The sequence below is a fragment of the Neorhizobium sp. USDA 3394 genome (assembly GCF_056280385.1).
This window is the reverse complement of record NZ_JBWCDU010000001.1, coordinates 2501-59738: the sequence shown is the minus strand read 5'-3', so window position 1 is coordinate 59738 and position 57238 is coordinate 2501. Positions and strand designations below refer to the sequence as shown.

The window sequence follows — 57238 nt, the reverse complement described above, 5'->3', positions numbered from 1 at the left end:
GCTCTTCGACAGTCCCTTCACCCGCGCCGTGGTGACATATTCCTGGTTCAGCTGGTCCAGCATGAAGCTGCGCGTCATGCGGGTGATATAGGCCATCGACGAATAACCGAGGATGCTTGCCGGCAGCAGCAGATGGTTGACCGCGTCCCCGAAAACCTCCCAGTCGCCGGCAAGGATCGCGTCGATCAGCAGGAAGCCCGTCGTTTCCGGCACGAGGCCGATATAATAATCCGACAGGCGGCCGCCGCCGCCGACCAGATCCAGCGCCGCATAGAAGACGATCAGGCCGATCATGCCGGTCCAGAAGATCGGCATGGAATGCCCGATGAGGGTCAGGAACCGGATGACGTGGTCGATCGGGCGGTTGCGGCGCACGGCCGCGAGAATGCCGAGCGGAATGCCCAGGCCCGCCCCGACGATGATCGCGAAGGTCGCAAGCTCGATCGTCGCCGGCATGACATGCAGGATGTCGTTGATGACCGGCTGCCCGGTGCGGATCGACATCCCGAAATCGCCATGAGCCAAGTCGCTCACATACCGGAAGAACTGCTGGTAGAGAGGAAGGTTGGCGCCGATCCGTTCCGCGACCGTGTCGTATGTGGCCTGGTCGGCCTCTTCGCCGACAATGGCGCGCACCGGATCGACGGGCATCAGTCGGCCAATGCAGAAGGTCAGGATCAGCAACCCGAGAAGGGTTGCCAATATGGTGCCGGCCTGCCGCGTGAAAGCGGTGAGACGCTCGTTGTTCATGGGACTTCCTCAAGATCGTACCGGATGCCGCGGCGCTGCCGGACCACGAGGCCCGCGCCGCGGCAACCGAAGATTATCGTTCTTTCTTGACGGTGCGAAGCTGGGTGGACCAGGACGGGTTCAGTTCGAGACCCTTGATGTCGGCCCGGAAGCCGACACTGTCGACCACTTCGGAGAATGGCTGGATCGGCGGCACCATATCCGCGTAATAGGCCTGGATGTCCTGATATTGCTTGATCTGCTTGTCCTTGTTGCCTTCGACGAGAGCGTCATCGATCATCTTGTTGATCTTCTCATCATAGAAGGACGTGCGCCAGCCCTGGAAGTTCGTCAGCTTCGCCTCATCCGCATTGTTGGGATTGTAGACGATGGCGCGGAAGTTCGAGTCCGGATGCGGCAGCTGGCCGCCGCCGCCGCGGCCGACGAGCAGCTCATACTTGCGTTCGCGCATCGCGCCGTAGATCTGGTCGCCGGAGCCGGTGATGATCTCGGCCTTGATGCCGGCCTGTGCCAGCGTCGCCTGGATGGCGGTCGCAAGGCTCATGAACGGCACGTCGGAAATGGCGCGCAGCGTGGTCTGGAAGCCGTTCGGATAACCGGCCTCGGCGAGCAGCGCCTTGGCCTTTGCGACGTCGAGCTTGTAGCCCGCATTCGGCAAGGCGCCGAAAATGCCCGCCGGAACGGGACGATCGCGCAGCTTGCCGAAATAGGGCAGCACGCTGTCGTTCAGGCCCTGGTAGTCGATGAGATAACGCAGCGCCTCGCGAACCTTCGGCTTCTGGAACTTCTCATCCTTCATGGAGACGGCGAGATAATAGAAGCCGCTGCCGCCATTCGTCTGGATCTTGACGTCCTTGCTGCTCTCGAGCGCCTTCAGGTCGGCCGCCGACATGGAAAAGGCGATGTCGATATCGCCCTTTTCGAGCATCAGCCGCTGGCTCTGCGATTCGGCCAGATGGCGCATCATGATCCGGCGCATTGCCGGCTTCTCGCCCCAGTATTTCGGGTTCTGCTCGAGCGTCACGCGCTCGTTCGACTGCCACTGGCCGAGCGTGAACGGACCGGAGCCGGCGGAATTGTTGGTGAGCCAGGCGGCGCCCATGTCGCCGTTCTTGTCGTGCTCCATCACCGCCTTCATGTCGAGGATGGAGCCCGGCCCGACGATGCCGAGCGTCTGTACGATGACCTGCGGATCGACCTTCTTCGGCAGCTTGATGACGACCGTGCCGTCGTCCGGAGCGGTGAAGCTTGCATCGGCATTGGCGGCAGAGAAGCCGTGGGTTTTCAGGAATGACGCCTGCGCAAGGTTGAGCTTCATCAACCGCTTGAAGGACCAGACGACGTCCGCCGAAGTGACCGGGTTTCCGGAAGCGAACGTCGCCCCCTTGCGCAGCTTGAAGGTGATCGAGCCGTTGTCGTCGGCGACAGTCCAGCTTTCCGCCAGCTGCGGATTGACCTGGGCGCGATTGACGGCGTCGAGCGCCACAAGGTTATCATATATGTTTGTCAGAACCTGTACGGTCTCCTTGCCGGTGATGGCAGCGGGATCGAGCGTCAGGATATTGGTCATCGAGAAGCCGACAACCAGCATGTTGGGTGGGGTTTCGGCATAGGCAGGCTGGAAAAACAGAGCGGAACCGAGCAATACCGGTCCCATTATTCTCGATAGCGGCGTCATGGCCGTCCTCCCTTGGATCGCCGGTCTCCTCCCGGCAGATAGATAATCGCGATCTAAGAGATATGATGTCTTACGACAGGTGTCAATCCGAAATGCTGCCCTCACCGACTCCTTGCGAAGTGGCCGCGAGCGAGCAGACCGCAGGTCAGGTCGGCGACATCACCCAGCAGGCGAAGGCACTTCTGGAGGGGGCACAGCGGCCATGCCGTGCTTGCCGATAAAGCCTAAGACGGCAATGCCTTGCGGGAAAAGGTTGCCGGCATGGGAGCAGAGGCGGTGATCCCGTCAAACCTCTCGCGCAAGATCATCATTCCGCACGATGAACTCGCCTATGGACATCGCACTCGCATCGAACGATGCTTCAACCAAATGAAGCACTTCCGCCGCTTCGCAACGCGCTACGACCGCAGGACCATTCACTTTAAAGGCTTTGTCTATCTCGTCGCAATCATGATCTGGCTGCAATGAATGTCTTCGTCCTAGAGCTCGATCGCCCGCTCGCGGGCATGCATGATGTGACGGTCGATGGCATCGCCTGCCGCATGCGGATCGCGGGATTTGATGGCGTCGATGATCGCCAGATGATCGGCGAAGGCCGGCGGCAGGACCTGCTCGGAAAGGCTGATCCTGTCGAGCTTGATGAGCCGCATGCGGATCGCGTTGACCGCATAGGCCTGGATCAGCAGGTCGTTCTGGGTCGCCTCGATGAGAAGGTTGTGAAAGCCGTCGTCGACCTTCTGGCCGCGCTCGAAGACATCCGGCGAGGGAGCATTGCGGACCTCGTCGAGGATCGACTGGTGAAGCCTGGCCTGTTCGTCGAGGATGGCGTCGGGCATCCGCCTGACGGCCGTCAGCACGGCTTCGCGTTCGAGCGCCATGCGCACCTGGAAAGCCTGGCGGATGATCGAGAGATCGATCTGGGTGATCTGGATGCCCCGCTGCGGCATGACGACCAGGAGGCCTTCATATTGCAGGCGCGGCAGGAGTTCGCGCAGGGCACCGATCGAAAGACCGAGCAGAGCGACCAGCTCCCGCTGGGACACGAACTGACCCGGCCGCAGCCGGCCATCGAACAGCGCCTCGCGAAACCGCTCATAGGCGATCTGTTTGACCGAGCGGAGTTCTGGTTGTTCGGTGCCGGACGGTGCGGTACGTGCGCTCATCTGTCTCCTATCGCCGGCATGCACCGGGCGGGTCAAGCAGCGGCGCGATAACCCGTCCGCTCAAACAATTCAATGAGCATATCACGATCGCGCCGGTTGAGAGCAACCAGAGGCGGCACCGCATATGCCAGACTTTCGTCGTTGCGATAATGGGCAAGAGCCGCCTTGAGGGCAACGAGCGATCCGTAGGCATCCACTGCCTCGATGCGCCTAGACTGCTTCTCCAGAAGACCGGCATCGCCGGGATTGTCGTAAAGCGCCTTCAGATCGCCGGCAAAGAGGTTCGGCATGCCGCCGATCATGCCGACACCGCCGGCCTTGACGAGAGCGGGCAGAACGCGGTCGTCGCCCGTGAAGACGGCAAGCTCCGGAAAGGACTTCACCAGCATCAGCCCGTTGTCGAGATCCCCGGTCGAATCCTTGATCCCGGCGATGCGGCGACCGTGCTTGCGTAGCAGAGCCGCGATCAGTGGCTGCGTGAAGCGGACCCGGCTGAGCTGCGGGATGTTGTAGAGCACGAGATCGATTGCCGTATGCGCCCTGGTCCGCTCGATCAGCGCATCGAAGAATGCCGCGACTCCATCCTCGCTCGCCCCGTAATAGAAGGGCGGCAGGACGAGGGCTGCGCGACAGCCAAGGTCTCCATAGGCGATCAGCGACGTGACCGCGTCATCGAAGCTGGCGGTCATGATCGCCGGCAGCTGACCGCCCATATCCACCCCGCCCGCCTTCAGGGCTTTGAGAGCTTCAAGCTTCTGGGCGGTCGAAAAGGAGGCGCCTTCGCCCGTCGTGCCGAACGTCGAAATGAAGCTGCAGCCGTTTGCCAGGAGATGATCGATATGCGCCTTCAGCCGAACGGTATCGATACGGAAGTCGGCCGTCACCGGCGTGACGGAGGCGGCAACAATGCCTTTCAGGGCGACATTCGACATAATGGGCTCCTCGTTATAGCACTGATATAATCAGTATATATATCAGTCGTCAAATGTCTATTTACATCAGTCCTCAGCTGCGGCATGTTGCGGCGGGAATGAGGATGGGGGACGGAATGCTCGACCGCGGCCGGCATATTTTGAGGCGTGACAACTCCATTGATTTTATTGGGATGCCTGAGAATTCGGCTATTGGTACTGATTGTGAACGCCCTGCGGCTTCCATCGCAAACCAAGGAAACTGAGCCTATGCCTGATACGTCGATCGACACCCGCGCCACCCGTCTCGCGAACGCGATTCTCAATGCCATCCAGTCCAGGACCGTGCTTGATCCCGAGCCGTTTCTGGGGCTGCCGCTGGCGGATGCCTATGTGGTGCAGACCGATGTGTTTGCCGCGCTCGGCCAGCCGTTCAAGGGCGCCAAGCTCACCCTGAAGGGCGATTTCTGCCAGAGCGCACCGCTTCTGTTCGTCAATGAGGAAACCGGCCATGCCCACCAGCCGGGCATTTCGCTGGAGGTGGAACTGGCCTTCGTGCTTACCAAGGATGTCGTGGCCCGCGACGGCGCCGTGACCCGCCGGGATATCGTCGATGCGATCGGTTCTGTGCGGATCGGCGTGGAGCTTCTGCGCAGCCGTTACCAGGGCGGCTCCCGGGGTGATCCGGCCCTCGCCGCCGCCGACATGATGAGCAATATCGGTTATGTCCTCGGCCCGCAGCTGGATCGGAGCCTGCTGGACGAGGGCGCGTCGACCGGTCAGTTGTCGGTTGTCATCAACGGACAGGTCGGTTTCGACAAGCCGGCGGCGCATGCCGATGGCGATCCGCTGAAGACCATAGTCGTGCTGGCAAACCAGAACCAGCTCTCCTCCTTCTCCATGCTCAAGGCCGGACAGGTGATGACGACGGGGACATTGTGCGGACTGATCCCGGTCGGGGAGCCGGGCAGGATCGAAGTGAACCTGGGCGGACAGCGGTTCGTCCTTGATCTGAGCTGACGTGAACTCAAGGGATGTGGCGATGACCTAATTCGTCGGCATTGATGTCGGAACGGGAGTAGCGCGAGCAGGCGTGTTCGCCGAGGCCGGGCGGCTGTGACGTTCGCGGTCACGCTACCTCCCTTCCTTACCAGCGAACAGCAGCCCATGATCACATCAAATTACTTACTTGATTTCTAACATGTCAGTATGCAAATGTTGGATCAACACCGGGAGGATAAATAAACCAATATGCGTTTCGGGCTCTCCGTCGCACTGGCGACTCCTTTTGACAAAGACGGCCGGATTGCGCTCGACGCGATGGTCGCCCAGGCCCGCCGTAGCCTCGATGCCGGCTGCGACAGCGTTACGATTTTCGGCACCACCGGCGAAGGCTGCTCGATCGGCAATCGTGAACGGGAGGCGGTCCTGTCCGCCATGATTTCGGGCGGCATCACGCCGCATCAGATCGTTGCGGGCGTCCTCGTCGATGCGGCAGAGGATGCAGCCGACCAGGCCGCCCACGCCCTGTCCAAGGGTGCGCGCAACATTCTGCTCGCTCCTCCCTCCTATTTCAAGAATGTCAGTGACGAGGGCCTGTTCGGCTGGTTCTCCGCCGTATTCGCGCTTCTGGGCGACAAGGCACGCGACATCATCGTCTACCATATCCCGTCGGTCACGATGGTGCCGCTCAGCCACGCGCTGCTCGGCCGGCTCCGCCAGGCATTTCCCGGCATTGTCACCGGCGTGAAGGATTCCGGCGGTGAATGGGCCTTTACCGAAAAGCTGCTCAAGGAACATGGCGACCTCATCATCCTGATCGGTGACGAGCGGCATCTGGCCCAGGGCGTACGCCTCGGCGGACAGGGCGCGATCTCCGGTGTCGCAAATTTCGCCCCGCGCGAAGTCCGCCGCATGGCCGTCGATGGCGAGGACGATCAGCGGATTGTCGATCTCGTCCTCGAATTGCTCAAATATCCCGTCACTCCGGCCGTGAAGGCGATGATCGCCCATCTTTCGAGCGACCCGTCATGGCTGACGGTGCGTCCGCCGCTTCTTTCGATCCCCGACGAGGGTCAGCGCCTGTTGGCTTCGGCCTTCGACACCCTGTTCCGTTCGAAGGCGGCCTGAAGACCATGGATCAGGCGCGCCCCACGGAAAGTCCGGTCGAGGAGCCGTCCACGCTGAGGGAGAAGGCTTACGAGAGCTTCACGCGCCACCTTCTGGCGCGTGACGTTCGCCCGGGCCAGTTCGTCTCGCAGCGCCGGCTGGTGGAACTGACGGGCCTGACGCTGGGCGCCATCCGTGAACTCGTGCCGAGGCTCGAGGCCGAGGGGCTGATCAAGACCGTACCGCAACGCGGCCTGCAGATCGCCCATATCGACCTCAACCTCATCCGCGAGGCCTTCCAGCTTCGCGTCTTCCTGGAAAAGGAAGCCGTTGCACTGTTCACCCGCTCGGCCTCCGACCAGGCGGTCGCCAGGCTTTTGAATGAGCATCGCGAAATCGTCCAGGCGATCCAGGACGGCAACGACAGCCGCGAGCTGGAGCTCCATGCCCAGGCGGTCGACTGGGGCATGCACGACGCCTTCATCGATGCGCTCGACAACACGATCATTTCGAACGTCTATCGGGTAAATTCCATCAAGATGCGGCTGATCAAACAGGAGCGGTTCCGCATCGACGGCCGGGTCGGCCCCGTCATGAATGAGCATCTGAAAGTGCTCGAAGCGATCGAGCGGCGCTCAGTGGAGGAAGCGGTCGCGGCACTCGTCGCCCATATCAATCACGCGAGGGATCGCGCGATCAGACTTTAGAAAAAGAGCCGGAGACAAGGGTATCCGGCGCATAGGAGGAGGAAATAGCATGTCAGCTTCGTTCTGGAATCCCACCCGCCGCAGCTTTCTGGCCGGCTCGGCGGCGCTCGGCGCCGCCGGACTGGTCGGCTCGCGCCCGGTCTCGGCCGCCGTCGACTGGAAGCGCTTCGCCGGCACCACGCTGGAAGTGAACCTCGTCAAAAGCCCGCGCGGCGACACCGTCATCAAGTACCTGGCCGAGTTCGAGGCCCTGACCGGTATCAAGGTCAATGCCGAAGCGACCCCGGAACAGCAGCAGCGCCAGAAGGCGACGATCGAGCTCTCGTCCGGCAAGCCGAGCTTCGACGTCATCCACCTGAGCTACCATGTGCAGAAGCGCCAGTTCGAAAAGGGCGGCTGGCTTGCCGATATCAGCGGCTTCCTGAAGGATCCGTCGCTCACCGACCCGTCGTTGACGGAAAGCGATTTCGCCGAAGCCGGCCTCACCTTTGCCAAGGACAAGGACGGCAAGCTGCGCTCCCTGCCCTTCTCGGTCGATTACTGGATCGTCTACTGGAACAAGGAACTCTTCGAGAAGAAGGGCCTCGCCTACCCGAAGACCTTCGACGAAATGGCGGCGGCAGCAGAAGCGCTGACCGACAAGAGCTCCAATACCTACGGTTTCGTTGCCCGCGGCCTGAAGAACGCCAACGTTCCTGTCTGGACGACGCTCATGCTTGGTTATGGCACGACGCCCCTCGGTCCCGACGGCAAGCTGCGCACGACCTCCGACGAGGCCGTCGAAGCCGCCAAGCTCTACCAGCGCCTGATGACCAAGTCGGCCCCGGCCGGCATTTCCGGCTTCAACTGGGCGGAATCCCAGTCGGCCTTCCTGCAGGGCAAGGTCGGCATGTGGTTGGATGGCGTCGGCTTTGCTCCGCCGCTCGAAGACCCGCAGAAGTCCCGCGTTGTCGGCAAGGTCGGTTACGGGGTCATGCCGAAGGGACCGAAGGCGCAGGCAGCCGCCACCACCGGCGACGGCATCGCCGTCACCGCCGGCAGCCAGAAAAAGGAAGCGGCCTATCTGTTCTGCCAGTGGGTCATCTCGAAGGAGATGGGCGCACGCCTGCTGCAGGCAGGTGCCGGCGTTCCCTTCCGCCAGTCGATCCTCGCCGATGCGGAAGTCCGCAAGGGTGTCACCATGCCGAGCGCATGGGTTGATGCGGTTGCCGCTTCCGGCAAGGTGTCGCAGCTCGCGCTGCCGGTCATCATCCCGGTCACGGAATTCCGCGACATCTACGGCGTCGGCCTGACCAACATGATCGGCGGTGCCGACCCGGCGACGGAACTCAAGACCGCAACGGCGCAGTTCGAACCGGTCCTTGCCAAGAGCGAGGGATAATGGCCTCCGTGAGCATCGAAACAGCACGGACGGAAACCGATAAGAGGAGCAAGCCGAGTAGGCTTGCTCCCAACTACTGGCCTTTCGTCGTTCCCGCCCTGATCGTCATCGGCGCGGTCATCGTCTTCCCGTGGGTGTTCACCCTCTGGATGAGCGTGAACAGCTGGACGCTGGGACAGGAGCAGACCTTTGCCGGGCTGGACAACTACATCCGGCTGGCGACCGATTTCCGCTTCTGGGAATCGCTCTGGCACACGCTGATCTTCACGGTGCTGGCGGTCGTGGCGCCGCTGTTTCTCGGCACGCTCGCAGCACTGATCTTCGATGCTCAATTTCCGCTGAGGGGTTTCCTGCGCGGCGTCTTCGTCATGCCGATGATGGCGACCCCGGTCGCCATCGCCCTCGTCTGGACTATGATGTTCCATCCGCAGCTCGGCGTACTCAACTATCTCCTGTCGCTGGTCGGCATCGGCCCGCAGGAATGGATCTATAACCGTTACAGCGTCATTCCCTCGCTGGTCCTCGTCGAAACCTGGCAATGGACGCCGCTGATCATGCTGATCGTGCTCGGCGGCCTCGCCTCGCTTCCGCGCGAACCCTATGAAAGCGCTGAGATCGACGGCGCCAACGCCTGGCAGAAATTCCGCTACCTGACGCTTCCGATGATCGCGCCCTTCCTGATGATCGGCGTCATCATCCGCGCGATCGACGCGATCAAGAGCTTCGACATCATCTACGCGATGACGCAAGGAGGCCCCGGCACGGCGTCAGAGACGATCAACATCTACCTCTACAACACCGCCTTCTCCTATTACGACATCGGCTACGGCTCGGCGATGGCGGTCGTCTTCTTCGTCATCATCGTCGCACTCTCCCTCGTGCTGATGATGGTCCGCGCACGGACGAACTGGTCGGACATGGAGACGCGCTGATGGAACGCCCTCTCACCAAACGCCCCCTCATCAGACGCAAGACGCTCGATCGCATCGGCCTGCTGTTCGCGGCCCTCGTCATGGTGTCGCCGGTCGTGTTGTTCTTCCTCTGGATGATCTCGCTGTCGCTCAAATACGAGATCGACAACGGCGCCTATCCGCCGATCCTGATCCCGGAAAATTTCGCCTGGTCGAACTATGTGCAGGTGTTCCGCGAGAACAATTTCTTCCTGTACTTCTGGAACTCCGTGCTGGTGACGGGGGCCGCGACGCTGCTGGCGCTCATCATCGGCGTGCCGGCGGGCTACGGCATCGCACGGTTGAAGGCGGAGAAGGCAGCGATCGTCATCATGATCGCCCGCATGACGCCCGGCCTTTCCTTCCTCATTCCGCTCTTCCTGCTGTTCCAGTGGCTGAACCTGCTCGGCACGCTCTGGCCGCAGATCATCATCCATCTCGTCGTCACCGTGCCGATCGTCGTGTGGATCATGATCGGTTATTTCGAGACGACGCCGATGGAGCTCGAGGAGGCCGCCAGCATCGACGGCGCGACACCCTGGCAGGTGTTCCGCCTCGTGGCGCTGCCGATCGCCAAACCCGGCATCGTGGTCGCCTTCATCCTGGCGCTCATCTTCTCCTGGAACAACTTCGTTTTCGGCATCGTCCTTGCAAGCCGCACCACGCGAACGCTGCCGGTCGCCGTCTACAACATGCTTTCCTTCGAACAGGTCAGCTGGGGGCCGCTCGCCGCGGCTGCGCTGATCGTCACCCTCCCCGTGCTGGTACTCACCCTGTTCGCCCAGAAGCAGATCGTCGCAGGCCTGACGGCCGGCGCGGTCAAGGGCGGCTGAGCAGGCTCACAAACAGGATCGAACTTCATGGCAACCGTCACTCTCCAGAACATCCAGAAGCGCTTCGGCGCGGTCAAAGTCATCCAGGACCTGAGCGTCGATATCGCCGACGGGGAATTCGTCGTTCTCGTCGGCCCTTCGGGCTGCGGCAAGTCCACGCTGCTGCGCATGGTTGCCGGGCTCGAAGAGGTCAGCGGCGGCGAGATCCGCATCGGCGCACGCGAAGTCAGCAATCTGCCGGCCCGTGACCGCGACATTGCCATGGTGTTCCAGAACTACGCGCTCTATCCGCATATGACGGTGGAGGACAACATGGGCTTCGCGCTGAAGCTCAAGCGGGCGAACCCCGCCGATACGGCAGAGCGGGTGAAGAAGGCGGCCGCGATCCTTGGCCTGGAAAAGCTGCTCGACCGCTACCCCCGCCAGCTTTCCGGCGGCCAGCGCCAGCGCGTCGCCATGGGCCGGGCGATCGTCCGCAACCCCCAGGTGTTTCTCTTCGACGAACCCCTCTCGAACCTCGACGCCAAACTGCGCGTGGTGATGCGTGGCGAGATCAAGGCCATGCACCAGCGCATCGGCACGACGACAATCTACGTGACGCATGACCAGATCGAGGCCATGACCATGGCCGACAAGATCGTCGTCCTGCATGACGGCAATATCGAGCAGGTCGGCGCTCCCCTGGAACTCTACGACCGGCCGGCCAATCTTTTCGTTGCGGGCTTCATCGGATCCCCGGCCATGAATTTCCTGGATGGCAAAATCGAGGAAGGCGTTTTTCGCACCGACAAGGGGCTGATCCTGCCGCTCCCGGCCGAGGTCTCGCCGGCCAAGGCGGGTGGCCGCCCGCTCGTCTACGGCATCAGGCCGGAACACATCCGCGCCAGCGACCAGGGCATCCAGGGCCGCGCGACCATCGTCGAAGGCACCGGCTCGGAAATCTTTGCCAAGCTCGATTGCGGCGGCGAGCAGCTCTCCTGCCTTTTCCGCGAGCGCATCGATGTCAGGTTCGGCGACACCGTCGGCATTTCGGTCGACGCGAAACAGGTTCACCTCTTCGACAAGGCGACGGGCCACAGGCTCTGAGTAAAGCTGGCTCGCCATCACAACCTGGGCACTTGCGACGAAATCATTATCAGCGAGACCTTCCCACGACTTCGATCAGTGTCGTAGAACGTAAACAGCGTTGAACAGCGAACCTCGCCTCAACATCATCGACCCGAGGAAGAGCGATGCATATCGAACGCGACCCAAACGGCGACTTTATCCTGGAATCCGGCGAGATCGCCGGTCGGTTCGGGCTGTCTCGCGACGAGTTCCGGCAGAGAATCCGCCAAGGTCTCGTGACGAGCACTGTGGAGCGTGGCGAAGCCGAGGACATTGGAACATCCCGCCTGAGCGTTCGTCTCGGAAACCGCATGTGGCGCGCCGTCCTGAACAACGAAGGCGAGGTTCAAAACGAAGCCGTGACCTTCGTTCGTGGGAAAGGTCGATTGAGCGGAGCCTGACGCCGATACGGCCCATGCGGCGATCGAACGAGCTAAATGCCCCCTAAGCAGCCTTGCTGAAGGACCTGCCGCTCTTGTTCAGGTAGGCGTCGAATGCCGAGGCAGCGGCTCTGACGATGAACCGGTGATCCTCCGAGACGCGGATAGACCCGCCCCGGCGCTCGATCAGCCCGTCTCGTTCCAGCTCATCGAGCCGACCATTGCCCCGCAGCAGAAAGTCGGCATCGAAGCCATGCGCCGCCGCAAGGGCCGCAACATCAACCGCGAAATCGCACATCAGCCTTTCGATCACCTCACCGCGCAGCCGGTCCTCCGGGGTGAGGCCATAGCCCTTGGCGACCGGCAGCTCGCCTTTCGACACCCGGGTCGCATAGAGGCCGGGTGGAACCTCGTTCTGGATATATCCCTGCGGCAGCCGGCCGATCGAGGATGCGCCGAGCCCGATGAGCGCCTCGCAGGCATCCGTCGTATAGCCTTGAAAATTCCGGTGCAGCCGGCCTTCGGCCTGCGCAAGCGACAGTTCGTCGCCAGGCAGGGCGAAATGATCGAGGCCGATCCTGACATACCCTGCCGCCACCAGGGCGTCTGATATCGCGGTTGCCTGAAGGGCGCGTTCCCGTGCATCCGGAAGTGCCGCCTCGTCGATAAGCCGCTGGTGCTTCTTGAAGCTCGGGATATGCGCATAACCGAAGACGGCAAGGCGATCCGGCCGCATGGCGACGGCCGCCTCGACCGTCTCGACACAGGATTCGACCGTCTGAAACGGCAATCCATAGATCAGGTCGAAGTTGATCGCGTTGATGTCGTTACGGCGAAGATGTTCCACCGTCTCCATCGTCGTTTCGACGCTCTGGATGCGGTTGATCGCCTTCTGGACCTTCGGGTCAAAGCTCTGGACGCCAAGGCTCGCGCGAGTGACGCCCGCCTCCCCGAGCGCGTTTGCCATCTCCCTAGTCAAGGTTCGCGGATCGATTTCGACCGCAGCATTGAGGACCCCTGCAAAACCGAGACGGTTGCGGAACGCATCCATCAGCGCGATGAATTCCTCCGGTTTGATGATGGTCGGCGTTCCGCCGCCGAAGTGGATCTCCCCGACGCTGAAGCTGTCGTTCCTGGCGGATGCCAGAAGCTCGGTCTCCCGGTGCAATGTCTCGATATAGTCGAGAATGGGCCTGTCGCGCTCGGTGATCGTGGTGTGACAGCCGCAATACCAGCACATCGACCGACAGAAGGGGATGTGGATATAAAGCGAGGTCGGTTGCCCATCGGGCAAGGCCCTCAGCCAGGACGGATAGTCGAAGGCATCGAAATCCGCGCTGAAGTTCGGGGCTGTCGGATAGCTCGTGTAGCGCGGCAGCCGTGCATCGCCATATTTCTCGATTATCGCTGCGGACATGTCGGGCTCCTTTCAGTTTTCTTCAAAGAGCATCTAGCTGTCCGGCGCCCGCCTCTCTTTGTGCAAAATCAACGACAGCGTCCTCTTTCTGCAAAATATTTGTCCCGACGCAAATTTCCTCCGATGCGCCGCTGCTAGATCATCAAGGCGGGTGGCCCCGGCGCGGCAGGCCGGCGCGGGGTCAAGGCGCTATTTCGATCTCGCCTTCCATCCTGGTGATCTCAAAATCGCTGATGATCACGTCAAGGCGAAGTCGCCACCGTCCGGGTACCGGAAGCACGATATCGGGCACCGTCCAGCCGTCCTTGCCTTTCTCGGCCCGGCGCCTTATCGGCTCGATCTCGGCCCCGAGGTTCGACAGCACAACCGTTACTTCCTGTGGATCGAGCGGCGACCGATCGCTTTTGGCGATGGCCGCGGATATCGCGACCTCCCCGGCCCTGTCCGGCGTGATCCTGACATCCGCCACGGCCTTGCTGGTCTCCAGGTGAACGACGGCAGTCCTCTGGACTTCGGTAATCAGGGTGCGTGGAGGCGGCGTGAACCGCCATGTCGCAGCCACCGCGAAAATGAGGAGCAGAATGACAGTCTCCGCGGTGACCGAACGAGTGAGCTGGCGGATCGCTGCAGGCTCTCCCTTTTCCGAACGGGACGTGAGTTTCCACCGATTGATGGCTGCCAGGGCAAACAGCAGGACGAGCAGCCCGAGCTTGACGAGGAATACGATCCCGTACGCCGTCGTGATCAGCCCAGCCGGGGTGCGAACCTGGACGACGGCAAGCACACATCCGGCCACGGCAAGAACCAGGACGGCACATGGTATGAAAACCGAGAAGCGATGCAGTGCCGCACCGGCCGCTTCCCCGCCCTTTCTGAACTCGGCCAGGAGCGGCAGCAGCGCGCCGGCCCAGATCGCGATAGTCGCGACATGCAGGAAAACGGCCGGGCGCATCAGCCATTGCGGGTCTGCCGCACTCGCGTGCCCGCTGAGGCAGAGGGCAAATGCCGCCGTTATGAGAGCCGAGATGGATATCCAGCGGGCGTCCCTGCCCCGGCCGCTGGCCAGGGCAAGCCCTGCAAGCGCCAGCGCCACGATCGCAAAAATGACGGTCGGCCCGAAGCTCGTGGTCATTCCCGCCTTCCAGACAGCCGGCGCGAAGAGCCGCGAAACAGTCTCGCCCACCGTATCGAGCCCCTGGAAGCCGGCCGAAAGCAGCGCACCCGCAAAGCCGATGCCGAGGGTAGCAAGCACCTGTCTCAGCGCATTCCCGGAACCGTCCGCGAACCAGTGGACGGCAAAAGCGCCGCCGACCCCGAAGAAGAGGCCGACATAGAGCGCGACCTTGCCGATCCAGAGGCCGGTGCGGACCGGCCAGTCGATATCGACCACCGTGCGGCCGGCGTCGGCGTTCGGCCGCCCGATCGAGAAGACGACAGAGCCGCCGATCGGGTGGCCATCTTCCGAAACGACCCGCCAGGAGAAAAGATAGCTCCCGTCCGAAAGGTCGCCAGGCGGGGTAATCTCGACCGTCCTGTCCTTCAGGACGAAGTTTTTGAGGGTGAGTGTACTGCGGTCCGGCCGCATGAGCTTGAGGCTGGTCGGCGAGACAGGCTCGCTGAACGTCAGGGCGATCACGCGCGGGGCCATGGACACGACCGAGCCATCGCGCGGCTCGGTCGTGTTGAGTGACGCATGGGCGGATGCCGCCGCCGTCATCACCGACCACAGAAGGATCGCATACACGAACCGCGGCAGGGTGCCGGTCAGTGAAAGTGCCTTGTAGCAAAGCGGCGTCATCGGCCCTCATGCTCCCGGATAGATCGATCGCTTAGTTGCCGGTCTTCTGAAGAAGCTTGACGCCCGGGGCCGGGAGTTCGAGGTCCGACGCCTTCTGGCCTGTGGCCGGCACTTCGATCCAGCGTTCCTTGAGGCCTTCCGGGCACTCCTGGATCACCGGGAAATAGAGCATGTCGCCGGCTTTCAGGTCAGCGGCGATCGTGCCTCGCAGGACGAACTCGTCATACTCGTCGTCGCCGAGATTGCCGCCGCTCCAGACCACTTCCTTGACCCCTTCGGTGACGGGAGAGCCGTGATTGTCATAGGCCTTGGCATAGGCACCCTTGACCTTGCCGAGCGTCCAGCCGGCCTTCGGCTGCGGCTTGACGCCGTAGAAGCCTTCCGGAATCTGGATGCGCACGGTGTTCGTCGGCTTGCCCTCGCAACCGTGTGGCACGCGCAGCACCGCCTTGTAGGTCGATCCTAGAGGAGCTTCCTTTGCTTCCAGGGTGACATGCGCCAGGGCGGCGGTGCTGCCGACCACGAGGATGGCGGCGGTTGTCGTGATTTTCTTCAACATGTGAATCTCCATGTCTGGCCGCGCGTTGGACGGCCTGATTTTCAGGTGCCGGGCAGCCGGGAGGCGCCCGTCCGGGATGGTTTGATGGTTTGAAACGGCGTCCCGCCCTTGGTCCGATCCCGTCAGCCGCCGGGGATGCGTTGCGCAGCTTTTGCCGCGTCATTGCCGTTGGCCGAAGCGAATTTACGGAACAGAGGAGTGCCCGACGTGCAGCGCCTGGCGATCGGTGGGGTTCACCAGCCGCGCTTCAAGTCTTTGGTTCGCATGCCGTGTCGCAAGACGATGTACGTTTGCGCGGCAAGCTTTCAGGCCGCCGGCGGCGGCGCGCGGGGATTTCCGGGAGAGGTCTCGGGCCGTTCAAACGGACCTGTATCCGTTTCGGCCGGAACCGGTGTGGAGGTGGCCTCCAGCCGGTTGTTCAGAAAATTGTCGGAAAACTGCGGTGCGAGTACCGGAGCGAGAACGCTGCATGCCTGGGTGCAGCACTCGGGCAGTTTTGGACCGTCCTTGTGATCGGATTGGCTGCTGCCGCCGGCACGGGTAATGCAAAGCGGGTTTCCAAAGTCATCGACGACAGGCGCTGCGACCGCTGAACCGAGAAGAATGGAGCCAAGCACCATCTGCACGACGAGCGCGTAGGCCGCGATAGACGCGAACACAACAACCCAGCCAGGCGCTCTGCGGTTCTTCACGGTCCCCTCATCAGTTGCGGCCAGCCGCCGATGTCCGGTCTGGATATCCGTTATTGGCACGGCGCAGTCAGGTCTGTCTATGCGCCCTTCCGCCACAGCGTTCTTTGATGCGCGTCAACTCCCGACCTGTGTCGAGCGGTTGGCGCTTATCCTGGTTGAGCACGCATCCCCCGACTGGCAGCATGACGGGCGAAGGGCGACTGGTCCTCCCCGCTCCTAGATCGTGTGGATCGTCTCGACCCGGGCCGCCTTGCGCGTAGCGTGGATGAAGGCGAGCACGAAACCGATTGCCAGCAGGAGTACGATGGTCGGGGCCGGGGCACTGTCGATAAAGAAGGACAAGTAGACGCCGGCGAACGAACCGGTCACGGCAATGGCAACGGACAGGACCAGCATGGTGCTGAACTTGCGGGTCAGCAGAAAGGCGATGGCTCCCGGCGCGATCAGCATGGCGATCGAAAGGATGATGCCCACCGCCTGCAGGGCACCGACGATCGTCAGCGAAATGAGGGCGAGAAGACCGTAGTGCAGCAAACTGACCCTCAGTCCCACGGCCCTTGCCTGCACTGGATCGAAGGCGTGCAGCAGGAAGTCCTTCCATTTAACACCGAGAATGACGGCCGTGATCGCCGCGATGACGGCCGCCTCGCCGATGTCACGCCAGGAAACGCCGAGCATGTCGCCGAAAAGGATATGATCGAGATGCACGTCGGACTGGATCTTCACATAAAGGACGAGGCCCACCCCGAACATGCCGGCGAACACGATGCCCATCACCGTGTCCTGCTTGATGCGGCTGTTTTCCTTCAGGAAGCCGGTGGCGATGGCGCAGAACATGCCGGCCGCAAAAGCACCGATCGCAAGAGGCATGCCGACGATATAGGCGATCACCACACCGGGGAACACGGCATGGCTGATCGCATCGCCCATCAGCGACCAGCCCTTCAAGACAAGGAAGCAGGAGAGAAGCGCCATCGGCAAGGCCATCAGCACCGAGATCAGCAGCGCATTGACCATGAAGCCGAACTGGAAGGGTAGGAGAAGGGTATCGAAAATGATCATTGGGCCGTCTCCAGCGCCTGGGCTGCCCGTCTGCGCGCCGCCAGCATCCCGTGTTTCGGCGCCAGGAAGAATGCGATCAGGAAGATTGCCGTCTGCAGCACCACGATGATGCCGCCGGTCGCCCCGTCGAGGAAATAACTCGCATAGGCGCCGACAAAGCTGGTGATCGATCCGATGATCACCGCCAGAACAAGGAGGCGCGGGAAACGGTCGGTCAGGAGGTAGGCGGTCGCCCCGGGCGTGACCACCATGCAGACGACCAGGAAGGCCCCGACCGTCTGGAGCGCGGCGACCGTCGAAGCCGACAGAAGAGTGAAGAAGACGATCTTGAGCGCGGTCGGATTGAGGCCGATCGACCGGGCGTGGCTCTCGTCGAAGAAGGTCACCATCAGGTCTTTCCATTTGACGAGCAGAACGGCCAGCGAGACAAAGCCGATGATGGCGAGTTGCAGCGTGTCCTCGGGCGTGATCGCGAGGATGTTGCCGAGCACGATCGTCTGGATGTTCACCGCCATGGGCTTCAGCGAAATCATGAACAGCCCCAGCCCGAAGAAGGAGGAGAAAATCAGGCCGATGATGGCGTCTTCCTTCAGCTTGGTGCGGTGGTTGAGGAAAAGCATCGTGGCCGCAGCGAGCCCTCCAGAGAAAAAGGCGCCTATCGAAAAGGGAAGTCCGAGCATATAGGCGCCTGCCACGCCGGGAACGATCGCATGCGAGAGCGCATCCCCGATCAGCGACCAGCCTTTCAGCATCAGGTAACAGGAAAGAAAGGCGCAGACGCCGCCGACAAGGGCCGAGACCCACATGGCGTTCAGCATATAGTTGTAGGTGAAGGGTTCCATAAGAACGGCGATCATCCGCGGCCTCCGTCTTCTTCGTCCTCTGCGCGGTTAGTCGCCTTCCCGCCCCGAAGCACCAGGGGCCGCTCATCGTCGCTGATCAGGCCGATCGACGTCGGGCTTCCGTTCCGCGCCTCGTGGAGCACAAAATGACGCAGCACGCCGCCAAAGGTCTTTTCCAGATTTTCCTGGGTGAAGGTCTCGACCGTCGGCCCATAGGCGAGCACCGTGCCCTTGATCAGGATGGTCCGGTCGCAGAATTCCGGCACCGAGCCGAGATTGTGCGTCGAGACCAGCATGACGCGGCCCTCGTCGCGCAACTCACGAAGCAAGGTGATGATCTGGTCTTCCGTCTTGACGTCGACGCCGGTGAAGGGTTCGTCGAGCATGATGACGCGGCCGTCCTGGGCCAGGGCGCGCGCCAGGAAAATCCGCTTCTTCTGCCCGCCCGACAACTCTCCGATCTGGCGCTTGCGGAACTCGCTCATGCTGACACGGGCCAGCGCCGTCGCCACGGCTTCGTGATCGGCGGCTTTCGGAATGCGCATCATGCCCATATGGCCATAGCGGCCCATCATGACGACATCCTCGACCAGCACCGGAAAGTTCCAGTCGACCTCTTCCGACTGCGGCACATAGGCGACGAGGTTCTTGCGCAGCGCCTCCTTGACCGACATGCCGAGCACCCGGATGTCGCCCTTCGCCAGGCGCACAAAACCCATGATCGCCCTGAACAGCGTGGATTTCCCGGAACCGTTGACCCCCACCAGCGCGGTAATCGTTCCCCGCGGGATGCGGAAGCTCGCATCCCTCAGGGCCGTATGGCCATTGCGATAGGTCACGGTCGCGCCGTCCACCATGATTCCGTCCTCCGCAGAGCCGGAAGGAGCATCGTTCGGCCAACGCGGTCGAGCATTCATTGGAAACATCCTCTTGAAAACGACAAATGTACCGCGCCCACCCGCCGGGTGGCGAATGGGCACGACCAGGGTATCAGGGTGAGGAGGCCAGGCCCTTGGCGATGGTATCCGAGGTCACCTTCAGCAGATCGAGATATGTCGGAACCGGACCATCGGCCTCGCTCAGCGAATCCACATAAAGAACGCCGCCGTATTTGGCGCCGGTTTCCCGCGCCACCTGTTCGGCTGGCTTCGGCGAGATCGTGCTTTCTGAGAAAACGACACCGATCCGGTTCTTGCGAACGGCGTCGATCACCTTGCGAACCTGCTGCGGCGTCCCCTGCTGGTCGGCATTGATCGGCCACAGATAAAACTCCTTCAAACCGAAATCGCGGGCGAGATAGGAGAAGGCGCCTTCGCTCGTCACAAGCCACCGCTTGTCTTCCGGCACCCTGGCGAGTTCGGCCTTGATGGGATCTATGGCCGCCTTGATCTTCTCCTTGTAGGCTTCGGCGTTGGCCTTGTAGATCGCGGCATTCTTCGGATCGTATTTCACGAAGGCATCGCGGATGTTATCGACATAGATGAGCGCCGCCGTGGGAGACATCCATGCATGCGGGTTGGGCTTGCCCACATACGGGCCTTCGACGATGCCCATCGGCTCGACGCCTGTCGAGACCACGACGCCCGGCACGTCCTTCAGGTTCTGAAAGAACTTCTCGAACCAGAGCTCGAGATTGAGCCCGTTCCAGAAGACGAGCTTGGCGCCCTGCGCCCGCTGGATGTCGCCGGGTGTCGGCTGGTAGTTGTGGATTTCCGCACCGGGCTTGGTGATGGATTCGACGACCGCGGCATCGCCAGCGACGTTTTTCGCGATGTCGGCGATCACCGTGAAAGTCGTCACCGCCTTGAACTTGTCCTGAGCCGATGCCGGCATGACCGTCAGAACGGCGGCGAAGGCCGTCCCCACCACTCCGGTCAGGACCAGCCATCGTATCTTGTCAAGCATGCACGCCTCCTTTTGCGAATGGGACTTAATTGCAGTCAGTGTTCGAAATAGCCTCGTCCTGCTCGGGATGGTCTGCAACAACGATGGCACTCTCGCCATATTCATATTCTGCAATTGCGAATGAATTGCAACAAGGAATCGGAGCGGGCCTACAAAATGATTTCAGCCGTGCCCGGCAAGCCCGGGTTCCCATGCCTCGAAGCGCATGGGATAAACGTGACCATTGTCATCGATATAAAGGCCACCGCTGCCGTGATCGAAGCGGAGATCCGACCAGTCACGAGGCTGATGGCTTCCGGCGAACCCGCGTCAATCGACAGAGAATGGTTCTGCAAAGTTTGAGTTGACCGTTTTCGATGGCGAGGCGACAGTTGCAAACTGCAGCAAGGCAGGAGGAGAAATAATGGACGAGACAGATCGCTGGCGCCATATGGCAAGCGCGCCGAAGGACGGCAGTCGGATCTTGGTCACCATCCGGCCGTCCGAGCAGGGGCCGGCAGAAGTTGACCTCGCATATTGGTCGAATGGCGATCAGTTCGGCGGAGAAGGCTGGCGCGCCTCTGATTCCTCACCCGGCCATATCATCGAATATGCCGAGCCAGAGTTGAAGTGTTGGATGCCGATGCCCTCGGCCAGCCTCAATCGCCTTTCACTGCCTTCACCCTGGGAAGGACGCGACACACAGCAGTTCGACGGGTCAGGGATTTAGGAACTCGCGGTCCTGCGTGATGCAAGCGCTCCCGCGAAGGCGAAATTCGCTGATCTGCGGCAACCCGCTGGTCGGGAAACTTTTCTTCGGCCGAAATCGTGGCGCAGGGCGCAACTCTGGTCCAGGCCGCCGGCACTTTCACATGGGAGCCTTCCCAAGAGTCAATGCCCGACAATTTGCCCGGCCAGCCTGAAAGGACTTGCGACGGCCGCGCCCGCCGCATCGAAGACCAGCACGCCAACGTCTCCGCTCGCTCGTGCACGCGCTTCCGCCTTGACAAACTCACTGCCAAACCGGGCAAGCGCGGCATAGCGATCGTGACCAAGACCGTCGGACGAACTGAGGGACGATATGTCGATGACGCTGACATGAGCGGCCTTGATTTCACTGCGAACCAGGGGATCGTCGATATCGATGAGGCCGACGCGTGGACGTTCGCCGCCAAGGATGCTGGACACTGCCAGAGCCCGGTCAGTTTTTGACACGAGCAATGCAATCGGGTTCCGCAGCATGCCAATGTCACGCAATTGGGACCTGAACACGTCGACGTCTATGTCCGGCGCGGCGAGAATGATCTGCAGCTTGCCGACGACGTCGTCACGCCCTTGAAGCTTCAGCTGCCTTGCCGCCTCCATGGACAGGAAGCCACCCATGCTGTGCCCCAACAGTACGACACGCTTGATCTTGGGAGTTTCGGCCAGCGCCTTCAATACGCTTTCGAGTTCGCTCCTGGAATAGAGAGCTGCGTCTCGGTCGGTGACGTACCCGGTCACACTTGCCGCGGAAGGCCAGGAAAACAGGATCGGCGGACTGAGTGTGTTCGCGTCGGCTGCTATCTGAGCAACCCTGAACAGCGCCTCCTGATAGCTGGTGTTATAGCCGTGGACGAAGACCGCCACGGTCCCGTCGAAGTTTGCGGAACGGGTCGCGTCGTCGATCCAGGCCTTGCGTGTCAGTTGATCGCGTCCGGTCACGATGAACTGGCGACGCGGATCCGGCCTTCCCGACGGATAGATGATGGCGCTTCCCTTACGATCGCCGGGAATTGAAAAGGCGTACCGTTCGTAGGCCAGGTCGCTGGCCCATTGGCTTCCAAAACCGCCGTCTTCCTTGACCTTGTTGCGGTTGGTGACAGAAAGCAGGGTGACCTTCTCGCTTTCGACATGCTGGATCGCCGCGGGCTGAAGCACCTCGGCCGATGGGCGGGAGGCGCATCCGGCCAGGCAGACCATGACGGCAACAACAGCAAGCCTATACCGTGACCTGCACGAGTAGATCGAGAAGAAAAAGTGCATCGACGCGCCTAGAATCTGGAGAAAGAAGGGCGCTCGCAAGCGCCCTTTTTGTGGATCAAGCCTGTGCAGCTTCCGGGGAGGCATTCGGTTCATCGCTCGGTATCCGGAACCAGGCCACATAAAGGGCCGGCAGGAAGAGAAGCGTCAGCACCGTACCGACTACGATCCCGCCCATCATGGCATAGGCCATCGGTCCCCAGAAGACTTCCCGGGAGATCGGGATGAGGGCGAGCGTCGCGGCCGCGGCGGTCAGCAAGATCGGGCGCATGCGGTGTTCGGTCGCCTCGACCACCGCCCGCCATGGCGGCATGCCCTCGCTGCGCAATTGCTCGATCTGGACCACGAGGATCACCGAATTGCGGATCAGGATGCCGATCAGTGCAAGCACTCCGAGGATCGCGACGAAGCCCATCGGAGCATTGCTGAGAAGAAGTGCCGCCACGACGCCGACAAGGGCAAGGGGAGCGACTGCGAAAACCAGGAACAGGCGGCTGAAGCTCTGGAGCTGGATCATCAGGATGGTCGCCATCGCGAACAGCATGAGCGGGGCGACTGCCGCGATCGGCCCCTGCGCATCGGCACTCGATTCCACCGAGCCCCCAACCTCGACCTTGTATCCCGCAGGAAGAGCTTTCGTGAACTTTTCGACCTCGGGCTTGAGCTGTTCCACGATTGTTGCGGGCTGAGTCGATCCGGTGACCGCGGCCTTCACCGTGACCGTGGGGATGCGATCCCTTCGCGCGATCATGGGCTGTTCGAGTTCGTAGCGGAACTTGGCAACTGCGGAAAGCGGTACGGACTTGCCGTTCGATCCGGGAAGCTGAAGGTCTCGCAGCGTTTCGATCGAACCTCGCTCGGAGTCCTGCGCCCTGCCGATCACGTCGATGAGGTAGATGTTGTCGCGGATCTGGGTTGCCGAGGTCCCCTCGACGATGCTGTTGAGCACGTTAGCGATATCCTCCGAGGAAACGCCAAGCTGGCGGGCCTTGTCCTGGAGCACATCCACCTTCACGACGCGCGAGGGCTCGTTCCAGTCATAGGTCATGTTGGCGATCAGAGGATGCCGGTTGACGATCGCTCCGAAGCGATGCGACAGCTCGCGCACCGTCTGGATATCCGGGCCGCTGACCCGGTACTGGACTGGCTTGCCCACCGGCGGGCCGATATCCAGGAGCTTGACGAAAGCGTCGGTACCGGGAAAGGTCTTTGCGACATAGGTCTGCAGGTCTGCGCGCAGCCTGTCCCGGGCTTCCAGGTCCTTGGCGACGATGACGACCTGTCCGAACCAGACGGCCGGGGTCTGCACGTCGTAAGACAGGATGAAACGCGGCGCCCCTTCCCCGACATGTGTGGACCAATGGTCGACATCGGGATTGCCGACGAGTTTCTCCTGCTCGAACTGCGTCATCTGGCGGTTGGTTTCCGCTATCGTGCTGTTTTGCGGCATGCTCCAGTCGACGATCAGTTCGACGCGGTCGGACGCCGGGAAGAACTGCTGCTGAACGAGGCCAAGACCGCCGAGCGAGAGGCCGAAAGCAACAATGGTGGCGGTGATCGTGATCCAGCGCCAACGCATGGCAACCTTCAGGAGCCAGGCAAATCCCCGCGCGGCGCGTCCCTTGTGCTCGTGGTGCGACTTCATCGTCTTGGGCAGGATCGCCACGCCCAGCAACGGCGTGAAGAGGACGGCCACAACCCAGGACACCACGAGCGAAACCGCAATCACGACGAACAGGGTAAAGGTGAATTCGCCCGCCGCGCTGTTATTGAGGCCGATCGGGATAAAACCGGCGACGGTGACGAGCGTGCCCGTCAGCATCGGGAAGGCAGTCGACGTATAGACATAGGTGGCGGCTTTGCGCAGATCGTCGCCTGACTCGAGGCGGGCCACCATCATCTCAACGGCGATCATGGCATCATCGACGAGGAGCCCCAACGCGATGATCAAGGCGCCGAGCGAAATGCGCTGCAGCGAGATGCCCGTATATTCCATAACGACGAAAGTGATCGCCAGGACAAGCGGGATCGAGATCGCAACCACCAGCCCGGCGCGCAGCCCGAGGCTGATGAAGCTGATCGCCAAAACGATAGCGATTGCCTCAAACAGCGCTTTCGTAAAGCCGGACACGGCTTCTTCCACGACGGCCGGCTGGTCGGAAACCCGCTCGACATTCACCCCGATCGGAAGATCGGCCACGACGCGCTTCATTTCCTCGTCCAGCGCATGGCCGAAGTTTGTCAGATTGGCGCCCGCCGTCATCCCAATTGCCAAGCCTATTGCGGGTTGTCCGTTGAAGCGGAAGAGCGAGGACGGCGGATCGGCATATCCTCGCTTGATCGTCGCGATGTCGGTCAACGGGAAAAACCGGTCGTTCACTCTAAGATTGATGGCTCTCAAACTCTCTTCGGTCGTAAACTGGCCGCCGACACGCAACGCGATCCGCTCTGGTCCCGCATCCACGAAGCCGGACTGTGCCACTGCGTTCTGGGCTTGAAGCGTTTCGACAACCGACTGGCGGTCGATGCCGAGCGCCGCGATCTTGCGGGTCGAAAATTCAAGATAGACGGCTTCGTCCTGGGCCCCGATGATGTCGATCTTGCCGGCATTCGGAACGGTCAGAAGCTTCGCTCGTGCGTCTTCCACCAGGTCGCGAAGCTGGCGCTGCGTCAGGCCGTCGGATTTGAAGGCGTAGATGTTGCCATAGACGTCGCCGAAAGTGTCATTGAAGAATGGTCCGACGACGCCACTGGGAAATTCGCCCCTGATGTCGTTGATCATGTTGCGGACACGAAGCCAGTTGCCCGTCACGTCCCTTGCCTTGGTGGTCGCGAGCAGTTCAACGTAGACCGTAGTCTGGCCGGCGATCGTTTCGCTTCGCGTGTAGTCCAGCGCGTCAAGTTCCTCCAGCTTCTTCTCTATCCTGTCGGTTACCTGACGGGTCATTTCTTCCGCCGATGCACCGGGCCACTGCGCGTTGATGATCATCGTCTTGATGGTAAAGGCGGGGTCTTCTTCACGGCCGAGGTTGAAGTAGGAAAACGTGCCTGCAAGGATGAAGACGATCATGAAATACCAGACGAGCGAACGATGCTCGAGCGCCCAGTCCGAGAGGTTGAAGGGTTTCACTTGAAGGTCTCCTGATCGATGCGAACGGTCTGGCCGTTTACGAGGGTGTTGACGCCGGCGGTGACGATCCGGTCACCGGGCTTGATCCCGTCTGTCACGGTGACGGGGCTATTTGCGACGGCTTCTTCAGCAAGCGTGACCGGGGCGGAGGTGACCTTCCCTGTCGCGTTGTCGACGATCCAGACGAATGCCTGCGATCCCTCTGTCCGGATCGCGGACGACGGCAGCCGGATCAGGGTCTTCGCCTCACCCATGGAACTGGCCGTTATGACCGAACCGAGCCTGAGTGCCTCAGGCGGATCGATCAGCGTCAATCGCGTGCGTCGCGTACGTGTCGCCTCGTCCGCTTCAGGTGTGATCTCGCGGACCACGCCCCTGGCGTGAATGCGGGGATCAAGTTGCAAGGCGACGTCGAAGGATGCACCCGGCTTCAAATGGTCGCCGGCAGCTTCGGGCACGTCGACCACCGCGTCGCGCTCTTCCGGTCGCGCGACGGTCGCAACACTTTGCCCCGGCGAGACGACAAGGCCTACCTCGGCGGCGGTCTTGGTGACCACGCCGTCGAATTCGGCGAGCAGACGCGAATAGCTCAGCTGTTCGTTCGCCTTGTCCAGATTTGCCTGGGCCTTGGCGACCGCAGCTTCTGCGGTCTTGCGCTCCAGCTCGGCAGTTTCAAAAGTGGCCCTCGCCCCGCTCTGTCTCTCGAGCAGAGTTCTCTGCCGGTCTTCCGTAATGCGGGCGTTGGCAAGTTGCGCCTGGCTGTTGGCAAGGTCGGACCGCGCGCTTTTGACAGCCAGTTCGAGAGCCACCGGATCGATGGCTGCCAACACGTCGCCCCTTTTGACGAGGTCGCCCACCTGGACGTTGCGGGCGATGACCCGGCCAAGAATGCGGAAGCTGAACTCGGTCTCGATACGGGCCTGGACATTGCCGGGCAGAGTGAATGCCGCCTGGGGGACCGGCTGGGCCAGCTGGGATAGGACCGGGCGAGGAGGCAGCGGTGCCGCATCCTCTTCCTTCTGGCAAGCCGACAGCATCGCGGCCGCCGCCAGAAGCGCCGTCAGGCGGGGATCGATTTTCATCTTGCAACTCCTTCATAAGACACGTGGTCGCCCTCGCTCAGAAACTTCGTGCCGTTGGAAACGACAATGTCACCGGCAGACAGGCCGGATTCGACGGAGAAGTGTCCGCTCGCATAGGCTGCGACCCCCACGGCATGGAGGGAGACGGCGCTCGTCTTCGGATCGACGAGCCAGACGGCCGTCCGCCCCGCATGGGAGGCCATTGCCGACCAGGGCAATTCGATGACAGCCTCAGGCTTGTACCGGGCGGTTGCGACCACGGCGCTCCCCAGGGGAGCGTCAGGCGCATCTTCGAGAGCGAGCTTCACCCGGATCGTCCCCGTCGTGGTGTCGATGGTGGGCGATACCTCGCGGACCTTGGCCTGGAACTTGTCGCCGCCCGCGAGCAGCCTGACCTCGGCAACGTCCTCAAGCGCGCGTCCGAGAAGAGCGGACTCGTTGGCATTGATCACGGCGTCTCGGGGACCGTCATGGGCGAGTGTGAAAATGAGCTGGGCGGCCTGCGCCACCTGACCGACTTCGGCATTCCTGGCGGTAATGATTCCGCTGGCATCCGCCTTGAGGTCTGTCTGGCCAAGCGTATCGCGGGCCGTATCCAGCTGGGCCTGCGCCGACTGAACCGTGGCCTGCGTCGTCAGAAGGGCTTCGCGTGCGTCATCCAGGGCGGCCCGCGTGGTCACACCTGTGGTGAAAAGGCTCTCCTGCCTGTCGAATGCCTGCTGAGCCTGCGTTTGCTGCGCCTCCGCAGATTGGAGATTGGCAAGTGCCACCTGGAGGTCAGCCCTCTGCTCTTGCGTATCGAGGCGCGCGAGAACCTGGCCAGCCTTGACGTGATCGCCGACATCGACCAGCCGCGCGATAATGCGACCGCTGACGCGGAATGAAAGATCGGACTGGACCCTGGCACTGATCTCGCCCGTCGTCGAAATGGCCTCCGACACCGGCACCGCTTGAACGGTTACCGTCTCCACGTTTCGCCCGTTCTTCGGTCGAGCTTCTTCCTGAGGAGCGCACGCCGTGAGGCATGCGATGGAAAAACCCAATAAAACGCCTGTTGTTAACTGTCCCATAAGCCGCCTCTCTAGTCGCTTTTGGCAGTCGAATATAATTGACTAACCCGAAAGTCAATGAAATAATGATGACATGTTGAAGCTGCAGGACCTGCTGGTGAGGAATGTGAACATGAAAAAGCTGACGCGCGCTGAACAGAAGGCTCTCCGGCCTGCGCAGATTCTCGACGCTGCGTTTGAGGAGTTCATTGAACAGGGCTACACGGCGGCGCGAGTGGAAGATATCGCGGCCCGCGTAGGAGTGACGAAAGGGACGGTCTACGTCTACTTCCCCACGAAGGAGATCCTGTTTTCTGCCATGGCACGGCATATAGCGGTACCGTTCGAGGACGTTCTAGCCGACGCCAGGGAACTCACCGGAAGTTACGCCGAGCGGCTGAGATCCTTGATCCTGCTTTTTTACAACCGGGTTACGGAAGACCGCAGAACCCGGGAGCTGCTTCGCTTCGCCATCTCTGAGGGTATGCGTTTCCCCCACCTCATTGATAACCACTATGCGGAACTCGTCGTGCCGATCCTCGTTACGGGGCAGGCTCTGATCGACGACGGTATCCGTCAGGGTGAGTTCCGGGACGGGCCTGCGGCGGTTGCACGCGTCATACTTGCGCCTGCGTTGGCCTTGATTGTCGAAACACTGATCCACGACGGTCGTCTCGATCTTGAAACCCCGAGATATATCGAGGCCCATCTCGATCTGGTTTTGCACGGTCTCGCAGCCGCCAGCAGTTGATCAGGCGAAACGGCCGCCTGGTTGATGGAGTGCCCTTCCACATACAGTGCGCCGAGACTGCCAAAATCGCGCTCCATGCCAAGGCCTGCGATCACCGCTCGGGCATGGGGATCGGCAAAAGGCCCGCGATTGCCAAGAAATTCTGGAACGACATGCCGTATTCGAGGTCAGCTGGAAGGAGCCGGAGGCGACCATCAAGTCCGCCGAGGCGTTCCTCTACGCCGCATCCCATCATGACGCCCGTCAGCAGGATCGCACGCGCTTGTGAATTCCCGGACGGATCCTCAATGATTTGGCTGCGACGAATGTCGATCCTTCCTAAACCTTTTGATGCTGTTGCCAGTACGGTTCAAAGCGATACGATCCACTTGCGATACGGAGGAACCTGGGGCTCGGCTCGGAAGACGAGCGGCCTTGGGTTTTGCCGTAACTTACGAAGAACGGCGAAGGATCGAGCCTTGGAACAGGTCTTCGGCAGATTCGTCGCCGCGTTGTGTGCCTTGCCACCCATAGCCACCATACACAGTCCCCCAATGCGTCCTGACGTGAAGCACGTTCGGCTCCACGCAACGAGTGAAAGGGATCAAGATGGAAAATCTGCAGGCATATTTTCTGAATTTTCCGCAGTTCGCCATTACATGGGGGATTTTCTTCGGCGCGGGATTGCTGAGCTTCTTCTTCCTGCTGCGGAGAGACCGCTCGGACTTTTCATTCCGGGAGATGTTCGAGCACTGCGTGCCTTTCAACGTGCTCACATCGAAAAGCTTCCACATGGATGTCATCATCTATGTCTGGAGAAAGCTGACGGATCTCGTCTTCGTCGCCCCAGGCCTCGCGGCCACGGCTCTGGTTTCCGGCGCGACGGATTTTGGCTTGCGATCCGTCTTTGCAGACTTTTCGCCGCTGGGTATCAATTACGTCGTGACGTTCTCGTGCACGATCGTGATGCTGATTGCTGCCGAGTTCGCCGATTACCTGGTACATTATCTCGAACACAAAGTGCCCGCCTTGTGGGAGCTGCACAAAGTCCATCATTCGGCCGATTTCCTCAATCCCCTGACATCCAAGCGCGGCCACTCGTTCCCGCTGGTCTACGGTGGGATCGTTGCCGGCGTGATCACCGGGATGTTTGCCGGGCTGTTCATGTTCCTGTTCGCCATCAGCCTCGTCGAAGCCGTCGCCCTGCGGGCCGTCGCGAGCAAGATATTCACTATCTGGACTCTCGATCCCCTCAAGCACTCGCATATTCCGGTCAGTCTGGGTTGGTTCGACCGGTTCCTGATTAGCCCCCACATGCACCAGATTCACCACAGCAAGGTCGAGCGCCATTGGGACAAGAATTTCGGGACCAACCTTTCGATCTTCGACTGGATGTTTGGAACCGGCTACAGGCCTGAGAAAGGAGAAAAGGCGGTGTTCGGCATTTCCGGCTACAGCGACGCCTCATTGCAGAAATTCAATACGTTCAGGGGCGCCTATTTCGATCCGGTCCTGAGGAGCTGGAAGGCGATCGTCGCGCAGGTGCGCCCGGACACCCGTGCCAAGCCTGGCGCCAAGCGGGACCCGCCGACTTTCATCATCGAAACGCAGAAGAGGACGGAGCAAGGCGCCGAAACGACCGGTTCGGCTCCGGCCGCCATGGCCCCGCGATCTCCTTCGCCGGCATCAAATACCGGAGCGATTGGCTGATGGGCACCGGCAACGACGGGTATCGCGCATGAGTTTGGAGCCCATCGGGATATTTACGCTCGTTCTGGGGGTCTACTGTCTGTTCGCGGGATACCATGCGAGCATCGTCGTCTTCATCGGCCTTTCCGTTTTCGGTGCTGCGGCCGCGATCCTGATGGGTTCCGCAAACATTCAGCCGGCGCACCTCTTTCTCGCATTCCTTGCTCTGAGCGTCCTGACCTATCGAGATAAGTTCAGCATCGCGCTGAAGGCACTGTACTTCCCCAAGCCCGGGTTCTGGCTGGCCTGTCTGCTGATCTACGGTACAGTGTTGGGTTTCTTTGCGCCGCGCCTGCTTGCCCGCATGACGGACATCATCCCGCTCGGGTCTTCCGAATATCCATCCACCGGCAGCACGGTGCCTTTGGGGCCGGTCTCCAGCAATTTTACCCAGGCGGTCTACGTTTCAGCAGATCTTCTCGCCTATGTGCTGATCCTGGCGATCGGATCCACCATGGCTGGCTTCAGGGCGATCACCGTCGGGGTTCTGGTATTCGCCGGCGCGAATGCCTTCTTTGCCCTGCTCGACATGGCGACCTATGGCACCGGGGCTCAAGATCTCTTTCTCTACATCCGCAATGCCCAATACACATTTCACGACGATGACGTCGTGGCCGGTGTCAAGCGTATCGTCGGCTCATGGCCGGAGGCGTCTGCATTCGCCGGCATCAGCCTCGCCGCCGTCGGATTTACCGGCACGCTATGGCTCTGCGGACGCGACCTGAGATGGAGCGGCGCCCTTTTCCTGGTCACGACCCTGCTGGTGATACGCTCTACGTCGTCGGCCGGCCTGCTGGCTTTGCCGTTTTGCTTCGTGATCTTGTATATCACCGCCTTCTTCCGCTGTGGCGGGCAGTCCGGAACCAGGAACAGTTCGGCGATCGTGCTGTTTGCACCGCCCCTGGTTTGTCTCATCGCACTGGTGATTGCCCTCAACGATACGCTTTTCCGACAGCTCTACGACTATTTTGACCTGCTCATCTTCAGCAAGTCCACATCGCATTCCGCGGTAGAACGCGGTTCCTGGAACACCCATGGATACCAGAATTTTCTCGATTCCTACGGTCTCGGGGTCGGCCTCGGCACCTCCCGCACATCAAGCTTCCTGTTCGCCCTGCTCTCCAATGTGGGAATACCCGGAACGATCATGTTTTCGTTCTTTGCGATCTCCGCATTCTCGAAACGACGCGGGATACCACGCACCTTCACCTCGGATGTCCGGCTTGCCGCGCGTAACGGCTGCGCCTGCCTGATGATCGGCGCCATGGTTGCGGGGCCGACAGTCGATCTCGGCCTGGTGTTCTTCATCCTGGCCGGCCTTTCAAGCGCCGAGCCCGAGCACGAAACGCTGGCAGCCCCGTCGACCCGCTACATGACCGTAAGGGTGAGTTGATTGCGCGCCTCAAGCTTGTCCGTCAGGCATAGACCCGGAAATAATCGACCCGCATGCGTGTGAGCGTGTCCGCGGGCAGAAGTGGCTGTGGATAAGGGACATCCGAACGCAGGGCAAGCGTGAGGACCGGCCAGAACACATCCTGCTGGGCATCGAGTTGTGCGGAGCGGTTGATCGTCCAGACCGCCGGCATTCCGGTCCTGGTATCAATGATGGGCTGCCGTTCGAAATAGATCGTGCATTCGGTGTCGGTGACCAGCACCCCGTATCGGCAATAACCGGCGGTCATGTCGATCGGCGTGGGCACACCGGTTCCTTCGTTGTGCTCGCCGGGTTGCCCCCATTCGTGCAGATAGGCCCCGTAGAGAGTGGGTTCCCAGCCCTTGTGCTCGACGACGTCGATTTCGATGCTCGTCTGAGGATGCAGGATGCTGCGTCCGTTCATCATCCAGAAAGCCGGCCAAGTCAGCGGGTGTCTCGGAAACAGCATCCGCGCCTCGAAATAACCGCGCCGCCAACCTTTCATGATCGTGCCATCGCGCTTGGCCGTCTGGATGTTGCCCGATATCCATTGAAACTCGGCGAGGTCATTGCCGTAATAATGTGGGACCTTCATCGGCCGTCCGATGTGTTTTGCAGCCACTTCAAGCGCCCTGCCGTCGCTCGCCTGCGGGTCGTCGACAATCGCATAGGGATTGAAACCCTCTTCACCGCCGTCTCTCGCGAAGGCAGAACGGCCGTAAAAGCCCGGATCGGAGGTCGTCGGCTTCGGACCGGCGCTCCAGGTGGACCAATCGAGCCTGGTAAAATTGTCCTCGAATATAAGGGCTCGCCCGCTGGTCGGGTCCTCCCGGCGCGCGGATGCCTTCGATCGCCAAACGAGACCGCCGACAAGGCCCGCCGAGGCCAAGGCGCCGACCGCGAATGAGCGGCGGGACAATAACGTCGTCATGATCCACCTCACGTCGTATCATTCAGGCCAGCCCGCAAAGGCCTATGCCGCTGCCGCACTCCGCAGCGCGTTGGCATGCATCTCAAGCACCCGCTCGGGGCTGTAACAGTCAATGAATTCCTGGCGGAAGCCGGCATGGGCCTGCTCGGCACGCAGATTGTCGCAATAATAAACCATCGCGTTCACGAGTTCCTCTCGACGATCCACCGGCACGAGCAGGCCCAGCCTGCTGTCGACGAGGATATCGCTCGGGCCGAATTCGCAATCGGTCGCGATGACGGGCAGACCAAACCGCAACGCTTCGCAGATCGCCAGCGACCACCCTTCCCATCGGGACGTGGAGACGTAGACGTCACTTGCCGCCAGCGCGGGCTGGGGATTTTCGGGATGATGCTCCAGGCTCACAACGTCCGTGAGGCCCCGGCGGTCGATCTCTGCCCGCAACGCCGCCTCCCCGTCGCCATAACCGACGATTTTCAGCAGGACATTGCTGCGTTTTTTCCGCAGTTCGGAAAACGCGGCAAGGAGAATATCCTGGCCCTTCTGAAACGAGAAGCGACCGATATTGATGAACGTGACGTTATCGCCGACGCGTGTCTGGCCGGCATCGGAGAGGTCAAACTTGCGCACGGGGTTCGGCACCCAATAATGCGGGCGCTTGCTCTTGAACATCGCATTGAATGAGGTGAGCTGCCGCGGCGAGGTTCCGAAAACCGAGGCGATCTTCGGCAGGAAAAGCGTCTTCATCAACAGGAAGAGGATCTTGGCCTTGATATGGCTGCGCTCCAGCTTTGGATTGCCGTGAAGGTGGACGGCAAACCGGCGCCGGATGCCGATGCAGGAGGCCATGCAGATCACCGTCGGCTCGATCTGCGGCACGACGATCAGGTCGTAATCCTTGCCGGCGATGACCTCCCGGAAGTTGCGCATCAGTTCGATCCGGCTCGAAGCCACGCGGTCGATAATGGTGTAATTCCTGCCCTCCGTGGGGCGATTTTTGTGAACCGACGTGTAGAGGACGTCCACCTCGAAGTCGCTTCCATACCGATCCATCAGACCGGAGCAGATCGTGTCCACGACCCTCTCGATACCGGCGAAAGCGCTCGTCCCCGGTTGGACGTAGAGGATCTTCAAAGGTGTATGGGAACTAAGTCTTTCGGAGTAGGGCATGGTTGCTATTTGCATATACCTTAACCTCTTTGAATTTTCCGAAGATCCTGTATAGTAAGGAAAATCTCCCATAAAAATGTCGGAAACACCCCTGCTGAAATGTTAAGTCAAACCTGGCGGAAGACAAGAAATTCTTCACTGTCCAGAGCAATAACATTGATACAATGTCGATGAGATTGCAACAGCAAAGGTTTTCTGGATGTCCGGCATCGATTTAAACACGATTTCGGGGGAGACTGTACTTCCGCTTCCACCATGTGACATCTGCATTGTCGGGTCAGGACCGGCCGGCACGACGCTTGCGCAGGAATTGTCGAATACGAACCTGCGCGTCACTCTTCTGGAAAGCGGCGGCATGGCCCGCGATCCCCTGATGGACGCACTTGACGAGATCGACAATGTCGGCCGTCCGCGTGCCAGTGACCAGTGGTCCGTTCGCAATCGTATCGTTGGCGGCAGCTCCCACACCTGGGGTGGACGCTGCGGCCCATTCGACGCCATCGACTATGAAGAGCGGCCTTGGGTTCCGTATTCCGGCTGGCCGATCCACGGCGCCGATCTCGAACCTTATCTGGCGCGCACTGCCTCCCATCTCGGCCTGGCTTTCGGCAATGGCTACAATGATGAACGGTTCTGGGCGATTGCCAATCGCGAGCGGCCGGCGCTCGATCTCGACCCGGAAATCCTGATCCCCGTCTTCTGGCAATTCAGCCGGGACACGGAAGAAGCTTACCCTTACGAATATATGCGCTTCGGTCGTCATGTGGCCAAGCGGATCGGCGCCAATGTGACGCTCGTCACCGGGGCGACGGCGCAGAGCGTTCAGGTTTCGGATTCCGGAGAAGCCGTCCGTAGCGTGCGATTTGCGGCAGCCGACGGCAGTCAGCAGGTATTGACCGCATCCGCCGTGATCCTGTGCTGCGGCGGCGTCGAGAATGCACGCATACTGTTGAACTCCAAAGAGACGAAACCTCATGGAGTGGGAAACGACCATGACCAGGTGGGACGCTACCTCATGGACCATCTGAGGGGTCCGGTGGCGACCTTTTCGCTGCCGGGTTCCGATGCCCTTCAAAAGCGCTTTGGCCGATACAATGTCAGTCGCCATTTCTTTCGTGCCGGATTTCGGCTCAGTCCCGATATTCAACGGCGCGAGCAGCTGCTCAACTGTGCCGGCTGGCTCGGCGAGGTGTTGGCAAAGGATGATCCCTGGGATGCCTTGCGTCGCATGGCGGGGGCGAACCCCGAAACTGCCGCAGGACCTGTTCAATATCATCGCCAACAGCAATTTGCTCGTCAGGGGGTTGAGGGACTTTCTGGGTGCGAAGAATGGGGTTCCGCGCAAGCTGACCGAACTCGACCTGCAATGCATGTGCGAGCAGGTGCCCAATCCCGATAGCCGCGTGACCTTGTCGGAACGACGCGATCGGCTGGGCATGCGCTTGCCGCGAGTGGACTGGCGCAGCCATAGCGACGAGTCCCGCACCATGCACAGAATGGCGGAATTGGCTGTCCAGGAACTGCCGAAAGCCGGCCTGCCCGCGCCGAAGCTGGAGGAATGGGTCAAGGACGGCGCCGAAATCCCCTCGACGTTCATCGATGTCGCCCATCCGACCGGAACGACGCGCATGTCCACGGAACCCGGCCGTGGCGTCGTCGATGCCAACTGCGAAGTGCATGGCGTCAGCGGTCTCTTCGTGCAGGGCAGTTCGGTCTTCCCGACGGCCGGGCACTGCAATCCGACCCAGATGATCGTCGCGCTGGCTGTTCGCCTCGCCGACCACATCAAGATGAAGCACTCATATCGAGAACCAGTTCCGGTGACAGCCCATGCCCGATGCGCTTAAGGCAAAGCCGGTTCTGGTGACCGGCGCGACCGGCAGGATCGGCAGGGTCGTCGTCGCGGATCTGATCGAACGCGGTTATGCCGTACGCGCCACCACATCGAAACCATTGGCGGCGGATGGAAGCGAGGTCGGCGGTCTCCTGGAGTGGCGGCGGTTCGACTTCATGACGGACGACAATTGGGATGGGCTCGTCAAGGGCTGCTGCGCCGTCCTGCACCTTGCGGCCGAGCTCGGCAAGATGGAGCGCATGAAGCGGGTCAATGTGGAAGCAACTCGACAACTTGCGCAAGCCTGCGAGCGTGAGGGCATTGCCGCCTTCTGTTATGCCAGCACCGTTTCGGTTTACGGCAGTGGGCGAAAGCGGCTGATCGACGAGGCGTCGCCGGTGTTGACCGCCGACCGGGATATTCCTTCGCAATACTGGGCTCTCGACTATGTTCGAATGTATGGGCGAACCAAGCTGGCAGGCGAGCTCGCATTGCGCGCCGTTGCAAGACAGACCCGCTTTACGATCGTGCGGCCCGCCGTGGTCGTCGATATCAACCAGATCATAGGCATCCGCGACTGGAACCCGATCAAGCGGCTGCTGGCCGCCCATCGCCATGCACATCACATCTATGTTCGCGACGTCTCCGACGCGATGATCTGGTTTATCGCGCGTGGACTGGCTGGACATGGTGAGCCGGGTCAGGTCGAGGTCTATAACCTTGCGGAGGACGATTGCCCCGATCCACGGCACATCGATTTCCTGCGAAAGGCTTTCTCCATCAGCCGTGACCGACGCTATAGAAGCATGCCGATACCGGCGGTCGCCGATTGGCTTCACGATTTCCTGAGATTTAGAACCCTACCTTTGAGAAACCCTCTGTGGCGAATGCGCTTTTCCAACCAGCGCCTGAAGGAGGCCGGCTATCGCTTTCGTTACGGCATGGCAGATGCCCAACGCCTTGCGCTTTCCACCCTTGCAAAAACCGCCGGAAATAGAGAGGCCGAGTGACGAAGCATCGCGTGGCTGCGCTCACATGCGGGTCTTGAGCGTCTCATTCTCCCGAGTATTTCGATTTCACGCCCAGCGAGGATTGCTCTCGCTGGTTTACCCGCCTCCGAACATAGAGCAGATAGAAAATCCCATTCATGGCGACACACCCCGCCTCAAGCGCCACCGCCACCAGGAACGCCCAGGTCAACGCATCGGATATCGAGTAATCGAGAACAATTGCGGTTGTCGTCAAAACGATGACGACGGCCAGAACGACGAGCGTGAAGATCAAAATTGGCAACCGGGCTGCACAAAGCAAGCCGATGATGAATGCAATGACCAAATCCCAAGTCATCAGCGTCCTTTGGCCAGTCTCGTGGCCAGTTTCGTCTCCGGCATTTGAGAATTTTATTCTAACATGTGCTGATTGTCCCTAGCAAGCGGGAATCGACTAGCTTCCAGCTTCGAGCCGGATGGCGATTTTGTGCTGGTCGGCTCCGGCTGCGATCTAAAAATTCTTCGGCCGAATATCTCTTGCTCTTCTTTCCACCCGCACGACGTCGCCCGGACCCACTTCGTCATTGTCGCTGACGACCAGGGTCTGCATCGCTCCGTTGATTGTCCGATTGACCTTGATGACAAACGCTGGCTCGCCGTCGGCTTCCAGTGCGGCAAGGGCGGCGGGAGCGCGCAATTCGAGGTTTGCCAGAAGCGCACGCGCCGTTTTCGCCTTTTCGGAATTAACCGCGAGCCGATCCCGCAGGTCCACGGCCTCGGTAAGCGCGTCACCTCTGTATTTCTGGCGAAAATCGCCCATTTCCTGATCGAGTTTGGCGAGATCCTGCTGCGTCTTGAGAATTGCAAGCGAGACATCCAGGCTGCGGCTTTCGAGATCCGCGAGGCTTTGGTTTGCGCCCAGCTGCCGAGACGATACCGTCAGCCCCTGGGTCACCATCTTGTTGACGGCGGTCAGATCCTTTGCCGCCATTTCGGTCTGCCTGGCGAGCGAGCTTTCCTTGAGCCGCAGGGTTTCGAGCTGGTTCGTGGCCAGAATCTTGGCCTGACCAAGCCTGTCGAGTTCCGTGTTCATCAGGTGCAGCCGGGTCTCGAACAATGCCTGCTCATCCTGCATCACACGCGCCAGTGCCGGTCGGGCGGCTTGCGATGTCAGATCCTGCGGGAACGAGACCGTGGTCGCGCCGGCCAAAAGCGCCTCGACACGCGCTTGACGCGCCAGAAGGCCATAATGTTCGAACTCTAGTTGGCCGAGGTCCCCGTGACTGACCAGCGCATCGCGTTGGAGAGCGAGCATTTCAGGATCTCCCTGCCCGAGCCCGCCAGCCATGCTGATTGCCTGGATCACCGTCAGGCCAGGCACGTAGGCGTATTTCCCCGGGTTGGACACCAAGCCGGTCACGAAGAATGGCCGATAGGCCGAGATCTCCACGGAAGCATTGGGCCGCTTCTGCAAGCCGACCTGTTTCTGAAGCTGCTCCCCGATCAAGCCTGACACGTCATCCAGCGTCTTGCCGGCGACCGAAACTGTGCCGATGATCGGAAGCGACAACGTGCCTGCCGCGGACACGGAGAATTCACCGGTCAAAGGCACCCATTCGAACGCCACTCCGGCATTCGGCCGCCATTCGAAAACGCGAATTTTAAGAACGTCCTGCGGCCCGAGCGTATAATCGGCCGCACGCGCCGGAATGCCCGGAGAAAAAACCGCAAACCAGGCCATCAGCACCATGAGAAGCCTGGCCAGGTAACACAGTCGGAAGGCTGACCCGGCCGATCCCCTGACATGCATCGCAAACGGGCGCTGCAAAAAGCTCAGTTGCTGCATCAGGCCACTCCCACTCTCAAGTTGGCTTAGGCTATTCGCACGCCATTCCAGATCGGCCCCTGCCCGGTGAGATGATTGGCGTAGGACCTGAATTTGTCGATGAAAACCGACGTCCTGAAATCCTGCGCCCGCGCCACGGCATCGGCGGGGTTGAGATCCATTCTATCGAGACGCTCCACGGCGTCGATGACGGCCTCGATCGATTGGATTGGGAAGAATACACCGGTCTTGCCGGCGACGACGGTTTCCGTCGCTCCGCCCCGTCCATAGGCGATGACAGGGCGGCCGCTTGCCATCGCCTCAACGGGCACGATGCCGAAATCTTCCTCGCCCGGAAATACGAGTGCCCTGCAGCGTGCGTAGTGGTGCTGAAGGACGTCGAATGGCTGGGCACCCATGATCGTCACGGTCGGCCCGGCGATCTTGCGCAGGCGAGCCAGCATTTCGCCGCCGCCGATGACCACCAGCTTCGCCTTCATCCGGTTGAACGCTTCCACGGCGAGATCCGGGCGTTTGTAGCTCACCAGTTCCCCAGCCATCAGATAATAGTCCTCGAGGTCGCGGTTAGCGACCGGTCGAAAAGCCTGGGTATCGACGGGCGGATGGATGATGTGCGCATCCCTGCGGTAATAGCTCTTCACCCGCTGCGCCACCGTCGTGGAATTGGCGATGAATTCATCGACGCGGCTGGCCGCCGCGACATCCCAGGTCCGCAAATAATGCGCCAGCGGCGGCATCATCAGCCGCGTGAACATCCCGGAGGTTTCATAGTACTTATTGTACATGTTCCAAATGTATCGCATGGGCGAATGACAGTAACAAATATGGATGGCCGGGGAGGTAGGTATTACTCCTTTTGAGGGTCCCGACTCGCTACTAATGACGAGGTCATACCCGCTGAGGTCCAGTTGCTCCAAAGCCATGGGCATCAGCGGCAGATATTTTTTGTACATCCGCTTCGCGTAGGGCAAGGAATCGATGAAGGTCGTCTGGATGCGATGCTTCCGAATTTCCGCTGAAATCACAGCGGGATCATACACATGGGTATAGATATCGGCGCCCGGATAAATTCGGCACAGCGCCTCCAGGACCTTTTCGCCGCCCCGCATTCCGACCAGCCAGTAATGGACGATTGCCACCCGCATGAAGTTTCCCCAATGACCGAGCAATAGCCAAATTCTTCAACTATTGCGCCAATTTGGCTCACGCTATAGATCGAAAGAAGTAGATACGATTATCTACCCCGGAATGTGCAGTTTAATTCCCCCATATATCGGTAAATAGTGCCGATACTGTTCATGATTGCCTAAATAGTGCGCCGCAACAAAAGTATTGTCAAATGAAATACCAAGCGCTAACGTGGGTCTAGATGCCGCTATAAATTGTCTGCCCATACCCTTTCGTGTTTTATCTAGAGTACGGAGCCAGCAGATGAATGACATGAATGTCAGTGGTAATTTGAATGCGATGAACGGCACGCATCTTCAGGCACCCGAACAATTCGCCTTCCCGAGGATCGGAAACGAAGCGTCTCATCGCCTCTCGGTCTATCTGAAACGGGCACTCGACACGGTCATTTCTCTTATTGCCCTCATCGTTCTCATGCCGATGATCGTGATGCTGATCGCCCTGCTTTATGCCGTTCAGGGTCGCCCAATCTTCGTTGGGCACCGCCGGATTGGCAAGAATGGGGTGATGTTCCCGTGTCTCAAGTTCAGGACAATGGTCCCCAATGCCGATGAAGCCCTGCGTCGGCATCTCTCCGCCAATCCGTCGGACGGGGCGGAATGGGCCGCCACGCGCAAACTGAAGAACGACCCCAGGATTACGCCGCTCGGCGCCTTGCTGCGCAAGAGCAGCGCCGACGAGATACCCCAGCTCCTGAACGTCATCCTGGGACATATGAGCATCGTCGGCCCGCGCCCGATCGTGTCGAGCGAGGCGGAGTTCTATGGTCGCCACTTTGTGGATTACATCCGGGTTCGGCCGGGCCTGACTGGGCTTTGGCAGATCAGCGGCCGCAACGACATCAGCTACAACGCACGCGTCGAACTCGACATGCGCTATGTCCGAGAACAGAGCATCTGGGGGGATATCGTCATCATGGCCAAGACCGTCCCGGCGGTGTTGCGCGCGCACGGCAGCTATTGATTATTGAGCCCGCCCCCGCGGGGCGGGCGGTTGAAAAATGGCGGACGTTCCGCGCGGGATGGAGTGCAATACGGCAGACGCAATGCAATAGCATCGAGGGATCAGCACATCTTGCAAGCCAGTTTTGAGATCGCCAGCAGGAACTTTCAGCAAAAAGAGACCGCCATCTGCTTGTCGCCGCGGTCCTGTTTTCCGCAAACCGGAAAATTCGCAGATGAGCGGGGCTCCCTCGTCCACCGCCCCTGGTACCCGCACATTGCTCCCCCTTTCCGCGCGAATGATGATGGAGGGCAGTCGTGAGCTCAATCGAGCACTGCGCCATCAACGGACGGTTCCTGACACAAAGTGCGACCGGCGTTCAGCGCTATGCGATGAATGTCGTCAAGGCTCTCGACCGCACCTTCGGTGATGAAGAGCACTTGCCGATAATCGCGCCCGTCGGCACGCCGGACCCGGGTTTTGCCCGACTTCCGCTGGTCACCGCCGGCGATTTCGGCGGGCACGCGTGGGAGCAGACCGTGCTTGCCCGCACTTGCCGGGGGCCGCTGCTCAATCTTTGCAATTCGGCACCCGTGCTCAAGAAGGATCAGATCGTCTGCATCCATGACGCCAACATTTTCGCCGCCCCGGAAAGTTATGGCCGCGCCTTCCGTATGGCCTACTCCCGACTGCATCCGCTCCTGGTTCGACGTTCCGCTCGCATCGCCACCGTCTCTCACGCATCGGCCCGGCAACTCGCCCGCTATCTGCCTGTCCGACAGAAAGATATTGCCGTCCTGCCCAATGGCCACGAACACGCTCTCGAGTGGGATGCCCGGCTGGCGAAGGTCGCACCGCAAATGGTCAGCGCCATAGGCGCAAAAGGCCGACAATTCGTTCTGGCGCTTGCATCTCGTGCCCACCACAAGAACCTTGGGTTGCTGATGAAGGCGGCAGCGGCTCTTGACGACCTGGATATCGACATCATCGTCGCCGGCGGAAGTGCCGGTATTTTTGCCCCTGACCTTCTCGAAAAACGGCCCAACCTCCTTCTCGTGGGGCGGGTGTCTGACGACGATCTTGCCTATTTTCTGAAACATGCACTCTGTCTGGTGTTCCCCTCCATCACCGAGGGCTTTGGGCTACCTATTGTCGAAGCCATGGCCTTGGGTTGCCCCGTCGTGGCGTCCGATTGCGCCAGCATGCCTGAAGTATGCGGGGCGGCGGCGCTGATTGCCTCCCCCTTCCAGCCGGAGGAGTGGATCAGGCATATCGCAGCCCTGAAGGGGTCCGATCTGCTCAAAGGCGAGTTGCGCGGTCGGGGCTTGGAGCAGGTGCGCAACTTTTCTTGGACGAATACCGCAGCGGGTTATCGGGAACTGCTCCAGAACCCCGCGAAAGACCTAGTTCCGCATAAATCGCCAAGGTCGACGGAACTTAACCTGGCGGTTGTCATCGCCACCCGCGGTCGCCCGGCCGTCGTCAGCGCGACGGTGCGCCATCTTCTCGCAACCCAGACGGTTCGACCGGATATGGTGGTGGTGTCCTGCGTCGATGCGTCGGACGCCGGTGATCTGGTTTCCGATCCCGAAGTGACGATCATCACCGGAAAGGCGGGCCTTGCAGCCCAACGCAACAGAGCGCTCGACAACCTGCCCGCCGGAACGGACGTGGTCGTCTTTTTCGACGATGATTTCGTCGCCCACGCAAATTGGCTGACATCCACCGTCTGCGCGTTTCGCGATGAAAGCCGCCTCGTTGGGTTGACGGGGCACGTGATCGCCGACGGAATCAAAGGCCCCGGCATCCTCTTCGATGAGGCCCTTCGCCTTCTGGATCGTGCCCCATCCCCTGGTTCGAGGTGGCATGAACCCTACAGTCCCTATGGCTGCAACATGGCCTTCCGCATGTCCGCCATCGGCGACGCAAGGTTCGACGAACGGCTGGTCCTGTATGGCTGGCTGGAGGATCGTGATTTCGCGGCCGCGCTTGCCAAGCAGGGTGGACGCTTCGTCAAATCGGACGAGGCCTGCGGCATACATATGGGCGTCAAGAGCGGCCGCGTGAGCGGTGAGCGGCTGGGATATTCTCAGATCGTCAACCCGCTTTACATGATGCGCAAGGGCACCATGACGCTTGCGCAGGTTGCCGACCAGGTTCTGCGCAACATCGCCAGCAATTTCGGCCGGCTGTTATGGGCGGAACCGTTTATCGATCGACGCGGGAGGGTCAAAGGCAATATCATGGGCTTTGCGGATGTTCTGCGAGGACGCCTGGAGCCTGAGCGAGCCGCTCGGTTGCCGGTCTTCAGCGATCGTCCGCTGCGAGCCGGAGGGAAAGCCAAATGACTTTCAACAGACCTGGCCCTCTGGAGGAAGCTTCCCGCATGTGGCGCACGGATCGCGCACCGATCGGCGATGGCGGCGAAGGTCCTCTCGCGCTGCTGCGCCTGATGATCGCGCTTGCGTGGCGTAACAAGATACGGCTTGTCGCGTGCACGACGGCCGGGTTTCTGCTCGCCTTTCTTTACGCGAACTCTCTCCCCAAGGTGTACAATGCCACGGCAACGCTTCTGCTGGAGCCGCGGCAATTTGCGTCCGCCGGCCGCGACATCAGCGGGCAACAGAACCTGGACCTGAACAGCGCCGAAAGCGAATTGCAGATCATCCGTTCGGAGCGGCTTCTATCCGCCGTCTTCGACAGCCTTGTCCTTCAGGGCGACGCCGAACTCGGTCCCCGGCCACCGAAGGAATTCAGCGGGCTGGCGGTTCAGGTACAGGACACGGTATCGACGCTCGTGGACAACGGGTTGACGACGCTTGGCAAGACATCACGGCGGGCCGAGGATGCTCTGGATCCGACCGTAGATCCCCGCGAAAACGCACGACGCATTGCCTTCGCGAATTTCGTCAAACGGCTGAGCGCGCGGCGGGTGGGGCAATCTTACGTCGTCGAAATCGAATTCTGGTCATACAATCAGAACCTTCCTGCCCGTGTCGCAAATGCCATGGTGTCTGGATACATCCTCCAATCGCTTGCCTCGAAAGAACAGGTGGCGCGCGCTGGCACGGACACGCTGCAAGGACGACTGGACGCGCTGGCTGCCCAGGTCAACGCTGCCCGGGAGGCGATGAGGAACGGCACGTTACCCGTGCTGGCCACGCCGGATGCCGATGCGCGGATCATCGGCGCAGCGCTTCCACCACTCAATCCCTCCGGCCCCCGCAAGACGCTGATCGCCGCATTGGGCGGGCTGCTGGGGTTTCTGGTCGGGATGTCGACCATAGCTATCAACGTGGCCTTTGATCGCCGGGTGCGCGATACGAAGGAACTCTCGCAGGAAGCCGGCATTCCATGCCTGGCGACGGTCCCCGACACCGGAAAAACGGCAGGCATCGGGTGGCATTTCGATAGCCCGGCGCTTCAACGATATGCCAGTGTCATCCGCGACCTGAAAACCTCCGTCGATGTCGCCTGCGCATCGCAACGGCGGGAAAGAAACATCGTGATCGCGTTCATCGGGGCTACGGCCGCGACGGGCGTCTCGACCCTGTCTCTCAGCATGGCGCAGCTTCTGAGCCGAAGCGGCCACCATGTGACGTTCTTCTATTCGGGCCTGCCGTCCGTGGTCGAAGAAACATCCAGTTCCTCAACCTCTCTGGCCGACGTGGCGATCTCGGGTCTGAAGGCGGATCAACTGTCGTTCGGCAATCTCGATGGCATTGCCACTCTACCGATCCACTCGACGGACCCGCATATCGATATTTTTGCGGACTTCCGCCATCCCAGCGTATTGCGGATTCTGGAGACGGCTCGGCTGAAGGGGGATGTCATCTTCGATCTTCCCGCCCTTGAAACCTCCCTGGATGCGCTGGCGCTGGCATTTCATGCCGATGCCGTCCTGATCGTCGCAAAGAGCGGACGCACGACAATTGACGAGGTGAAGGATGTTCACAACCAGTTGCGGCGCGCCGGCGCGCCGGTGATCGGCACCGTAGTCAACAGGGTGAGGTCATGACCGCCGGCCCATTGGCTTCCCCGCGAACGCCGCCGCAGGTGCAGGATTCCTCCGGATCTGAACAATTCACCGATGATCAGGAGGGCCGAATCTGCAAGCTTGCGATCATCATCACCTGCTTCAACTATTCCCAATTCATCAGGCGCGCGGTTGAAAGCGTCCTCTCGCAAAATTGCAGGCAGTGCCAGATCCTCGTGATCGACGACGGCTCCACCGATGGCTCGTGGGAGGTGATCCGCGAACTGGGGGTGCGCGCGTTTCGACTTGCAAACGGCGGTCAACGCAGGGCCTGTCTTTTTGGACTTGAGCAGACACAGGCACCCTTCGTCCTATTTCTGGATGCCGATGATGAGCTTCTTCCCGAGGCATTGGAGGTGATCCTCGCCAACCTGGACGACGGTGTTGCGAAACTTCAGTTTCCGTTGAAGCGGATCGATGGCGACGGCAATGTCATCAGCGGCCCGATACCCGAACTCCAGGCGTTCAGAGGGCGTGAACTGGCCGGGCGGGTCTTGCGTACCGGTGCCTACGCGACACCTCCGACCTCGGGCAACGTTTTCAGACGCGACGTGTGCGAGCTCCTGAAGGACGCAGACTATGACAGGGCTGTCGATGGCATCATCCTGTTCGCCGCACCATTTATCGGCGACGTGGTGAGTCTGCCGCAGCCGCTCGGTCTTTACCGGGTCCATGACCGCAACGATTCCGGCTTCGGTGACGAATTGAATACACAGGCTTTGCATCGGGATCTTCAGAGATTCGTCGCCAGGACGGAGCATCTACGCCGGATCCTGCCAGGCTATGGCTATCGGTCCGCTCTCGTATCCGCCGAGCATGCCTACTTCTATCGTGAGCGGCGCTTTTATCTTGCGGTAGCGGAGGACGAACGGATTTCCTTCGCCAGCCTGGCTGGGCTTGTGGGGCGGTTGTGGCGGGACAAAAATCCGCTGCGGATGAAGGTTTCCATGACACTATTTTTCACGGCCATCAGTCTGCTTCCCAGAGATCGCGCCCGAAAGGCGCTTGCCTATCGTCTGGGTGCGGGGACCCGCTCGACGCGCGGGCTCATTCGGGCGCTGACCTGAGCGGACTACCGATCGACCAGATCAGGTCTTCCAGCTGTAAGGGAAATCCGCATGCCCAGTCCGAACAATGTGACGAGGTAGGTGGCTGCGCCCGCGCTCGCGACCGCGATAAGCTGTATCACGACGGGCAGACCGGACGCCGGCATTGCCGTTCGCAACCAGATGACGGCAATTGCCATGACGGCCGCGGAAGTCAGAACTTTCCAGAGGTTCCGGAACTGCTGCCATGGTCCCGGCCCGAACAGCCGCCGTGCCTCGACAACGTAGAAGACAGCCATGACGGAAGCGACCAGGATTCGGCCGATGCTCGCTCCATGGGCTGCCAGAAGATAGAAGCCCACAGAGATCAGGACGACCCGGAAGCACAGGTCGATCACATTGAGCCGGAAAATGACGGAGGGATGATCGAGAGCGAGGCTCGCGGAATAGAGCGTCTGGAAATACGGTATCGGAATGACTGAAAGGGCGAGCAGGCTGAGATAGGGAGCAGCATCGCTCCATTGCGCTCCGAGCAGGATAGCGGTCACGAGATCTGCCGTCAGGGAGAGGCCGACGCAAACAGGAAGCGAAATCAGCATCGCGAAACGACTTGCCTTGAGGAAAGCCGTCCTCATTCGGTCCGCATTCGAACTGATCTGCGAAAACGCTGCCATGACCGGCTGCAGCGCCGGGCCGATTATGCTCTGGGTCGGGATGACGGCGATGTCGCTTGCGACGGCGTAGCGGCCGAGCATGGCGCTGGTTCCGGCAGAGCCAATCAGGAAACGATCGAACTGCCAATTCAAGGCGGACACCAATTGCGCCGAACTAAACCAGCCGATAAAGCCCGCAAAATCGGAGAGCCGGTTCAGCGAGAACGCAGGTCTGTAAGGGGCCACGATATAAGAAGCGACGGTGGCGACGAATGCGGTGATCACGAAATTGACGACGATCGCCCAATAGCCGCCTCCTGCAACGACGGTGGCGACAGCGGCCACAAAAGCGCAGAGCTTGCTGATCGTTTCGATCGCGAATGTCGGGCGAAATTCGAGCGCGCGTGCAAAATGCACCATGGCGGGACTCATGAACCCCTTCGCGATAGGGCCGAGCGCCATGGCGGCGATCACCGGAACGAGCAGGGGATTTCCATTCACCAGCGAATACGGCCAGGTCGCGACAAGAAAGATCGCGGCGATCGCCGAACTTCTCAACACACCGAGTGTGAAGCCGGTATCAAGGTGGCTCTTATCGAGTACCTTCAGTCGCACCAGTGCCTGGGTGACCGGAACCTCCAGAACCGTATCGATGACCACGACCAGCGCCATTGCGAGCGCCGCCAGTCCAAATTCCGCGGGGGACAACAGGCGAGCCAGAATGAGTAGGTTGAAAAAGTCGATAAACCGTCCGACAAAGCGGGAAAAGACGAGCCAACTGGCTCCTTTGAGAGCTGCGAACGCAAGCATTCTTCACCATGCCTCTGTCTCTCTACCCGGCTCCAACAAGAAAGCCTGCTTCGTTTCCGTCGTCGGTATTGTCCTTGATGCTCTTCAACGGTTCAGTTTGGCCGAGAAGCCCCGAAGGACATGCGCCATTCCAACGGCGCGGAGCAAGGCCGGCTTCAAACGCGGAAACTCCTGCGCAATCGCTCCCTCGCGCCACAGCTGAGATTTCACCGCCACCAACTTGCGCGCCATCCCGGCTCGTGTCGCCGGTGTAACTGTCGCGATGAATTCACCTCGCCCGAAATCAACCGATCGGGGAGCGACGCCCAAGGCGACCATATCCGCCTTCGACGGATTTATAATCGCTTGTTTAAGTCTCAGCCAGGCCCGATCCGCATCACCCAGGACCTGCGCGCCGCTGGAGAGACCATCGATGTAGCGCAGCGCGCCGGTGAGAAGCGGATTGCCAGCGGCTGGATCGAGCCTGCCGAAGCGAATCTCTCCCGAATTGCCGAGCACCGTGCCGTCATGTCCCATGCTGAGCGTTTTGACGGAAGGTATGGCCGGCTCAAAAAGACTCTCGATGATATGCCAGTACCGCAGGACCACCGTCCTCGTCTTGAAGGGGTCGTAGAAGCGATCCTCCACCACGAGACCCGCCACATTGGGAAAATGGTCTTCGCTAAGCCCCTTGTAATTGCATCGCGCAAACTGCACCGTTTCGAAACGATGCTCCGGTAGCCCGGCGGACAGAAGTCTTTGGGTGCTGCCGTAGAGCCCGGTGTCGCAGAGGAGAATACGTTTGGCATCACCTGCGATTTGCCCGATATGGATTTTGAAGTAGTCATTCTGACTGTCGATGTCTTGCGCCACAACGCTGCCGGCAGTCGTATCGAGCATGTCGAAAAAGCGGCTCGCATCAAAAATCTGCTGCCACTCGTCAGGTAGATGATAAGAACCGTTGCCGAGCGCATTTGCAACGGCGGCGAAACTTGCGCATTCGAATTCGCGCGCCAGTTCATCGAGGGCAACCGGGCTTCTGGCCGCCACCGCCGAGCGGGCAGCAATCAGGCGCGAAATCAGGATATTCTCGCGTTTTAACGAAAGAGGCAGGTCGAGCACGGATTGGAGACGTTCGAAAGCTTCCCGTATGCCAAGTCCCCCGCGCGCGCAAAACAGCATCGTCGCATCACGGTCCGAACTCACCTGCTGCCCATATAGCCACAGCATGAGACAGAATTCTGCGACGATCGGGCCGAATACATGTTCACCGAAGTGAACCTGATCGCCGATCGGCGGTATGACCCCGCGGGAGGCCGATCCACTTCTGATTTGCCGCAGCCCTTCTGCCAGGGCTCCGTTGCCTTTTGAAACGAGCCGCTTGAGGCGGTTCTTCGGCATATGGATGGTCTGTATCCCCATGCTCCTTGGTACGAGGCAATCGGCAAGGAGGTCATCGCCGAGGTGCAGCGTGCGCGAAGCGTCCACCCTTTCCGCCTCCAGAACCAGAGAAAACAGATCGCCCTGTCGCTTGCTGGCCTTCAGGTCCGCGCTTGAATAGATCTTGTCCAGGAGGCCGGGGCCGTGAAAATGGTCGATGAGTTCGCCGACTTTTTCACCGGACAGCCCCGTATCGGTGATCGCCACGACCCTCACACCGGCTTGACGATGGCGCCTCAACAGCATGGCAAAGTCGCCATTCGCAAAAAGCGCCCGCTTTTCGATTTCAATCTCGATAGCGATCCGCTTCTCCACTACGGAGCGCGACAACCCGAGAATAGCGAGTTGGCGGCAGATGACATCGGAAAGGCACACCTCGCCCCGGTCGCCTCCCATGTTGAGGGCACGATATGCCATCTTTTCGGCAAGCAGTCTGGCCCGGATCAGTTCGTCGGGGCACATGGGCGAACCCTGGCCTTGCAGAAAGCGGGCGAACATCTTTTCGCCCGCAATGATGCGCGACCGCTGGGACAGGCCATTGCGCAACAACAGGGTATCGAACACGTCCGTCGCAATCAGCTCTATGGAATGAAGGGGTCGATTGAGATCATCGAGGCTCCAGCGCGGCATCCAGCATTCCCCTCGCAAGTTACCGGAACCAGCGCGCCTTGACGGGCCAGCGCCAATCCAAAATCCCTGACAGAAGTTTCCCCGAACGCATCCGCAGAAGAGGGGGTGCATCCGTGCCGATGGCGGAGTGTAACAGACATAGACAAATGCCTTCAAGTTAAATTACTATATACCAATTAGTATATCTGCCAAAAATATAACCATTCCGGTATTTATTTGAGCAATAACGAGATACGCCAACTATATATTTAATTTCCGCCACCAGGGTAACTCAGAAGTACTAGATCAAACGATGGAGACCCGCATGCATGAAACGAAGTTCCCTACCCCGCAAAAGGCAGCGGATCTTGAGTATGATGCGATTGTTTTGGGAGCGGGAGTTAGCGGCCTCGTTTCGGCTGCCGTGCTGGCCAACCAAGGATGTCAGCAAATCCTGATCGTCGATGAATACGGCCACATCGGCGGGAACCACATGGACTGGTCGACGAATGGATATACATTCGACATAGGAAGCCTGATTTTCCAGGACGATTCCCCCCTGTTGACGCATTTTCCCGAACTCCTCCCTCTCTATGTGCCGATTGAGCCTCGCTGGGGGCGGTTGAACCCCCAGAAAATGGTCACAGATTATCCGATTTCGTTGCGGGACGATATTTTGCGCGCCGGCGCCAAAGGGATGATGCGCATCTTCGGGTCGGTGTTCTATGCACGCCTGTTCCAGCGCGAAATGCGCAACGCAAGAGACTTTTCACGCTACTGGATCGGCGCCGAGCTTCTCCGGAGGTCCGGCCTGGAATCCTATATGCGGAGGTTTTACGGGATTGCGCTTGATCAGATCGATATCGATCTGGCGAAAAAAAGGATGCTGTGGATCAGCGAACATGCCTCGCTGGGCAACCTCGCTCGCCGCCTTTTTCGTACGGGACGCCAGAGCCCGACCAACAAGCAGCTTGCCCGCCCCAAATCCGGATTTGCACCTCTTTACCGGCTCGCTCAAGAAAACCTGGAGAAACGAGGCGTGCAATTCGCGCTGGGCGTCAAACCAGTCGCAATCGATCGGTTGGAGAACGGTTTCCAATTGAGGCTGGAGGACCGGGTGATTACCGCAGGTCGGCTGTTTTCGACGATTCCGATCGAGCGGATGCAGACCCTGTGCGCCATCGAGCGACCGCACGTCCTCAATACCACCACCCTAATCAGCCTCTATTTCAGCTTCAGCGGAGAGCGTGGCTTTCAGCAGCCGATCGTCTACAATTTCTCGCATGATGGCGCATGGAAGCGCTTGACGGTCTATTCCGACTTCTACGGCCAGGCTCATGGGCGGGAATATTTCGCCGTCGAAGTCGTTGCCGACCGACCGGACAGCCCGGTCGAGGTGGCCGAATTGGATTTTCGCGCGCATGTTTCGGCGAACGGGCTGTTTCGAGGGGATCTGAAGCTCGAGGGCGCCCAGGTCCTGACCAATGCCTATCCAGTCTACAGCCGGGACGCCGCCCGCCAGGCGGAAGAGGCCATCGCTGCGCTGCGTGCGTTTGGAATACAGTCCTACGGACGCCATGGCGGGTTCAACTACCAGCCGACAGCACGTGTCTCCACCCTCGATGCGGAAGCCGCTCTCGGGTTCGAAAGGAAGGTCCCTCAACCAACGGGAGCGATCGAAGCTTCTCCTCAGATGGAGCCGGCACCCTCGCCGCTTCTGATACCCTCTCCCACAACCCCGTGAGCCCCCTATGCGGATCATGCATGTTCTGAACCACACCAGGCGATTGAACGGCAATGTGCATGCGGCTGTCGACCTCGCCTGCGCCCAGGTAAAGCTCGGCCACACTGTCTGCATGGCAAGCGGTGGAGGCGATTTCGACGGATTGCTCGCCCGCAACAGGGTAGAAACGGTTTTCGTCGATCAGCAGAGAAAGCCTCTGACCGTGCTCAAGTCGCTTTGGGCGCTGCGACGCCTCATCCGCGACTGGAAGCCGGATATCGTGCATGCGCATATGATGACGAGCGCGGTTCTCTCGGTCCCCGCCTGTCGTTTATCGTCGACGCCGCTTATTACGACCGTTCACAATGCATTTGAAAAAAGCGCCGTGCTGATGGGGCTTGGCACATGCGTGATTGCCGTTAGCCAAGCCGTCGGAAAATCGATGCAGGAGCGCGGCATAGCGGCATCGAAACTACACGTCGTCCTCAACGGCACAATCGGATCGGCTCGGTTCGAAGGGCGCGACAGGACGCCGGCGTCCCTTCGCAGTCCAAGCATACTTTTCGTGGGAGGACTGCATCCCAGAAAAGGATTGCCTGATCTCCTGGAAGCCTTCCGCCTGGCACACGAGGAATATCCCGACAGCCATCTTTATATCGCCGGCGGGGGCCCCTTCGAAGCCGCCTACCGACAATTGGCCAGCGAAACGGGCTGCGCAAGCGCCATCACATTTGTCGGCGCCATCGACGAACCCTTTCCCTACATGTTAGGCGCCGACATTTTTGTGCTTCCTTCCCATGCCGATCCTGCTCCACTCGTCCTGTCGGAAGCGCGGGAGGCGGCCTGTGCGGTGATCGGCACGGACGTGGATGGCATCCCGCAGCTGCTCGGTTTCGGCGAGGCCGGGATACTTGTTCCACCGCGCGATCCACAAGCCTTGGCAGCCGTTCTCTGCGACCTGCTGGCGGATCCCGAGCGGCTTGATATGTGGAAGGGACGGAGTCAGCTGCAGATCAACAATCTGACGATCGAACGCGTCGCCCGCGAGACGCTCAGCGTCTACAGGTCCGCCCTGTCGCCTGGCGCCGAGGTCGTCCCGGCCTAGTCGGCGACGGGAAATATCGGACTAACCCCGGCCGAGCTGCCGCTTCAGGTAACTGTCGGCGTGCGGATCGGCATAATGGAACAACGCCGTCGCCCGCACAGCGCCTTCGTCGACAGGCTCATTCGTGTGAATGCTGCGATAGCCCCAGAAGAGATAGAGATTGCCCGGAACCAACGACACATGCTGCATGCCCTTTCCGCCGGATGCGCGATTGCGCAGGATGCGCTGGGTGAGCGCATTGTCGAGGATCGCTTTGTCGGCGAGATTGAAGAGGTAATTCGATCGGATTCCGCGGGTATTGGGGATAATCAGGAAGTCGCCGCGCCTGCCGAATTTCGGGATTTCAATTGGTAGAAGCGCCGTGATCGCGTAGGAATCATAGTGAAAGATCAAGGAGTGTTCCGTCACGCTTTTGCCCGTAAGGCATCGAAGAATCTGATAGAATTTAACGTCAGGCGCAGGTCGGCCCAGACCGATGGAATAGAGGCGGGAAAAGAGAGCCTTGAATTCCGGGGAATTGCCGAGGTCGTCGAGGCCTGATCCCGCCAGCCCATCGCTTTTCAGCGAAATCGTCTGGCGGCCCTCGCGCGTGATCGCGGAGGCGACAAAATTTTGCATCCGGCTGAGATCTTCGGCTGCCAGAAAGTTGGGAGAGCAAAAAATGCCGTCTTTGTCGATCTGCCGAGCGATGTCCCGAACGTCCCCATCCGATAGTGCAGACAGCCAGTGTTTGGCATTGCTGAGACAAGACATGGCAGGCTCCGTGTCAGCGTGGTTCTGTTCCTGGACGCATCAGGAAACACGAGGGTCAGGCGATCTCCACAGGATCAACCGGAAAACCGAGCCGACCTGGCGCGGCGGCCGAAGCTGCCCTGCTGTCGATGCCGTCCGGTAACAACGGCGGTCGAGGCTCAATCGACCCTTCCGATGCGCAGCCGCCGCCTGGGCAAAGCCGGCAGCACGTGATCGTCCTGGTGTCCTTCCAACGACAGCGGAGAGGCCTTCCGCTCCGGATCAAGCACCCGCCATTCTCTTTCAAGCCGCAACCTGATGGATATCCAGATGTCGTTCGTCATAACCCACCCTTCGATCAGGATAAAAATCGGTCATTCCAAGGAATCAAACTAGGATGATTTCCGCCTGTGCTCGGACCATGCCGCATAGAAGATACCTGCCAAATAGCCGGCCTGCATCAAGAGAAAGCAAACCGAAGTATAAAGCAAAGAATTCAGGAAATTTCCTTGGTAATTATATGTAATTACAACAAAGACAATCGCGGCAATGGTCATCTGCACCACCGCTGCCGACGCCAGCAATTTCATTGATTTTCTCAAGAGCAAGCTCATGCGCGCCACTCGCTTCGCCGGTCTTCCCAATGCACCAACACGCCATTCAGGCCATTGACGGTTCAAGGCTTCAACGCTTCCGCCCTTCGATGGAAAAGACGAGAATGCGCCTCCGCTTCGGAATTCGAAGCGAACAGCAAATCGCACCGGGAAGGAAGAAACTCTTTGTGATGATGCAACTACGCCCAATGACGTAAATCCACGCCTTGGCCGGAAACGCAAGCGGCCCCGTTGCGGGGCTTTGTTTGGATCGTCGGGATTATTTTGTTTTTGGTTGCGGGGGCAGGATTTGAACCTGCGGCCTTCAGGTTATGAGCCTGACGAGCTACCGGGCTGCTCCACCCCGCGTTATAAGCTTTTTGCCGAAGGCAAAATAGCGAAGCGCAAAACCGTTTTGGTTTTGTCGCGTTGGCGTAACCGGTTGAGCGGTTACGCCTTGTTCCGGAGCAAATTGCCGAAGGCGATTTGTCTCCTGTAAGGGACGCAGAACGATTGCACCCCGAAGTTTTCATATTCTGCAAAGCAAAAGGGCCGCTTTGTGGGCGGCCCTTGGGTCGGCCAGGGGCCGCAGATTTCGTGGATCGAGAAGATATGTTGCGTTTTGCAGACCTGGCAGCGACCTACTCTCCCGCGTCTTGAGACGGAGTACCATTGGCGCAGGGGCGTTTCACGGCCGTGTTCGGAATGGGAACGGGTGCGGCCGCCCCGCAATAACCACCAGGTCAGCGAAGCGCAACATTTTTGAGAAGCTGGTTGAGGTAAACCTCATTTTTTAGTCTTTGAACACGTCTTTAAACCTTTCCAGACCCGATGGCGCTTTGGGCACCCATACAGGCCAGAGGCCGTCGCGCCATGTGGCGCGGGCCGTCCGCAGGCAGCAAACCAAAGGTTTGCGTACGCCGTCAGGACAAAGGTCTTAGGCACATCGAACTTCGTTCGATGAGCATAATCAATGAGAACGATCAAGCCAATCGGGCGATTAGTACCGGTAAGCTTCATGCATTGCTGCACGTCCACACCCGGCCTATCAACGTGGTCGTCTTCCACGGCCCTGATAGGGAATACTCGTTTTCAGGTTGGTTTCCCGCTTAGATGCCTTCAGCGGTTATCCATTCCATATATAGCTACCCTGCTATGCCCTTGGCAGGACAACAGGTCCACCAGAGATATGTCCATCCCGGTCCTCTCGTACTAGGGACAGATCCTGTCAATATTCCTACACCCACGGCAGATAGGGACCGAACTGTCTCACGACGTTCTGAACCCAGCTCACGTACCGCTTTAATTGGCGAACAGCCAAACCCTTGGGACCTGCTCCAGCCCCAGGATGCGATGAGCCGACATCGAGGTGCCAAACAACCCCGTCGATATGGACTCTTGGGGGTCATCAGCCTGTTATCCCCGGCGTACCTTTTATCCGTTGAGCGATGGCCCTTCCACGCGGGACCACCGGATCACTATGACCGACTTTCGTCTCTGCTCGACTTGTCAGTCTCGCAGTCAGGCGGGCTTATGCCATTGCACTCGACGACCGATTTCCGACCGGTCTGAGCCCACCATCGCGCGCCTCCGTTACTCTTTCGGAGGCGACCGCCCCAGTCAAACTACCCACCATACACTGTCCCGGATCCGGATAACGGACCGCGGTTAGACATCCATGACGATAAGGGTGGTATTTCAAGGATGGCTCCACGAAGACTGGCGTCCCCGCTTCAAAGCCTACCACCTATCCTACACATGCCGACACGAATGCCAGTGTAAAGCTATAGTAAAGGTGCACGGGGTCTTTCCGTCTGACCGCAGGAACCCCGCATCTTCACGGGGAATTCAATTTCACTGAGTCTATGTTGGAGACAGCGGGGAAGTCGTTACGCCATTCGTGCAGGTCGGAACTTACCCGACAAGGAATTTCGCTACCTTAGGACCGTTATAGTTACGGCCGCCGTTTACTGGGGCTTCGATTCAAAGCTTGCACCTCTCCTCTTAACCTTCCAGCACCGGGCAGGCGTCAGACCCTATACGTCGTCTTTAGACTTCGCAGAGCCCTGTGTTTTTGATAAACAGTCGCTACCCCCTGGTCTGTGCCACCCCATTATGGTTGCCCAAAATGGGGTCACGCTTCTTCCGAAGTTACGCGTGCAATTTGCCGAGTTCCTTCAACATAGTTCTCTCAAGCGCCTTGGTATACTCTACCTGACCACCTGTGTCGGTTTCGGGTACGGTCTATACGGTGGAGCTATTTCCTGGAACCGCCCCACTGCCCAACCAATCCAATAAGGTTGAACAATTTTTGCGATCCGTCACTACCACCAGGCCCACGAATATTAACGTGGTTCCCATCACCTACGCATTTCTGCCTCGGCTTAGGGGCCGGCTAACCCTGCTCAGATTAACTTTAAGCAGGAACCCTTGGTCTTTCGGCGAGAGGGTCTCTCACCCTCTTTATCGTTACTCATGTCAACATTCGCACTTCCGATACCTCCAGAGGCCCTCACGGGTCCTCCTTCACAGGCTTACGGAACGCTCCGCTACCACACGTGACAAGTCACGTATCCTCAGCTTCGGTGCATGGCTTTAGCCCCGTTACATTTTCGGCGCAAAGACCCTTAATTAGACCAGTGAGCTGTTACGCTTTCTTTAAATGATGGCTGCTTCTAAGCCAACATCCTGGTTGTTTTGGGATCCTCACATCCTTTCCCACTTAGCCATGACTTGGGGACCTTAGCTGGAGGTCAGGGTTGTTTCCCTTTTCACGACGGACGTTAGCACCCGCCGTGTGTCTGCCGATTAGTACTCCCGGGTATTCGGAGTTTGGTTAGGATCAGTAAGACGGTGAGTCCCCATAGCCCATCCAGTGCTCTACCCCCCGGGGTATTCGATCGACGCACTACCTAAATAGTTTTCGCGGAGAACCAGCTATTTCCGAGTTTGATTGGCCTTTCACCCCTAGCCACAAGTCATCCCAATCTATTGCAACAGATGCGGGTTCGGTCCTCCAGTTGGTGTTACCCAACCTTCAACCTGCTCATGGCTAGATCACTCGGTTTCGGGTCTAATGCAACTAACTGAACGCCCTGTTCAGACTCGCTTTCGCTGCGCCTACACCTACCGGCTTAAGCTTGCTAGTTACACTAAGTCGTTGACCCATTATACAAAAGGTACGCCGTCAGGCTTGCGCCCTCCGACTGTTTGTAGGCATCCGGTTTCAGGTTCTATTTCACTCCCCTTGTCGGGGTGCTTTTCACCTTTCCCTCACGGTACTTGTTCGCTATCGGTCATGCACGAGTACTTAGGCTTGGAGAGTGGTCTCCCCATGTTCAGACAGGATTTCACGTGTCCCGCCCTACTCTAGGACAATCAGTGTTCTACGCCTACGGGGCTATCACCCGCTGCGGCCGCCTTTTCCAAAGCGTTCGGCTTTATTCCTGATTGCCACTGGCCTGGTCCGCGTTCGCTCGCCACTACTTGCGGAGTCTCGGTTGATGTCCTTTCCTGCAGGTACTTAGATGTTTCAGTTCCCTGCGTTCGCTTCTTACCCCTATTTTATTCGAAGGTAAGATACCTTTTAACAATACCTAGAAACCTAAACCGTCCCGAAAGACGGCTTAAACTTTCTAGGTATCTAAGGTGGGTTGCCCCATTCGGAGATCCATGGATCAAAGCTCATTCGCAGCTCCCCACGGCTTATCGCAGCGTATCACGTCCTTCTTCGCCTGTGCATGCCAAGGCATCCACCAAATGCCCTTACGACACTTAATCGTTCTCATTGCCAATGCTCATCAATATAGCCACCCATCAGGTTTCCCCAATGCGTGGCGGACCGGTTACCTTTTACAACCAGCCCTTCTCATGATGCCATCGACGTGTTCGACAGATCTGCTTTATTGGAACTACGCCGAGCAGTTCGCTTGCAGTCTGTCTTTAAGACCAGCTTCTCGAGATGTGATCCAGGACCGCGCGGTCAGGCAACGGCCATCAGTAAGTCATCAGAGCCATTCCTCAGGACAAGTCCCTCAAAATGACAACAACAACCGACCAGAGTGACAGGCTTCCTTCCTACCTCCGATCCCTCCACCAGATCCGACCGGCTAGGTCATCCTTGGTTTCATTGGAACCGGGCTCGGACGTCCTGAACCTTGCGGTTCAAAACACCTGGAAGCCTCCAGATCAATCTTCTCTTCACGATTTTTGC

General features: G+C 59.8%; 48 protein-coding genes, 1 tRNA gene and 2 rRNA genes (1 of these 51 only partly in view). 22 read left to right on the top strand and 29 right to left on the bottom strand.

The features are described 5' to 3' along the window. Positions 1-750: the 5' portion of an ABC transporter permease gene (locus ACZ9EJ_RS00270; RefSeq protein WP_046634926.1), read on the bottom strand. 267 nt of this gene lie to the left of the window's left edge; only the first 750 of its 1017 coding nucleotides appear in the window; it begins with the start codon at positions 748-750; the stop codon falls past the left edge of the window. A gap of 73 nt (positions 751-823) precedes the next feature. Then, on the bottom strand, positions 824-2428 hold the full coding sequence (locus ACZ9EJ_RS00265) for an ABC transporter substrate-binding protein (protein ID WP_052764664.1): 1605 nt from the start codon (positions 2426-2428) through the stop codon (positions 824-826). A 240-nt stretch (positions 2429-2668) separates the two neighbouring features. Here ACZ9EJ_RS00265 and ACZ9EJ_RS00260 point away from each other — a divergent pair, with 240 nt between their 5' ends. Further along, positions 2669-2896, top strand: a complete 228-nt coding sequence (locus ACZ9EJ_RS00260; RefSeq protein ID WP_251090982.1) for a hypothetical protein — start codon at positions 2669-2671, stop codon at positions 2894-2896. 11 nt (positions 2897-2907) lie between these two features. Here the strand turns inward: ACZ9EJ_RS00260 and ACZ9EJ_RS00255 are convergent, their stop codons facing one another. Both ACZ9EJ_RS00255 and ACZ9EJ_RS00250 read right to left on the bottom strand, forming a co-directional pair. Beyond that, the gene (locus ACZ9EJ_RS00255; RefSeq protein WP_046641681.1) at positions 2908-3591 is read right to left on the bottom strand and encodes a GntR family transcriptional regulator; all 684 of its coding nucleotides are present in this window, start codon (positions 3589-3591) and stop codon (positions 2908-2910) included. 32 nt (positions 3592-3623) lie between these two features. Further along, positions 3624-4523, bottom strand: coding sequence for a dihydrodipicolinate synthase family protein (locus ACZ9EJ_RS00250; protein WP_046641682.1), 900 nt, complete (start codon positions 4521-4523; stop codon positions 3624-3626). Between the two features lie 249 nt (positions 4524-4772). On the opposite strand from ACZ9EJ_RS00250, the gene ACZ9EJ_RS00245 reads away from it, so the two are divergent. From ACZ9EJ_RS00245 to ACZ9EJ_RS00210, 8 genes are all read left to right on the top strand, one after another. Then, positions 4773-5522 carry a hypothetical protein gene (locus ACZ9EJ_RS00245; protein ID WP_052764665.1) on the top strand — a complete coding sequence of 250 codons (750 nt, stop codon included), beginning with the start codon at positions 4773-4775 and terminating at the stop codon, positions 5520-5522. Positions 5523-5753: 231 nt separating this feature from the next. Continuing rightward, a complete protein-coding gene (locus ACZ9EJ_RS00240) occupies positions 5754-6632 on the top strand; it encodes a dihydrodipicolinate synthase family protein (RefSeq protein ID WP_046641683.1) in 879 nt (292 codons plus the stop codon). Positions 6633-6637: 5 nt separating this feature from the next. Further along, entirely contained in the window at positions 6638-7318 is a 681-nt protein-coding gene (locus ACZ9EJ_RS00235) for a GntR family transcriptional regulator (RefSeq protein ID WP_046641684.1), read from the top strand. 49 nt (positions 7319-7367) lie between these two features. Then, complete coding sequence (locus ACZ9EJ_RS00230; RefSeq protein ID WP_046641685.1) at positions 7368-8699, top strand: ABC transporter substrate-binding protein; 1332 nt, start codon at positions 7368-7370, stop codon at positions 8697-8699. Then, on the top strand, positions 8699-9631 hold the full coding sequence (locus tag ACZ9EJ_RS00225) for a carbohydrate ABC transporter permease (RefSeq protein ID WP_046641686.1): 933 nt from the start codon (positions 8699-8701) through the stop codon (positions 9629-9631). Before ACZ9EJ_RS00230 ends, ACZ9EJ_RS00225 begins: the two co-directional genes overlap by 1 nt. Positions 9632-9660: 29 nt before the next feature. Further along, positions 9661-10482, top strand: a complete 822-nt coding sequence (locus ACZ9EJ_RS00220; RefSeq protein ID WP_046635008.1) for a carbohydrate ABC transporter permease — start codon at positions 9661-9663, stop codon at positions 10480-10482. Positions 10483-10509: 27 nt separating this feature from the next. After that, on the top strand, positions 10510-11568 hold the full coding sequence (locus ACZ9EJ_RS00215) for an ABC transporter ATP-binding protein (protein ID WP_046641687.1): 1059 nt from the start codon (positions 10510-10512) through the stop codon (positions 11566-11568). Positions 11569-11714: 146 nt separating this feature from the next. Beyond that, positions 11715-11990: a DUF6522 family protein gene (locus ACZ9EJ_RS00210; protein ID WP_046641688.1), complete on the top strand. Its 276-nt coding sequence runs from the start codon at positions 11715-11717 to the stop codon at positions 11988-11990. Positions 11991-12033: 43 nt separating this feature from the next. On the opposite strand, the gene hemN is transcribed toward ACZ9EJ_RS00210, so the two are convergent. From hemN to ACZ9EJ_RS00170, 8 genes are all read right to left on the bottom strand, one after another. Continuing rightward, entirely contained in the window at positions 12034-13386 is a 1353-nt protein-coding gene (gene hemN / locus ACZ9EJ_RS00205) for an oxygen-independent coproporphyrinogen III oxidase (RefSeq protein WP_046641690.1), read from the bottom strand. Between the two features lie 181 nt (positions 13387-13567). Next, entirely contained in the window at positions 13568-15184 is a 1617-nt protein-coding gene (locus tag ACZ9EJ_RS00200; RefSeq protein WP_052764666.1) for a copper resistance CopC/CopD family protein, read from the bottom strand. A 31-nt stretch (positions 15185-15215) separates the two neighbouring features. Then, positions 15216-15743: a YcnI family copper-binding membrane protein gene (locus ACZ9EJ_RS00195; RefSeq protein WP_046641718.1), complete on the bottom strand. Its 528-nt coding sequence runs from the start codon at positions 15741-15743 to the stop codon at positions 15216-15218. Positions 15744-16048: 305 nt separating this feature from the next. After that, positions 16049-16435, bottom strand: coding sequence for a hypothetical protein (locus tag ACZ9EJ_RS00190; RefSeq protein WP_251090979.1), 387 nt, complete (start codon positions 16433-16435; stop codon positions 16049-16051). A gap of 216 nt (positions 16436-16651) precedes the next feature. Continuing rightward, positions 16652-17497 carry a metal ABC transporter permease gene (locus ACZ9EJ_RS00185; protein ID WP_046641693.1) on the bottom strand — a complete coding sequence of 282 codons (846 nt, stop codon included), beginning with the start codon at positions 17495-17497 and terminating at the stop codon, positions 16652-16654. Then, positions 17494-18354 carry a metal ABC transporter permease gene (locus ACZ9EJ_RS00180; RefSeq protein WP_046641694.1) on the bottom strand — a complete coding sequence of 287 codons (861 nt, stop codon included), beginning with the start codon at positions 18352-18354 and terminating at the stop codon, positions 17494-17496. Before ACZ9EJ_RS00180 ends, ACZ9EJ_RS00185 begins: the two co-directional genes overlap by 4 nt. Then, complete coding sequence (locus ACZ9EJ_RS00175) at positions 18351-19256, bottom strand: manganese/iron ABC transporter ATP-binding protein (RefSeq protein ID WP_046641695.1); 906 nt, start codon at positions 19254-19256, stop codon at positions 18351-18353. Before ACZ9EJ_RS00175 ends, ACZ9EJ_RS00180 begins: the two co-directional genes overlap by 4 nt. Before the next feature lie 73 nt (positions 19257-19329). Continuing rightward, positions 19330-20244 (bottom strand): metal ABC transporter substrate-binding protein, encoded by a 915-nt coding sequence (locus ACZ9EJ_RS00170; RefSeq protein WP_046634956.1) that lies wholly within the window; start codon positions 20242-20244, stop codon positions 19330-19332. Positions 20245-20647: 403 nt separating this feature from the next. Between ACZ9EJ_RS00170 and ACZ9EJ_RS00165 the strand changes: the two genes are divergently transcribed. Continuing rightward, a complete protein-coding gene (locus ACZ9EJ_RS00165; protein ID WP_046604592.1) occupies positions 20648-20953 on the top strand; it encodes a hypothetical protein in 306 nt (101 codons plus the stop codon). Between the two features lie 161 nt (positions 20954-21114). Here the strand turns inward: ACZ9EJ_RS00165 and ACZ9EJ_RS00160 are convergent, their stop codons facing one another. From ACZ9EJ_RS00160 to ACZ9EJ_RS00145, 4 genes are read right to left on the bottom strand one after another with little or no spacing between them, the layout of a single operon-like run. Further along, complete coding sequence (locus ACZ9EJ_RS00160; RefSeq protein ID WP_052764667.1) at positions 21115-22248, bottom strand: alpha/beta hydrolase; 1134 nt, start codon at positions 22246-22248, stop codon at positions 21115-21117. 55 nt (positions 22249-22303) lie between these two features. Further along, entirely contained in the window at positions 22304-25375 is a 3072-nt protein-coding gene (locus ACZ9EJ_RS00155; protein WP_046641697.1) for an efflux RND transporter permease subunit, read from the bottom strand. Beyond that, entirely contained in the window at positions 25372-26457 is a 1086-nt protein-coding gene (locus ACZ9EJ_RS00150) for an efflux RND transporter periplasmic adaptor subunit (protein WP_046641698.1), read from the bottom strand. Before ACZ9EJ_RS00150 ends, ACZ9EJ_RS00155 begins: the two co-directional genes overlap by 4 nt. After that, a complete protein-coding gene (locus ACZ9EJ_RS00145; RefSeq protein WP_046641699.1) occupies positions 26454-27527 on the bottom strand; it encodes an efflux RND transporter periplasmic adaptor subunit in 1074 nt (357 codons plus the stop codon). The genes ACZ9EJ_RS00150 and ACZ9EJ_RS00145 overlap by 4 nt, the downstream gene beginning before the upstream one ends. Positions 27528-27600: 73 nt before the next feature. On the opposite strand from ACZ9EJ_RS00145, the gene ACZ9EJ_RS00140 reads away from it, so the two are divergent. From ACZ9EJ_RS00140 to ACZ9EJ_RS00130, 3 genes are all read left to right on the top strand, one after another. Next, positions 27601-28257 carry a TetR/AcrR family transcriptional regulator gene (locus ACZ9EJ_RS00140; protein WP_046641700.1) on the top strand — a complete coding sequence of 219 codons (657 nt, stop codon included), beginning with the start codon at positions 27601-27603 and terminating at the stop codon, positions 28255-28257. A gap of 588 nt (positions 28258-28845) precedes the next feature. Continuing rightward, entirely contained in the window at positions 28846-29946 is a 1101-nt protein-coding gene (locus tag ACZ9EJ_RS00135; protein ID WP_046641701.1) for a sterol desaturase family protein, read from the top strand. 28 nt (positions 29947-29974) lie between these two features. Further along, on the top strand, positions 29975-31378 hold the full coding sequence (locus ACZ9EJ_RS00130) for a hypothetical protein (RefSeq protein WP_046641702.1): 1404 nt from the start codon (positions 29975-29977) through the stop codon (positions 31376-31378). 22 nt (positions 31379-31400) lie between these two features. On the opposite strand, the gene ACZ9EJ_RS00125 is transcribed toward ACZ9EJ_RS00130, so the two are convergent. Both ACZ9EJ_RS00125 and ACZ9EJ_RS00120 read right to left on the bottom strand, forming a co-directional pair. Then, positions 31401-32330: a LamG domain-containing protein gene (locus ACZ9EJ_RS00125; RefSeq protein ID WP_046641703.1), complete on the bottom strand. Its 930-nt coding sequence runs from the start codon at positions 32328-32330 to the stop codon at positions 31401-31403. Positions 32331-32372: 42 nt separating this feature from the next. Further along, positions 32373-33515 carry a glycosyltransferase gene (locus ACZ9EJ_RS00120; RefSeq protein ID WP_046641704.1) on the bottom strand — a complete coding sequence of 381 codons (1143 nt, stop codon included), beginning with the start codon at positions 33513-33515 and terminating at the stop codon, positions 32373-32375. Positions 33516-33699: 184 nt separating this feature from the next. Here ACZ9EJ_RS00120 and ACZ9EJ_RS00115 point away from each other — a divergent pair, with 184 nt between their 5' ends. The 3 genes from ACZ9EJ_RS00115 to ACZ9EJ_RS00105 are packed head-to-tail and all read left to right on the top strand — an operon-like array spanning position 33700 to position 36344. Further along, positions 33700-34899 (top strand): GMC family oxidoreductase N-terminal domain-containing protein, encoded by a 1200-nt coding sequence (locus tag ACZ9EJ_RS00115; protein ID WP_476098500.1) that lies wholly within the window; start codon positions 33700-33702, stop codon positions 34897-34899. Next, the gene (locus ACZ9EJ_RS00110) at positions 34871-35347 is read left to right on the top strand and encodes a GMC family oxidoreductase (RefSeq protein WP_476098497.1); all 477 of its coding nucleotides are present in this window, start codon (positions 34871-34873) and stop codon (positions 35345-35347) included. The genes ACZ9EJ_RS00115 and ACZ9EJ_RS00110 overlap by 29 nt, the downstream gene beginning before the upstream one ends. Next, on the top strand, positions 35331-36344 hold the full coding sequence (locus ACZ9EJ_RS00105; protein ID WP_046641706.1) for an NAD-dependent epimerase/dehydratase family protein: 1014 nt from the start codon (positions 35331-35333) through the stop codon (positions 36342-36344). The genes ACZ9EJ_RS00110 and ACZ9EJ_RS00105 overlap by 17 nt, the downstream gene beginning before the upstream one ends. Before the next feature lie 43 nt (positions 36345-36387). On the opposite strand, the gene ACZ9EJ_RS00100 is transcribed toward ACZ9EJ_RS00105, so the two are convergent. The 3 genes from ACZ9EJ_RS00100 to ACZ9EJ_RS00090 all read right to left on the bottom strand — a co-directional run bounded on the left by ACZ9EJ_RS00100 (position 36388) and on the right by ACZ9EJ_RS00090 (position 39314). After that, the gene (locus ACZ9EJ_RS00100) at positions 36388-36681 is read right to left on the bottom strand and encodes a hypothetical protein (protein ID WP_046634982.1); all 294 of its coding nucleotides are present in this window, start codon (positions 36679-36681) and stop codon (positions 36388-36390) included. A 153-nt stretch (positions 36682-36834) separates the two neighbouring features. Next, entirely contained in the window at positions 36835-38169 is a 1335-nt protein-coding gene (locus ACZ9EJ_RS00095) for a polysaccharide biosynthesis/export family protein (RefSeq protein WP_046641707.1), read from the bottom strand. A gap of 26 nt (positions 38170-38195) precedes the next feature. Then, positions 38196-39314 carry a glycosyltransferase gene (locus tag ACZ9EJ_RS00090; RefSeq protein ID WP_476098494.1) on the bottom strand — a complete coding sequence of 373 codons (1119 nt, stop codon included), beginning with the start codon at positions 39312-39314 and terminating at the stop codon, positions 38196-38198. Between the two features lie 286 nt (positions 39315-39600). Between ACZ9EJ_RS00090 and ACZ9EJ_RS00085 the strand changes: the two genes are divergently transcribed. From ACZ9EJ_RS00085 to ACZ9EJ_RS00070, 4 genes are all read left to right on the top strand, one after another. Further along, positions 39601-40320 carry a sugar transferase gene (locus ACZ9EJ_RS00085; RefSeq protein WP_080954237.1) on the top strand — a complete coding sequence of 240 codons (720 nt, stop codon included), beginning with the start codon at positions 39601-39603 and terminating at the stop codon, positions 40318-40320. Between the two features lie 296 nt (positions 40321-40616). Next, positions 40617-42647 (top strand): glycosyltransferase family 4 protein, encoded by a 2031-nt coding sequence (locus ACZ9EJ_RS00080; RefSeq protein ID WP_046641708.1) that lies wholly within the window; start codon positions 40617-40619, stop codon positions 42645-42647. A gap of 104 nt (positions 42648-42751) precedes the next feature. Beyond that, on the top strand, positions 42752-44317 hold the full coding sequence (locus ACZ9EJ_RS00075) for a Wzz/FepE/Etk N-terminal domain-containing protein (RefSeq protein ID WP_476098492.1): 1566 nt from the start codon (positions 42752-42754) through the stop codon (positions 44315-44317). Next, positions 44314-45402 (top strand): glycosyltransferase family 2 protein, encoded by a 1089-nt coding sequence (locus ACZ9EJ_RS00070; RefSeq protein ID WP_080955814.1) that lies wholly within the window; start codon positions 44314-44316, stop codon positions 45400-45402. Before ACZ9EJ_RS00075 ends, ACZ9EJ_RS00070 begins: the two co-directional genes overlap by 4 nt. Positions 45403-45407: 5 nt before the next feature. On the opposite strand, the gene ACZ9EJ_RS00065 is transcribed toward ACZ9EJ_RS00070, so the two are convergent. Beyond that, positions 45408-46844, bottom strand: a complete 1437-nt coding sequence (locus tag ACZ9EJ_RS00065) for an oligosaccharide flippase family protein (RefSeq protein ID WP_046641710.1) — start codon at positions 46842-46844, stop codon at positions 45408-45410. 84 nt (positions 46845-46928) lie between these two features. Then, on the bottom strand, positions 46929-48893 hold the full coding sequence (locus ACZ9EJ_RS00060) for a hydrolase (protein WP_046641711.1): 1965 nt from the start codon (positions 48891-48893) through the stop codon (positions 46929-46931). A 304-nt stretch (positions 48894-49197) separates the two neighbouring features. On the opposite strand from ACZ9EJ_RS00060, the gene ACZ9EJ_RS00055 reads away from it, so the two are divergent. Together ACZ9EJ_RS00055 and ACZ9EJ_RS00050 are read left to right on the top strand one after the other, a co-directional pair. After that, on the top strand, positions 49198-50616 hold the full coding sequence (locus tag ACZ9EJ_RS00055; protein WP_080955815.1) for an NAD(P)-binding protein: 1419 nt from the start codon (positions 49198-49200) through the stop codon (positions 50614-50616). Positions 50617-50623: 7 nt separating this feature from the next. Further along, positions 50624-51700, top strand: coding sequence for a glycosyltransferase family 4 protein (locus ACZ9EJ_RS00050; protein ID WP_046641712.1), 1077 nt, complete (start codon positions 50624-50626; stop codon positions 51698-51700). Positions 51701-51721: 21 nt separating this feature from the next. On the opposite strand, the gene ACZ9EJ_RS00045 is transcribed toward ACZ9EJ_RS00050, so the two are convergent. The 6 genes from ACZ9EJ_RS00045 to ACZ9EJ_RS00020 all read right to left on the bottom strand — a co-directional run bounded on the left by ACZ9EJ_RS00045 (position 51722) and on the right by ACZ9EJ_RS00020 (position 56805). Beyond that, on the bottom strand, positions 51722-52318 hold the full coding sequence (locus ACZ9EJ_RS00045; protein WP_244448057.1) for a hypothetical protein: 597 nt from the start codon (positions 52316-52318) through the stop codon (positions 51722-51724). A gap of 293 nt (positions 52319-52611) precedes the next feature. Then, complete coding sequence (locus ACZ9EJ_RS00040; RefSeq protein WP_251090975.1) at positions 52612-52776, bottom strand: hypothetical protein; 165 nt, start codon at positions 52774-52776, stop codon at positions 52612-52614. 48 nt (positions 52777-52824) lie between these two features. Continuing rightward, complete coding sequence (locus tag ACZ9EJ_RS00035; RefSeq protein WP_255758446.1) at positions 52825-53235, bottom strand: hypothetical protein; 411 nt, start codon at positions 53233-53235, stop codon at positions 52825-52827. Between the two features lie 82 nt (positions 53236-53317). Beyond that, positions 53318-53394: transfer RNA gene (locus ACZ9EJ_RS00030), tRNA-Met, on the bottom strand. Positions 53395-53653: 259 nt separating this feature from the next. Then, positions 53654-53768 (bottom strand): 5S ribosomal RNA (gene rrf / locus ACZ9EJ_RS00025). Positions 53769-54004: 236 nt separating this feature from the next. Beyond that, positions 54005-56805, bottom strand: a 23S ribosomal RNA gene (locus tag ACZ9EJ_RS00020). Between the last annotated feature and the right edge of the window lie 433 nt (positions 56806-57238).

What these genes read in the sequence shown, in the direction of transcription:
- ACZ9EJ_RS00265 (WP_052764664.1), bottom strand. Translation starts at nt 2,428, where the DNA reads ATGACGCCGCTATCGAGAATAATGGGACCGGTATTGCTCGGTTCCGCT.
- ACZ9EJ_RS00255 (WP_046641681.1), bottom strand. Translation starts at nt 3,591, where the DNA reads ATGAGCGCACGTACCGCACCGTCCGGCACCGAACAACCAGAACTCCGC.
- ACZ9EJ_RS00250 (WP_046641682.1), bottom strand. Translation starts at nt 4,523, where the DNA reads ATGTCGAATGTCGCCCTGAAAGGCATTGTTGCCGCCTCCGTCACGCCG.
- ACZ9EJ_RS00245 (WP_052764665.1), top strand. Translation starts at nt 4,773, where the DNA reads ATGCCTGATACGTCGATCGACACCCGCGCCACCCGTCTCGCGAACGCG.
- ACZ9EJ_RS00240 (WP_046641683.1), top strand. Translation starts at nt 5,754, where the DNA reads ATGCGTTTCGGGCTCTCCGTCGCACTGGCGACTCCTTTTGACAAAGAC.
- ACZ9EJ_RS00235 (WP_046641684.1), top strand. Translation starts at nt 6,638, where the DNA reads ATGGATCAGGCGCGCCCCACGGAAAGTCCGGTCGAGGAGCCGTCCACG.
- ACZ9EJ_RS00230 (WP_046641685.1), top strand. Translation starts at nt 7,368, where the DNA reads ATGTCAGCTTCGTTCTGGAATCCCACCCGCCGCAGCTTTCTGGCCGGC.
- ACZ9EJ_RS00225 (WP_046641686.1), top strand. Translation starts at nt 8,699, where the DNA reads ATGGCCTCCGTGAGCATCGAAACAGCACGGACGGAAACCGATAAGAGG.
- ACZ9EJ_RS00215 (WP_046641687.1), top strand. Translation starts at nt 10,510, where the DNA reads ATGGCAACCGTCACTCTCCAGAACATCCAGAAGCGCTTCGGCGCGGTC.
- ACZ9EJ_RS00210 (WP_046641688.1), top strand. Translation starts at nt 11,715, where the DNA reads ATGCATATCGAACGCGACCCAAACGGCGACTTTATCCTGGAATCCGGC.
- hemN (WP_046641690.1), bottom strand. Translation starts at nt 13,386, where the DNA reads ATGTCCGCAGCGATAATCGAGAAATATGGCGATGCACGGCTGCCGCGC.
- ACZ9EJ_RS00200 (WP_052764666.1), bottom strand. Translation starts at nt 15,184, where the DNA reads ATGACGCCGCTTTGCTACAAGGCACTTTCACTGACCGGCACCCTGCCG.
- ACZ9EJ_RS00195 (WP_046641718.1), bottom strand. Translation starts at nt 15,743, where the DNA reads ATGTTGAAGAAAATCACGACAACCGCCGCCATCCTCGTGGTCGGCAGC.
- ACZ9EJ_RS00185 (WP_046641693.1), bottom strand. Translation starts at nt 17,497, where the DNA reads ATGATCATTTTCGATACCCTTCTCCTACCCTTCCAGTTCGGCTTCATG.
- ACZ9EJ_RS00180 (WP_046641694.1), bottom strand. Translation starts at nt 18,354, where the DNA reads ATGATCGCCGTTCTTATGGAACCCTTCACCTACAACTATATGCTGAAC.
- ACZ9EJ_RS00175 (WP_046641695.1), bottom strand. Translation starts at nt 19,256, where the DNA reads ATGAATGCTCGACCGCGTTGGCCGAACGATGCTCCTTCCGGCTCTGCG.
- ACZ9EJ_RS00170 (WP_046634956.1), bottom strand. Translation starts at nt 20,244, where the DNA reads ATGCTTGACAAGATACGATGGCTGGTCCTGACCGGAGTGGTGGGGACG.
- ACZ9EJ_RS00165 (WP_046604592.1), top strand. Translation starts at nt 20,648, where the DNA reads ATGGACGAGACAGATCGCTGGCGCCATATGGCAAGCGCGCCGAAGGAC.
- ACZ9EJ_RS00160 (WP_052764667.1), bottom strand. Translation starts at nt 22,248, where the DNA reads ATGCACTTTTTCTTCTCGATCTACTCGTGCAGGTCACGGTATAGGCTT.
- ACZ9EJ_RS00150 (WP_046641698.1), bottom strand. Translation starts at nt 26,457, where the DNA reads ATGAAAATCGATCCCCGCCTGACGGCGCTTCTGGCGGCGGCCGCGATG.
- ACZ9EJ_RS00145 (WP_046641699.1), bottom strand. Translation starts at nt 27,527, where the DNA reads ATGGGACAGTTAACAACAGGCGTTTTATTGGGTTTTTCCATCGCATGC.
- ACZ9EJ_RS00140 (WP_046641700.1), top strand. Translation starts at nt 27,601, where the DNA reads ATGTTGAAGCTGCAGGACCTGCTGGTGAGGAATGTGAACATGAAAAAG.
- ACZ9EJ_RS00135 (WP_046641701.1), top strand. Translation starts at nt 28,846, where the DNA reads ATGGAAAATCTGCAGGCATATTTTCTGAATTTTCCGCAGTTCGCCATT.
- ACZ9EJ_RS00130 (WP_046641702.1), top strand. Translation starts at nt 29,975, where the DNA reads ATGAGTTTGGAGCCCATCGGGATATTTACGCTCGTTCTGGGGGTCTAC.
- ACZ9EJ_RS00125 (WP_046641703.1), bottom strand. Translation starts at nt 32,330, where the DNA reads ATGACGACGTTATTGTCCCGCCGCTCATTCGCGGTCGGCGCCTTGGCC.
- ACZ9EJ_RS00120 (WP_046641704.1), bottom strand. Translation starts at nt 33,515, where the DNA reads ATGCAAATAGCAACCATGCCCTACTCCGAAAGACTTAGTTCCCATACA.
- ACZ9EJ_RS00115 (WP_476098500.1), top strand. Translation starts at nt 33,700, where the DNA reads ATGTCCGGCATCGATTTAAACACGATTTCGGGGGAGACTGTACTTCCG.
- ACZ9EJ_RS00110 (WP_476098497.1), top strand. Translation starts at nt 34,871, where the DNA reads ATGTGCGAGCAGGTGCCCAATCCCGATAGCCGCGTGACCTTGTCGGAA.
- ACZ9EJ_RS00105 (WP_046641706.1), top strand. Translation starts at nt 35,331, where the DNA reads ATGCCCGATGCGCTTAAGGCAAAGCCGGTTCTGGTGACCGGCGCGACC.
- ACZ9EJ_RS00100 (WP_046634982.1), bottom strand. Translation starts at nt 36,681, where the DNA reads ATGACTTGGGATTTGGTCATTGCATTCATCATCGGCTTGCTTTGTGCA.
- ACZ9EJ_RS00095 (WP_046641707.1), bottom strand. Translation starts at nt 38,169, where the DNA reads ATGCAGCAACTGAGCTTTTTGCAGCGCCCGTTTGCGATGCATGTCAGG.
- ACZ9EJ_RS00090 (WP_476098494.1), bottom strand. Translation starts at nt 39,314, where the DNA reads ATGCGGGTGGCAATCGTCCATTACTGGCTGGTCGGAATGCGGGGCGGC.
- ACZ9EJ_RS00085 (WP_080954237.1), top strand. Translation starts at nt 39,601, where the DNA reads ATGAATGACATGAATGTCAGTGGTAATTTGAATGCGATGAACGGCACG.
- ACZ9EJ_RS00075 (WP_476098492.1), top strand. Translation starts at nt 42,752, where the DNA reads ATGATCGCGCTTGCGTGGCGTAACAAGATACGGCTTGTCGCGTGCACG.
- ACZ9EJ_RS00070 (WP_080955814.1), top strand. Translation starts at nt 44,314, where the DNA reads ATGACCGCCGGCCCATTGGCTTCCCCGCGAACGCCGCCGCAGGTGCAG.
- ACZ9EJ_RS00065 (WP_046641710.1), bottom strand. Translation starts at nt 46,844, where the DNA reads ATGCTTGCGTTCGCAGCTCTCAAAGGAGCCAGTTGGCTCGTCTTTTCC.
- ACZ9EJ_RS00060 (WP_046641711.1), bottom strand. Translation starts at nt 48,893, where the DNA reads ATGCCGCGCTGGAGCCTCGATGATCTCAATCGACCCCTTCATTCCATA.
- ACZ9EJ_RS00055 (WP_080955815.1), top strand. Translation starts at nt 49,198, where the DNA reads ATGCATGAAACGAAGTTCCCTACCCCGCAAAAGGCAGCGGATCTTGAG.
- ACZ9EJ_RS00050 (WP_046641712.1), top strand. Translation starts at nt 50,624, where the DNA reads ATGCGGATCATGCATGTTCTGAACCACACCAGGCGATTGAACGGCAAT.
- ACZ9EJ_RS00045 (WP_244448057.1), bottom strand. Translation starts at nt 52,318, where the DNA reads ATGCAAAATTTTGTCGCCTCCGCGATCACGCGCGAGGGCCGCCAGACG.
- ACZ9EJ_RS00040 (WP_251090975.1), bottom strand. Translation starts at nt 52,776, where the DNA reads ATGACGAACGACATCTGGATATCCATCAGGTTGCGGCTTGAAAGAGAA.